The 57,671-nt window shown below is 65.9% G+C and carries 44 protein-coding genes, 2 tRNA genes, 1 other RNA gene, 1 pseudogene and 1 riboswitch (1 of these 49 running past the window's edge); of the genes and pseudogenes, 31 read left to right on the top strand and 17 right to left on the bottom strand.

Features of this window, described 5'->3' with window-relative positions; translation table 11 throughout:
• The 7 genes and pseudogenes from BN3789_RS03510 to gatB form a co-directional block, all read left to right on the top strand.
• A protein-coding gene (locus BN3789_RS03510; protein WP_066829997.1) for a glycoside hydrolase family 1 protein crosses the window boundary here: on the top strand, window positions 1–903 show its 3' portion. Its footprint begins 549 nt before the window's first position; only the last 903 of its 1,452 coding nucleotides appear in the window; the start codon falls outside the window, past its left edge; its stop codon occupies window positions 901–903.
• A gap of 96 nt (window positions 904–999) precedes the next feature.
• Window positions 1,000–1,839 carry a Cof-type HAD-IIB family hydrolase gene (locus BN3789_RS03505; RefSeq protein ID WP_066829996.1) on the top strand — a complete coding sequence of 280 codons (840 nt, stop codon included), beginning with the start codon at window positions 1,000–1,002 and terminating at the stop codon, window positions 1,837–1,839.
• Window positions 1,840–1,909: 70 nt separating this feature from the next.
• Complete coding sequence (locus tag BN3789_RS03500) at window positions 1,910–2,446, top strand: PTS sugar transporter subunit IIA (RefSeq protein ID WP_066829992.1); 537 nt, start codon at window positions 1,910–1,912, stop codon at window positions 2,444–2,446.
• A 331-nt stretch (window positions 2,447–2,777) separates the two neighbouring features.
• Window positions 2,778–3,026, top strand: coding sequence for an HPr family phosphocarrier protein (locus tag BN3789_RS03495; protein WP_066829989.1), 249 nt, complete (start codon window positions 2,778–2,780; stop codon window positions 3,024–3,026).
• A 132-nt stretch (window positions 3,027–3,158) separates the two neighbouring features.
• The gene (gene gatC, locus BN3789_RS03490) at window positions 3,159–3,470 is read left to right on the top strand and encodes an Asp-tRNA(Asn)/Glu-tRNA(Gln) amidotransferase subunit GatC (RefSeq protein ID WP_066829986.1); all 312 of its coding nucleotides are present in this window, start codon (window positions 3,159–3,161) and stop codon (window positions 3,468–3,470) included.
• Window positions 3,470–5,029: pseudogene (locus BN3789_RS03485) on the top strand (amidase family protein). The gene gatC and the pseudogene BN3789_RS03485 overlap by 1 nt, the downstream one beginning before the upstream one ends.
• Window positions 5,026–6,714, top strand: a complete 1,689-nt coding sequence (gene gatB, locus BN3789_RS03480) for an Asp-tRNA(Asn)/Glu-tRNA(Gln) amidotransferase subunit GatB (protein ID WP_066829985.1) — start codon at window positions 5,026–5,028, stop codon at window positions 6,712–6,714. Before BN3789_RS03485 ends, gatB begins: the two are co-directional and overlap by 4 nt.
• A 434-nt stretch (window positions 6,715–7,148) precedes the next feature.
• Here gatB and BN3789_RS03475 read toward each other — a convergent pair whose 3' ends face one another.
• A complete protein-coding gene (locus tag BN3789_RS03475; RefSeq protein WP_066829980.1) occupies window positions 7,149–7,601 on the bottom strand; it encodes a hypothetical protein in 453 nt (150 codons plus the stop codon).
• Between the two features lie 425 nt (window positions 7,602–8,026).
• Here BN3789_RS03475 and BN3789_RS03470 point away from each other — a divergent pair, with 425 nt between their 5' ends.
• Window positions 8,027–9,163 carry an IS110 family RNA-guided transposase gene (locus BN3789_RS03470; protein WP_066829978.1) on the top strand — a complete coding sequence of 379 codons (1,137 nt, stop codon included), beginning with the start codon at window positions 8,027–8,029 and terminating at the stop codon, window positions 9,161–9,163.
• Window positions 9,164–9,759: 596 nt separating this feature from the next.
• On the opposite strand, the gene ssrA is transcribed toward BN3789_RS03470, so the two are convergent.
• Window positions 9,760–10,128: a transfer-messenger RNA gene (ssrA, locus tag BN3789_RS03465) on the bottom strand.
• A gap of 225 nt (window positions 10,129–10,353) precedes the next feature.
• On the opposite strand from ssrA, the gene BN3789_RS03460 reads away from it, so the two are divergent.
• The 6 genes from BN3789_RS03460 to BN3789_RS03435 all read left to right on the top strand — a co-directional run bounded on the left by BN3789_RS03460 (window position 10,354) and on the right by BN3789_RS03435 (window position 17,052).
• Window positions 10,354–11,223, top strand: a complete 870-nt coding sequence (locus tag BN3789_RS03460; protein ID WP_066829976.1) for a patatin-like phospholipase family protein — start codon at window positions 10,354–10,356, stop codon at window positions 11,221–11,223.
• A 225-nt stretch (window positions 11,224–11,448) separates the two neighbouring features.
• A complete protein-coding gene (gene rplM, locus BN3789_RS03455) occupies window positions 11,449–11,892 on the top strand; it encodes a 50S ribosomal protein L13 (RefSeq protein ID WP_066829974.1) in 444 nt (147 codons plus the stop codon).
• A gap of 2 nt (window positions 11,893–11,894) precedes the next feature.
• Window positions 11,895–12,290 (top strand): 30S ribosomal protein S9, encoded by a 396-nt coding sequence (gene rpsI / locus BN3789_RS03450; protein WP_066829966.1) that lies wholly within the window; start codon window positions 11,895–11,897, stop codon window positions 12,288–12,290.
• Between the two features lie 209 nt (window positions 12,291–12,499).
• Window positions 12,500–12,997, top strand: a complete 498-nt coding sequence (locus tag BN3789_RS03445; protein ID WP_066829963.1) for a PTS sugar transporter subunit IIA — start codon at window positions 12,500–12,502, stop codon at window positions 12,995–12,997.
• Between the two features lie 69 nt (window positions 12,998–13,066).
• On the top strand, window positions 13,067–13,807 hold the full coding sequence (gene nagB, locus BN3789_RS03440; protein ID WP_066829960.1) for a glucosamine-6-phosphate deaminase: 741 nt from the start codon (window positions 13,067–13,069) through the stop codon (window positions 13,805–13,807).
• Between the two features lie 233 nt (window positions 13,808–14,040).
• Window positions 14,041–17,052, top strand: coding sequence for an AfsR/SARP family transcriptional regulator (locus BN3789_RS03435; RefSeq protein ID WP_066829953.1), 3,012 nt, complete (start codon window positions 14,041–14,043; stop codon window positions 17,050–17,052).
• Between the two features lie 109 nt (window positions 17,053–17,161).
• Here BN3789_RS03435 and BN3789_RS03430 read toward each other — a convergent pair whose 3' ends face one another.
• Window positions 17,162–17,461: a YhbY family RNA-binding protein gene (locus BN3789_RS03430; RefSeq protein ID WP_066829950.1), complete on the bottom strand. Its 300-nt coding sequence runs from the start codon at window positions 17,459–17,461 to the stop codon at window positions 17,162–17,164.
• 275 nt (window positions 17,462–17,736) lie between these two features.
• Here BN3789_RS03430 and BN3789_RS03425 point away from each other — a divergent pair, with 275 nt between their 5' ends.
• Complete coding sequence (locus tag BN3789_RS03425) at window positions 17,737–18,441, top strand: hypothetical protein (protein WP_066829947.1); 705 nt, start codon at window positions 17,737–17,739, stop codon at window positions 18,439–18,441.
• 57 nt (window positions 18,442–18,498) lie between these two features.
• Here the strand turns inward: BN3789_RS03425 and BN3789_RS03420 are convergent, their stop codons facing one another.
• The 7 genes from BN3789_RS03420 to gltB all read right to left on the bottom strand — a co-directional run bounded on the left by BN3789_RS03420 (window position 18,499) and on the right by gltB (window position 31,982).
• A complete protein-coding gene (locus BN3789_RS03420) occupies window positions 18,499–19,386 on the bottom strand; it encodes a class I SAM-dependent methyltransferase (protein WP_066829944.1) in 888 nt (295 codons plus the stop codon).
• Between the two features lie 286 nt (window positions 19,387–19,672).
• Window positions 19,673–21,037, bottom strand: coding sequence for a PFL family protein (locus BN3789_RS03415; RefSeq protein WP_066829941.1), 1,365 nt, complete (start codon window positions 21,035–21,037; stop codon window positions 19,673–19,675).
• A 283-nt stretch (window positions 21,038–21,320) separates the two neighbouring features.
• Entirely contained in the window at window positions 21,321–23,831 is a 2,511-nt protein-coding gene (locus BN3789_RS03410; RefSeq protein ID WP_066829940.1) for a homocysteine S-methyltransferase family protein, read from the bottom strand.
• Between the two features lie 24 nt (window positions 23,832–23,855).
• Window positions 23,856–24,656: a hypothetical protein gene (locus BN3789_RS03405; protein WP_066830332.1), complete on the bottom strand. Its 801-nt coding sequence runs from the start codon at window positions 24,654–24,656 to the stop codon at window positions 23,856–23,858.
• Window positions 24,656–25,531 carry a methylenetetrahydrofolate reductase gene (locus BN3789_RS03400; protein ID WP_066829937.1) on the bottom strand — a complete coding sequence of 292 codons (876 nt, stop codon included), beginning with the start codon at window positions 25,529–25,531 and terminating at the stop codon, window positions 24,656–24,658. Before BN3789_RS03400 ends, BN3789_RS03405 begins: the two co-directional genes overlap by 1 nt.
• A 496-nt stretch (window positions 25,532–26,027) precedes the next feature.
• On the bottom strand, window positions 26,028–26,984 hold the full coding sequence (locus BN3789_RS03395; protein ID WP_229254156.1) for an FAD-dependent oxidoreductase: 957 nt from the start codon (window positions 26,982–26,984) through the stop codon (window positions 26,028–26,030).
• Between the two features lie 354 nt (window positions 26,985–27,338).
• Window positions 27,339–31,982, bottom strand: coding sequence for a glutamate synthase large subunit (gene gltB / locus BN3789_RS03390; RefSeq protein WP_229254153.1), 4,644 nt, complete (start codon window positions 31,980–31,982; stop codon window positions 27,339–27,341).
• Window positions 31,983–32,390: 408 nt separating this feature from the next.
• On the opposite strand from gltB, the gene BN3789_RS03385 reads away from it, so the two are divergent.
• The 4 genes from BN3789_RS03385 (at window position 32,391) to BN3789_RS03370 (ending at window position 38,593) form a co-directional block, all read left to right on the top strand.
• Complete coding sequence (locus BN3789_RS03385) at window positions 32,391–34,487, top strand: glutamine synthetase III family protein (RefSeq protein ID WP_066829933.1); 2,097 nt, start codon at window positions 32,391–32,393, stop codon at window positions 34,485–34,487.
• A gap of 479 nt (window positions 34,488–34,966) precedes the next feature.
• Window positions 34,967–36,289: a uracil-xanthine permease family protein gene (locus BN3789_RS03380; protein WP_066829930.1), complete on the top strand. Its 1,323-nt coding sequence runs from the start codon at window positions 34,967–34,969 to the stop codon at window positions 36,287–36,289.
• 8 nt (window positions 36,290–36,297) lie between these two features.
• Complete coding sequence (locus tag BN3789_RS03375; protein ID WP_066829927.1) at window positions 36,298–37,704, top strand: amidohydrolase family protein; 1,407 nt, start codon at window positions 36,298–36,300, stop codon at window positions 37,702–37,704.
• Window positions 37,705–37,894: 190 nt separating this feature from the next.
• Window positions 37,895–38,593 carry a TIGR00266 family protein gene (locus BN3789_RS03370; RefSeq protein WP_066829924.1) on the top strand — a complete coding sequence of 233 codons (699 nt, stop codon included), beginning with the start codon at window positions 37,895–37,897 and terminating at the stop codon, window positions 38,591–38,593.
• 270 nt (window positions 38,594–38,863) lie between these two features.
• Here the strand turns inward: BN3789_RS03370 and BN3789_RS03365 are convergent.
• Window positions 38,864–38,940 (bottom strand) — tRNA-Glu (locus BN3789_RS03365).
• A gap of 142 nt (window positions 38,941–39,082) precedes the next feature.
• Between BN3789_RS03365 and BN3789_RS03360 the strand changes: the two genes are divergently transcribed.
• The gene (locus BN3789_RS03360; protein WP_066829921.1) at window positions 39,083–39,625 is read left to right on the top strand and encodes a biotin transporter BioY; all 543 of its coding nucleotides are present in this window, start codon (window positions 39,083–39,085) and stop codon (window positions 39,623–39,625) included.
• 157 nt (window positions 39,626–39,782) lie between these two features.
• Here the strand turns inward: BN3789_RS03360 and BN3789_RS03355 are convergent, their stop codons facing one another.
• The 5 genes from BN3789_RS03355 to BN3789_RS03335 all read right to left on the bottom strand — a co-directional run bounded on the left by BN3789_RS03355 (window position 39,783) and on the right by BN3789_RS03335 (window position 44,188).
• Window positions 39,783–40,571, bottom strand: a complete 789-nt coding sequence (locus tag BN3789_RS03355) for a ferredoxin family protein (RefSeq protein ID WP_066829919.1) — start codon at window positions 40,569–40,571, stop codon at window positions 39,783–39,785.
• Window positions 40,564–41,040 (bottom strand): FKBP-type peptidyl-prolyl cis-trans isomerase, encoded by a 477-nt coding sequence (locus BN3789_RS03350; RefSeq protein WP_087201274.1) that lies wholly within the window; start codon window positions 41,038–41,040, stop codon window positions 40,564–40,566. Before BN3789_RS03350 ends, BN3789_RS03355 begins: the two co-directional genes overlap by 8 nt.
• A 537-nt stretch (window positions 41,041–41,577) precedes the next feature.
• Complete coding sequence (locus BN3789_RS03345; protein WP_066829914.1) at window positions 41,578–42,603, bottom strand: hypothetical protein; 1,026 nt, start codon at window positions 42,601–42,603, stop codon at window positions 41,578–41,580.
• Complete coding sequence (locus BN3789_RS03340) at window positions 42,603–43,685, bottom strand: hypothetical protein (RefSeq protein WP_066829911.1); 1,083 nt, start codon at window positions 43,683–43,685, stop codon at window positions 42,603–42,605. The genes BN3789_RS03345 and BN3789_RS03340 overlap by 1 nt, the downstream gene beginning before the upstream one ends.
• Window positions 43,686–43,771: 86 nt before the next feature.
• Window positions 43,772–44,188 (bottom strand): NusG domain II-containing protein, encoded by a 417-nt coding sequence (locus BN3789_RS03335; RefSeq protein WP_229254151.1) that lies wholly within the window; start codon window positions 44,186–44,188, stop codon window positions 43,772–43,774.
• A gap of 341 nt (window positions 44,189–44,529) precedes the next feature.
• Here BN3789_RS03335 and BN3789_RS03330 point away from each other — a divergent pair, with 341 nt between their 5' ends.
• From BN3789_RS03330 to BN3789_RS03285, 10 genes are all read left to right on the top strand, one after another.
• Window positions 44,530–45,744 (top strand): iron-containing alcohol dehydrogenase, encoded by a 1,215-nt coding sequence (locus BN3789_RS03330; RefSeq protein WP_066829905.1) that lies wholly within the window; start codon window positions 44,530–44,532, stop codon window positions 45,742–45,744.
• Between the two features lie 129 nt (window positions 45,745–45,873).
• Window positions 45,874–46,043: riboswitch (FMN riboswitch) on the top strand.
• A gap of 6 nt (window positions 46,044–46,049) precedes the next feature.
• Window positions 46,050–46,640 (top strand): ECF transporter S component, encoded by a 591-nt coding sequence (locus tag BN3789_RS03325; protein WP_066830328.1) that lies wholly within the window; start codon window positions 46,050–46,052, stop codon window positions 46,638–46,640.
• On the top strand, window positions 46,637–48,451 hold the full coding sequence (locus BN3789_RS03320) for an energy-coupling factor transporter ATPase (protein WP_066829902.1): 1,815 nt from the start codon (window positions 46,637–46,639) through the stop codon (window positions 48,449–48,451). The genes BN3789_RS03325 and BN3789_RS03320 overlap by 4 nt, the downstream gene beginning before the upstream one ends.
• Complete coding sequence (locus tag BN3789_RS03315) at window positions 48,448–49,251, top strand: energy-coupling factor transporter transmembrane component T family protein (RefSeq protein WP_066829900.1); 804 nt, start codon at window positions 48,448–48,450, stop codon at window positions 49,249–49,251. Before BN3789_RS03320 ends, BN3789_RS03315 begins: the two co-directional genes overlap by 4 nt.
• 17 nt (window positions 49,252–49,268) lie before the next feature.
• Window positions 49,269–49,682 carry a pyridoxamine 5'-phosphate oxidase family protein gene (locus BN3789_RS03310; RefSeq protein WP_066829897.1) on the top strand — a complete coding sequence of 138 codons (414 nt, stop codon included), beginning with the start codon at window positions 49,269–49,271 and terminating at the stop codon, window positions 49,680–49,682.
• A gap of 20 nt (window positions 49,683–49,702) precedes the next feature.
• A complete protein-coding gene (locus tag BN3789_RS03305) occupies window positions 49,703–50,122 on the top strand; it encodes a pyridoxamine 5'-phosphate oxidase family protein (protein WP_066829894.1) in 420 nt (139 codons plus the stop codon).
• Window positions 50,123–50,695: 573 nt separating this feature from the next.
• The gene (gene argC, locus BN3789_RS03300) at window positions 50,696–51,766 is read left to right on the top strand and encodes an N-acetyl-gamma-glutamyl-phosphate reductase (RefSeq protein WP_066829891.1); all 1,071 of its coding nucleotides are present in this window, start codon (window positions 50,696–50,698) and stop codon (window positions 51,764–51,766) included.
• 101 nt (window positions 51,767–51,867) lie between these two features.
• Window positions 51,868–53,139, top strand: a complete 1,272-nt coding sequence (gene argJ / locus BN3789_RS03295; protein WP_066829888.1) for a bifunctional glutamate N-acetyltransferase/amino-acid acetyltransferase ArgJ — start codon at window positions 51,868–51,870, stop codon at window positions 53,137–53,139.
• Window positions 53,140–53,234: 95 nt separating this feature from the next.
• Window positions 53,235–54,191: an acetylglutamate kinase gene (gene argB, locus BN3789_RS03290; RefSeq protein ID WP_066829885.1), complete on the top strand. Its 957-nt coding sequence runs from the start codon at window positions 53,235–53,237 to the stop codon at window positions 54,189–54,191.
• A 22-nt stretch (window positions 54,192–54,213) separates the two neighbouring features.
• Complete coding sequence (locus BN3789_RS03285) at window positions 54,214–55,497, top strand: aminotransferase class III-fold pyridoxal phosphate-dependent enzyme (protein WP_066829881.1); 1,284 nt, start codon at window positions 54,214–54,216, stop codon at window positions 55,495–55,497.
• Between the two features lie 555 nt (window positions 55,498–56,052).
• Here BN3789_RS03285 and BN3789_RS03280 read toward each other — a convergent pair.
• A tRNA-Val gene (locus tag BN3789_RS03280) sits at window positions 56,053–56,128 on the bottom strand.
• A gap of 626 nt (window positions 56,129–56,754) precedes the next feature.
• On the opposite strand from BN3789_RS03280, the gene BN3789_RS03275 reads away from it, so the two are divergent.
• The gene (locus tag BN3789_RS03275; protein WP_066829878.1) at window positions 56,755–57,660 is read left to right on the top strand and encodes an HAD hydrolase family protein; all 906 of its coding nucleotides are present in this window, start codon (window positions 56,755–56,757) and stop codon (window positions 57,658–57,660) included.
• Window positions 57,661–57,671 lie beyond the last annotated feature (11 nt).

The raw sequence follows: 57,671 nt of genomic DNA, 5'->3' as shown, positions 1-57,671 counted from the left end.
GACATGGGCAACCTGTTCGAGACGAGCATGATCCGCGGGTTCGAGGGGCCGGCGTCCGAGGCCAAGACCACCGCTCAGCAGCGCTTCCAGGCCCTGCACCATCAGTTCGTGGCGAGTGGTCGCGTGGTGCGCCTGGCGCACGAGAAGTATCCGCAGTTCAAGATGGGCAACATGGACTGCTTCATCCTGTCTTACCCCGCGACCTGCGATCCCAAGGACATCCTGCTGAACCAGGCCAACATGCGCGAGATGAACTGGTACTGCTCCGATGTCCAGGTGCGCGGAGCCTACCCGAGCTACGCGCGTCGCTACTGGCGCGAGCACGGCGTCGAGCTCGCCATCGCCGACGGCGACCTGGACGACATCGCGGCGGGCAAGGTGGACTTCTACACCTTCAGTTACTACATGTCCAACATCGTGGGCACCCATGATGTCGAGCGGACCTCGGGCAACATGGCCTTCGGCGGCGTGAACCCCTACCTCGAGTCCACCGAATGGGGCTGGCAGATCGACCCGGACGGCCTGCGCTACGCGCTGAACGAGATCTACGATCGCTACCAGATTCCGCTGATGGTGGTGGAGAACGGCATGGGCGCGCGCGACGAGGTCGTGGTCGAGGACGGCGAGAAGCGCGTCCACGACGACTACCGCATCGAGTACCTGAAGAAGCACGTGCGCGCCATGGGGGAGGCCGTCGATGACGGCGTCGACCTCATCGGCTACACCTGGTGGGGCCCCATCGATCTGGTGTCGGCCGGCACCGGCGAGATGCGCAAGCGCTACGGGTTCATCTACGTCGACAAGCACGACGACGGCACGGGCACCTACGAGCGCATCCGCAAGGACAGCTTCTTCGCATATCAGAAGATCATGAAGTCCAACGGCGCCGAGGGGCTCGAGTAGCCCGCCCTTTAGCGTCGAGGTGCATGCGAGTGGGGCCGCCGCCTGCGGCCCCACCGCCCAAGGAGCCAAAAAACGAACGGATGAGAAAGGACGCTCATGTCCGACAGCAAGGTCGTCTTCCTCGATGTCGACGGCACGATCACCACGTATGAGAACGTGATTCCCGACTCGGCCAAGCGGGCCATCCGCCAGGCGCGCGCAAACGGCCACAAGGTGCTCATGTGCACCGGTCGTAGCAAGGCCGAGAACCCGCCCGAGCTCGTCGAGATCGGATTCGACGGCATGATCGGCGGCAACGGCGCCTATGTCGAGGTGAACGACCGCGTGGTCATGCACGAGAACGTGACTGCCGAGCAGTGCCGGCGTATCGTCGACTGGTGCCACGCGCGCGGGCTCGAGTTCTACCTCGAGTCGAACAACGGGCTGTTCGCAAGCGAGAACTTCCGCGAGGCGGCCCGCCCCATGCTGCGCCTGTACGCGGGCCGCAAGGGCGTGGGGAACGCCGATGCCCTCGAGACCGACGACGTCATGCACGGTGTGATCTACGGCGGTGAGCTCTATCGCGACGACGTGAACAAGGTGAGCTTCATCCTCTCCGGCTATCAGGACTACCTCGACGCGGTGCGCGATTTTCCCGATATGAAGGTGGGTACCTGGGGAGGGGCCGGAGAGACCGCCCTGTTCGGCGACATGGGCGTGAAGGATATCGACAAGGCGCGCGCCGTTCGCGTGGCCGTCGAGGCCCTGGGTGCCGACATGGCCGATACCGTCGCCATGGGGGACGCGAAGGTCGACATCCCCATGTTCGAGGCATGTGCCACGAGCGTGTGCATGGGCAGCGGCGGCGAGGAGGCCCGCGCCGCGGCCGACTTCGTGACCACTCGGGTGGATGATGACGGCCTTTGGAACGCTTTTTCGCATCTGCATCTAATTTAGTTGTGTAAAGTATGGCAATGTGGAACGTCGCGTGAGACCACGCATCTTGTGAGGAAAAGGAGGGATCCATATGGGTCTGTTCGACATGTTCAAGAAGAAGCCTGAGGCCCCGGCGGCCCCTGCGGCGCCTGCCGCCGTCTCCGCCGAGGAGGCGGCCGACGTGCTGTGCGCGCCGGTCGTCGGCCGCGTCATCAAGATGACCGATGTGCCCGATCCCGTGTTCGCGGGCGAGGTCGTGGGCAAGGGCTGCGCCATCTGGCCCGATGAGGAGATCGTCTACGCGCCCATCTCCGGCACGGTGACCGTCACCATGGGCCATGCTATCGGCATCACGGGTGCCGACGGCATCGAGGCGCTCGTCCACATCGGCGTCGATACCGTCGACATGAACGGCAAGGGCTTCACCGGCTATGTCAAGCAGGGCGACACCGTCAAGGCCGGGCAGCCCGTCATCAAGATGACGAAGGCCGACATCGCCGAGGCGGGGCATCCGGATTGCGTCGTGCTCGCCGTGTCCAACACCGCGGAGTTCGCCGACGTCCAGCTTACCGCCGAGCCCGAGTCGACCGTTTCCGCCGGCGCGGCCGTGGTCAAGGTCGTTCGTTAGAAAGACGCCGATCACGGGCTTCTGGCCGGGCGCGGCGTCGCGGGATGCCGTGGACGGGCGATCGACGGTACGCTATGGGAACACCGTCCCGTTGACTTGCGCTATAGGAACGTTTTCGAGCGAAAAACGTTGCCATAGCGTACTCTCGGCAGGGTGGTGTTACCTATCCGTACTGTCGATCCGAGTCGTGTTGCGGGGCTGCGCGGCGGAGCCGTTCAGTTGGTCAAAACGACCCCGTCTCCAATTGCTGCGCCGAGCTGCTGACAGTTGGCGTATAGTGGACGAAGGGCTGCATGCCCGTATTGAGCTTTTTGAAGCAGGAGGTATCGCCATGATCAAGTTCCAGCATCTTATCGAGGCAGAAGAGGGTCTGCACGCTCGTCCGGTCGCCGATGTCGCGTACACGCTGAACAAGTGCTCGAGCGACGTCCAGATCACCTTCAACGGCAAGACGGCCTCCGGTCGCGACCTGATGGAGTTGCTCGGGCTGAACGCCAACAAGGGCGACCTCATCGATGTCCTGATCGTGGGCGGCAACGAGGAGGAGACCAAGGAGGCCCTTCTGAAGGTGCTCCCGTAGGCTGTTTGCGGCAGGACTTGTCGGTCATCGGTGCCGAACAATCGTGTTACACAGGGCGCTCCATCACGGTGGAGCGCCCTGCTTGCGTATAATGGTGGACGTTCGACTACAGCTACGAAGATAGGAGTGCCCATGGCGCTCAGCAAAGACGACGTGCGCGGTATCGCCGAGTACGCGCGCATCGCCCTCGAGGGCGATGAACTCGAGCAGATGACCGCGTACCTCAACGACGCGGTGGACATGCTCGCACCGGTGCTCGAGTACGATCTGCCGGATATCGAGCCCACGTTCCATCCCATCGGCGACCTCGCCAACGTCATGCGCGAGGACGCGGAGCTGGGGCAGCGCGATCTGCCGCTTGATGTGGCGCTCGAGAACGCGGCGAGCACGCATGACCGTTTCTTCCGCGTGCCTTCGATTCTGGGAGAGGGGGGTGAGCGCTGATGCCGACGAGTTTCGATACCCTGTCTGCCGCGCGCATCGCCGCGGGCATCGCCGCGGGCGAGTTCTCCGCGCGCGAGGTGGCCGAGGCCTCGCTCGATGCCATTCAGGCTCGTGACGGGGCGGTGCAGGCGTTTTTGCAGGTGACGCCCGAGCTTGCGCTTGCCGCCGCCGACCGTATCGACGCGGCGCGCGCCGCAGGCGACGCCCTGCCGCCGCTCGCGGGCGTGCCGTTCGCCATCAAGGACAATATGAACCTGGTCGGCACGCGCACCACCTGCGCCTCGCACATGCTGGAGGGGTACGAGAGCGTGTACACGGCAACGTGCGTGCAGCGCATGCTCGATGCCGGGTGCGTGCCGGTGGGCAAGGCCAACATGGACGAGTTCGCGTTCGGCTCCTCGACGGAGAGCTCGGCGTTTCACCCCACGAACAACCCCTGGGGTGTCGAGCGCATCCCGGGCGGCTCGTCAGGGCGGCACCGGGGTTTTCCGGTGCCGCCTTTTGCGTTCAACCGGCCCGGGCCCGGAGATGCCGTCCGGGACCCTGTCCGAGGAGGCTGGGACCTGTCTCTTATACACATCTAGAGGGGTATAAGGGACAGGTGCGGCGGGGTGGGCATGAAGCCGACCTACGGCGCCGTCTCGCGCTACGGCGTGGTCGCCTTCGGAAGCTCGCTCGACCAGGTGGGACCCTTCGGCCGCACGGTCGAGGACGTGGCGCTCGCCATGAATGCGCTGGTGGGCGCGGGCCGCGACCCGTACGACGGGACGAGCCAGGACTGCGCGGTCGACTTCTGCGAGCATCTGCACGATGGGGTCGAGGGCCGTCGCGTGGGCATCATCCCCGCGTTCATGGAGGCCGAGGGCCTGACTGACGAGGTCCGCAGCGCCGTCGAGGGGGCTGCGCGTGCCCTCGAGGCGCAAGGGGCCAAGCTGGTCGAGGTCGACCTGCCGCATCTCGATGCCGCCATCGCCGCCTACTACGTCATCGGCCCTGCTGAGGCGTTCTCCAACCTCGCGCGCTTCGACGGCATCCGCTACGGCTACCAGGAGCCCGCCTGCCCCAACCTCGATACGCAGAGCTCGCGCTCGCGTGCCCGCGGCTTTGGCGCAGAGGCCAAGCGCCGTCAGCTGCTGGGCGCCTACCTGCTGTCGAGCGGCGTGTACGACAAGTACTACTACGCGGCGCAGAAGGCCCGCACGCTCATCACGGCCGACTATGCCGCCGCCTACGAGGCGTGCGACGTCATCTTGATGCCGTCCTCCCCGCGCACCGCGTGGAAGCACGGCGAGATCTCCGATCCCACGCAGATGTATCTGTCGGACCTGTACACCATATCCATCAACATCGCCGGCAACGGCGGCGTGTCTGTGCCCTTGGGGCTGGGGGCAACCTCGAGGCTGCCGGTCGCGGCGCAGCTCGTGGGCCCGGCGTTCAAGGACCGCACCCTGCTCATGTTCGCCGCGGCGCTCGAGCGCGGCTTTGCCGATGGTCAGACGGGCGAGCCGGCGCTCTCCGTTGCGCCCGATTTCGCCGGGAAGGGGGGTGAGCTGGCATGAGGGAGCTCTCCGAGGTCCTCAAGGATTGGGAGGCCGTCATCGGCCTGGAGATCCACACCGAGCTCACGACGCTCGATACCAAGATGTTCTGCAACTGCAAGCTCTCCCATGATGACGAGCCGAACGCCAACGTGTGCCCGGTGTGCCTGGGCCTGCCGGGTGCCCTGCCCGTGCCGAACAAGAAGGCCATCGAGAGCATCGTGAAGGCGGGGCTTGCCACCAACTGCCAGATTCAGAAGCGCTCGATGTTCTATCGCAAGCACTACTTCTATCCCGACATGGCCAAGAACTTCCAGACCACGCAGGGTCCGGTCGCCTTCGCCATGCACGGGCGCCTCGATCTCGAGGTGTCCGGCCGCGGCGCCGCCGAGCGCCCCGCGTGCGCGTTCGGCGAGGCTGAGGGCTTGAGCCTCGCGAGCGCGAGCGCGAACGCCGAGGGCCTCTCGACCGCCATGGCGGCCCAGATGCGCGAGGGCGGCGAGTCGTCCGGCGGCGCGCTGTCCGCCATGAGCGGCTACGACACCGCCAACCTCGCGCTGCCCGAGCGCCATGAGGACGGCTCCTACACCGTGCCCATCCGCATCCTGCGCATTCATATGGAAGAGGACGCGGCGAAGATGGTGCACGTGGGCGGCGAGGAGGGCCGTATCGCAGCGGCAAGCGAGAGCCTCATCGACTACAACCGCTGCGGCACGCCGCTCATCGAGCTCGTGACCGAGCCCGACCTGCGCACGCCCGAGGAGGCGCGCCTGTTCATGGAGAAGCTGCGCCGCATCTTCCTTACGCTGGGCATTTCCGACTGCTCCATGGAGCACGGCTCCATGCGCTGCGACGGTAACGTTTCGCTGCGTCGCCGCGGCGAGACCAAGCTCGGGACCAAGACGGAGCTCAAGAACTTGAACTCCTTCAAGGCCCTGCACGACGGCCTCGCCTACGAGATCTGCCGCCAGGCCGAGGTGCTCGAGGAGGGCGGTATCATCTACCAGGAGACGCGCCATTGGGAGCCGGGCCGCAAGCGCACGGTGGTGATGCGCGTCAAGGAGACCGCCGACGACTACCGCCTGTTCCCCGACCCCGACCTGGCGCCGTTCGACCTGTCCGACGAGTTCATCGAGCACTGCCGCGCCGAGATCCCCGAGCTCCCCGATGCCAAGCGCGACCGCTACGAGGCCGATTTCGGCATCAAGCGCGCCGACGCCGAGCAGATCGCCGGCGATCCCGAGACGGCCGGCTTCTTCGAGGCGGCCGCCGCGGGCCTGTCGGGCAAGCCGGCGCAGGCCGTGGCGAACCTGATCGTGAACGAGCTCGCGGCCTACCTCAAGGGCACGGGCGCCGGCCTGGCCGAGAGCGGCATCGCCCCGGCGCAGATCGCCTCGCTCGCCAATCTGCTTGCGGAGGACGCCATCAGCTCCAACCAGGCGCACGAGGTCTTCGGGCTCATGGCCGAGTCCGGCGAGGACCCCGAGAAGATCGTGGACGAGCGCGGCATGCGCCAGGTGAGCGACGCCGGCGCGCTGCAGCCGATCGTCGACGAGGTGCTCGCGCGCTGCGCCGACCAGGCACAGCAGTACCGCGACGGCAACCAGAAGGTGCTCGGCTTCTTGGTGGGCCAGTGCATGAAGGCGAGCCGCGGCCAGGGCAACCCCAAGCTGTTCAACGAGCTGCTGCGCAAGAGCCTTTCCTGATGGGTCTCGCGGTTCGGCGCGTTTGCCGGGCTCTCATCGCTGATAGGGCGGCACCGGGGTTTTCCGGTGCCGCCTTTTGCGTTCAACCGGCCCGGGCCAGGAGATGCCGTCCGGGACCCTGTCCGAGGAGGCTGGGACCTGTCCGCGAGCGCGCGTGGCTGCGCGAGGCGCTGCTGCCCCTGTATAGGAACAGCCTGATCGGGGTGAGCCGTGTGCTGAGCGGAGCAGGGAAGGGTGCTCGCATGCCGCGTGGGCGGCATGGGTAAACATGCGCGCGTGCATATCGGGGACGTACCTGTTGCGTGCATGCATGCACGCAACAGGTGCGTCCCCGATATGCACTACAAGGTGCCATAGCAAGAAGCGGCAGCGTCGGGGTGACGCTGCCGCTTCTGACGCAAGCTGTCTTTGTGCCGTGGAGGTAGGGAACCGCCCTAGAGCGTCTCGACGGCGGCCTTGATGGAGCGGACCTCGGCCATGCGCGCGGCGGCCTCGAGGTTGCCGGTGCTCTCGATGGCGGCAAGAGAGCGGTAGATCCAGGCGTTGACGCCCTGGTGCGTGTTGGTCTTGGGCTTGACGGTGCAGGCGATGTCGTGCAGCTCGCCCAGAAGCTGGGTCTTGATGCTGCCGAGCTCCGTCACGTCGATCACGGGGTGGGCAGGCACGCCGCGCTTCTCGCTCACGTGGTCGATGAGGCCGGTCACGGTGGTCACCTGGTCGTTGCGCTGGTCATCGGTCAGGCGGTCGTTCAGGGAGGAAAGCCCGTCGATGACGACGGTGGCGGGGTGGCCGCAGGGGACGAAGTCCTCGATCTCGTCCATGGCCTGGGTAATGGTAGCGCCGAGACCGACCAGGGCACCGGCGAGCTGTGCGTTCTGTGCGTTCATGCGTGTAAACCTCCTAGGTGAGGGTTAGACAAGATGCGAGTGGGACGATAGCGTGTGCGGCAAGCGTGTTTCAAGATTTGTGAGCCATTCTTCACGTGTGTGAAGAAGCGGTTAAGTGCCCCAAGAATTGCCGCCTGCAATGAAAAGCGCAGGTAATCGATGGTGTTTTGGCTGTTGCGAGCAGTATACCCACAGTGACCGTTCGCCGAATAAACATGTTCGTTGACCGAAATTGTTCAGTGTTCAGGCGGCAAATATGCATCTTTAGCTGCCTGCAAATGGGTTGGTTGACGATATGTTCATCGGGTGACCAGGTCGCAGCCGCCCCTGGCCGAGGGGGAAGCCCCGTCGCTCGGAGCGTGGGTTAGCATCGTCTCGTGTCAGCAAGGCGGCCGCCAGGGCCACAGAGAGAAGGGGGCTTCCCGATGAGCGAGTATACCACCCAGGTCGGCATGGACGTGCACGCGCGCAGCGTGTCCTGCAGGGCGCTGAGGCCCGACACAGGCGAGTGCTGGTCGGGCACGTTCCGCGGGGAGGGCTTCGAGCGCGCCCTGCTCGAGTGGCTGAGGGGGCTCCCCCAGCCGGTGAGGTGCGCGTACGAGTCCGGCTGCACGGGCTTCTGGCTGAGCCGGTTCCTGGAGGGGGCCGGCGTCGCCTGCGGCGTGGTCGCCGTCTCCACTATGCCGCGCTCCCCGAGGGACAGGCGCCACAAGAACGACAGGCGCGACGCCGCCGTCGTGCTGCGCGAGATGTGCAACCCCGCCAGCGACGTCTCCTACGTGTGGGTCCCCGACCCGCAGACCGAGGGCGCCCGCGACCTCGCCCGGGCCGCCGACGCGGCCGCCCGGGACGTCCGCTCCGCCAGGCAGCGCGTGAGCATGCTGCTGCTCAAGCACGGGTTCGCCTGGTGCGAGAGGACGCCCTCCGGCAACCTGAGGAAGACGTGGACGCGGGAGTGGCGCAGGTGGGCGCTGTCGCGCGACCTGGGCGACGCCCTGTCGAACAGGGCGCTCGAGATGGAGTTCGCCGCGGTCGAGCTCCTCGAGCGCGAGGTCGCCGGGCTCGCGGCGGCGGTGGCCGAGGAGGCCGGGCGCCCCAGGTGGAGGCCCTACGTGGACGCGCTCGTCCGCCTCAAGGGCGTCGACGTGCAGACCGCCTTCCTCGCGTGCGCCGAGTTCGGGGACTTCTCGCGGTTCCGCAGCGGCAGGGCCGTCTCCCGCTGGATCGGGTGCACCGCCTCGGAGAGCTCCAGCGGCGAGGCCGACCGCCGGGGCCCGATCACCAAGGAGGGCAGCTCGCGCCTGCGCCGCGCGCTCGTCGAGGGCGCGGCCTCGATGCCGCGCCGGAACGGGCGCCCGAAGCGCGTGCGCCCGGGCCACGAGGTGTCCCCCGCGGTCGAGGAGATGGCCGCAGCCGCCAACGAGCGGCTCCGGCGGCGCTACGAGCGCCTCAGGGGCGCCGGCAAGCACGCCAACGTCGCCAGGGTGGCGGTCGTGAGCGAGATGGCGCGCTGGATCTGGGCGATAGGCCTGCAGGTGCAGCGCGAGCTCGCCGCCGCCTAGCGCGCGGCGCGAGATAGGGCCGTCCCCTCCGCCGGCCGGGCCCGCGGCGCGCGGGGCAACTCGCGTCCGTCCCCATGCGCGGCCCCGCGGCAGCCCGCCGCCGGGCCATGCGCGTCCGTTGACTCCCCGCCGCGAGGCGGGGGCTGCGACACTGCCCGCACCGAAGAGAGCCGTACTGCGGGCCGGGGCCCTCCCCGGCATCCGCGATTCTGTGAGTGGAACGCGTTGGGCGTCCGAGGTTCCCCGGGGCCGCCGGGCCCCGGTTCGAGGACACGCCCGCGGCCCGCCGGCGGGGGTGGGGGAAGCCGGCCCCCGGGCCAGCTACCCGGGGGCCGGCGGAATATTGCCTATTGACAGTCCGATGAACATATGTGGGGACGGGTTCGTTTCAACCCATCGACGGAGTGATATTCGCCATGGGCGACATCCGCGATGAGGAACGGGGCAGGTAGGGCGCCGTTTTTCGCTCGCCAAAAGTTACCAAGACGGTCTAAAAACTGTCCGAATTCGCCAAAATCTAATACACGTGTTCGGTAGTCCAATACACAAAAAATGGGCTTCTACCTGCTGAAACAGGTAAAAGCCCAGTTCGCGTTTGGTGGAGGCGCGGAGAATCGAACTCCGGTCCACGAAAGCCCCCTGATCGGCATCTCCAGGCTCAGTCGCTGGTTTAGATTCGGACGCGTTGCGCGCAGCGACACGCTCGCGGCGTCCTAACCGGTTCGATCTTAGCCCGCGCCATACCGATTACGTGCGCGGGAGCGTTCCCCTCAAATGACATCGGGCCCGGGCCGGGGAACCTCCCGAGCGCGACGTGCCGCTAATTAATTAAGCAGCAAGAGCCAGCTGGGGCTCGTAAGAAGAATTCTTGTCAATTCATTTTGACGGTACCCCTGTTTAACGTGGCGAGGAGACCACGGCCTGCTTCCTCTCTCAGAGCTATCGTGTCGAAACCAGTCGCCCCCTCAACGGGAGGTCGTGGGCGGCAAGAACCGCTCGACCTTTTCAAATAACGCACGGCCGCACGGGCTCGTGGACTACGTATTCTACCACGCATCGGGATTCTTATGCATGGGGCGCGCGTGCGGGGCGGATGCGTGGGCGGGTTGGTCTGATACGCGTTGGGTACCCGGTTTGTGGGTAGAAGAGGGGAAACGAACGGCGACATATATGGAAAAGGGGCGCGCGGAATGGATCAGCGGGCGGCAAACGCGGGCAAGACGGCGATCATCCTCGAAGGCGGCAGCTTCCGCGGGCAGTTCACGGCGGGCGTTCTCGACGTGCTGATGGAGCACAACGTCCAGCCCGATGCCTGCTATGGCGTGAGCGCGGGCGTCCTGAACGGATTGAGCTACAAATCCCGCCAGATCGGTCGTCCCAACCGCGTCAACCTGGCATTTTGCAACGATGAGCGCTACATGGGCGCCAAGTCCTTCGCGCGCAGCGGCAGCTTCATCGGCTACGACTTCATGCTGAACGATGTGCAGGACCGTTTGGACCCGTTCGACAACGAGGCCTACCTGAAGAACCCGATGCCGCTGGTGGCGGTCGCGACCGACATCGTCTTCGGGACGGCGGCGTACCTGGAGGTTAAAAACGCCGTGCTCGACATCGACGTTGTGCGCGCCACCACGTCGCTTCCGCTTATGACGCAGCCGGTCGAGATCGACGGCCATCTGTACCTCGACGGCGGCGTGGCCGATTCGGTGCCCATCGAGCACGTTCTCGAGGACGCGGGCTACGATCGCGCGGTGGTCGTGCTCACGCAGCATCGCGCATACAAAAAGGGGCCGTATGAGATGATGGCGGCCGCCCGTGCGCGCTATGGGGAGTATCCGTATCTGCTCGACGCTATCGAGAGCAGGCATGAGCGCTACAACGAGCAGCGCGAGCATATCTGGGCCTACGAGAAGGAGGGACGCGCGCTCGTCCTCACCCCGCCCCGTCCGGTCGAGGTGGGGCATATCGAGCACGACACCGCCAAGCTGCTCGACCTGTATATCCAGGGCAGGCAGGAGGCGGCGCGCCGCCTTGACGAGATCGTGTCGTTCCTCAAGTGAGCCGGCGCGCTCGCAAGCTGGACCGCTTGTGAACGTCCGGGGGAGCGGCTTGGGCGCCGCATGGCCCTGCCGAACCTCATCGAACCATGCGATGAACATGTGCAGAAACTCTGCGCGACGGCAAAACGCGCATTGACCCCGCATCTGGGCGCGCTATAATTCTTCAGTCATTTGCAGAGCCCCGTGAATCTCTGTTAAGACACGTACTGTACATGGAGGAGTCAAGTGATTCAGAAGTCGACTCACTACTTCAAGCAGGGCGAGGTTGCTCGCAACTGGGTCCTCGTCGATGCCGAGGGTGCTGTCCTGGGCCGTCTTGCCACTCAGATCGCCATGATCCTGCGCGGCAAGAACAAGCCTCAGTTCACCCCGAACTCTGACTGCGGTGACTTCGTGGTTGTCATCAACGCCGATAAGGTCCAGCTTACCGGCAACAAGGCCAACCAGAAGGTCTACTACCGTCACAGCGGCTACAATGGCGGCCTCAAGGCTGAGAGCTTCCGCCAGGCTATGGAGAAGCACCCCGAGCAGGTCATCGAGCGCGCCGTCCGCGGCATGCTGCCCAAGACCACTCTCGGCCGTGAGCAGCTGAAGAAGCTCAAGGTCTACGCCGGCCCCGAGCATCCGCATGCTGCACAGAACCCCACGAAGATTGAGCTGGAGGGCTAAAGATGGCTGAGAACACCGTTGTTTACTACGGCACCGGCCGTCGCAAGAACGCCGTTGCCCGCGTCCGCATCGTCCCTGGCACCGGCAAGGTGACCATCAACAAGCGTGACGCTGCTGAGTATTTCGGCCGCAAGCAGCTGGTCGAGAACGCTCTCGCTCCCTTCAAGGTCACCGACACCGCCGGTAGCTTCGACGTCATCGCCCTGTGCGACGGCGGCGGCATCACCGGTCAGTCCGGTGCTCTGCGCCTGGGCATCGCCCGCGCTCTGCTGAAGGCTGGCGACTATCGTGCCGACCTCAAGCGCGCCGGTTTCCTTACCCGCGATGCGCGCGTCGTCGAGCGCAAGAAGTACGGCCTCAAGAAGGCCCGTCGCGCTCCGCAGTTCTCCAAGCGCTAAGCTTTTTGGATTTGCATTCACAGGACAGGGCCTGCCGTTTTCGGCAGGCCCTGTTTTTGTGCCCGCCGTCAGCGCAGTGCAGGTACGGGGCGCCGTATGCCTTCATGCGATTCCGAAATGGACAAAATGCTCTGTGCGGGGATTGCCCTTTGCGGTAGGATTATGTTAATAACTCAGTAGCTCTCTGGATTGTGTTGAACAGGGGGATCATGTTCAGCGAGTTTCTCAAGTCATTTGGCTTGCGAAAGCGGAATAATGTGCTCCTTTCGCCTCTAGCGGGTAAGGTAATCCCATTATCCGAGGTTAATGATCAGACGTTTGCAGCTGGCCTTTTGGGCCAAGGCGTTGCTATCGAGCCGACCGGAAACAAGGTCGTCGCTCCGTCCGATTCAAAAATCGAAGCCATTTTCCCCACGGGTCATGCGCTCGCCCTGCACACCGATGAAGGGCTCGACGTGCTGATCCATGTTGGGTTGGACACCGTCAAACTCGATGGAAAGTACTTCAACGTCAAGGCTCAGGTGGGGCAGTCCGTCAGAAAGGGCGACGTCCTGATCGAGTTCGACCGCGAGGCGATCGAGCGCGAGGGGTACGACGTGACCGCTCCCATCTTGATCTGCAACTCCGTCGAATTCTCGAGCATCCGGGGCAACGTGGGTGATACCGTCAAGGAGCTCGACACGTTGATCACCGCACGGGAGCGGTAGGGTTGTGTTCAGTCGGTCTTCCGGATGGCGGGGGATCGAGCAATAGGGGATCGAGAGAAAGGGCCCTGCATGATTACCATCGTACGCGCGCACGACTATAACGATATGAGCCGCAAAGTGGCGAATATCATCTCTGCGCAGATCATCCTCAAGCCGAATTGCGTGCTGGGCCTTGCGACCGGCTCCACCCCGATCGGCGCCTACCAGCAGCTGGTCGAGTGGTACAAGAAGGGCGATCTCGACTTCTCCCAGGTGTCCTCCTACAACCTGGACGAGTATCGCGGCCTCGCCGGAGACCATCCGCAGAGCTACCGCTACTTCATGGACACCAACCTGTTCGATCACGTGAACATCGATAAGTCGAAGACCTTCGTGCCCGATGGCATGGCCGAGGACTACGAGGCCGCCTGCGCTGCGTACGACGCGGCCGTGGCTGCTGCCGGGTATCCCGACCTCCAGCTGCTCGGTATCGGCAACAACGGCCACATCGGCTTCAACGAGCCCGACGACCACTTCTCCAGGGGCACGCATCTGGTCGACCTGACCGAGTCGACCATCGAGGCGAACAGCCGTCTGTTCGACAGCATCGACGAGGTGCCGCGCCAGGCGTTCTCCATGGGCGTGCAGACCATCATGAACGCCAAGATGATCCTCGTTGCCGCCAACGGTGAGAAGAAGGCCCAGGCCGTGCACGATATGTGCTTCGGCCCGATTACCCCGAGCTGCCCGGCATCCATCCTGCAGCTTCACACCAACACGGTCCTCGTCGCCGACGAGGAGGCCCTCTCCAAGTGCGGTGAGCTCGCCTAACGCTGCGTTTCGCCCAGCGATTGCACAGCGCCCCGAACCACGGTGGTTCGGGGCGCTTTTTGTTACCGGCACCACATCTTTCGGAATTCTGAAATATGCTCGAAAGAAATCAATAAAAGATATTGCACTATTCGAACAGAGTGCTATGGTATATCTACAACAAAACAAGATATGAATGAAGATGAGCAAAAGAAGATAAGCGCATCGTCATTTGAATCACGTTGGGAGGAACCATGGCACACGAACAGGAAGAGCGGATCAACGAGCAGGCAATCGACGACGGCGCGTGCGAGCGCGAGGCGCATGCCGCGTGCTCGGGGCTCATCATCAAGCGGCGGCGTCTGGTCGATCAGATCATGATGAAGCTGGGGGAGTCGGGGGCGGCGATCCTGTGTGCGCCGCCGGGATTCGGCAGGACCGCGGTTCTGCTGCAGTGCGTCTCCCATGCGCAAAACGATGCGGTACGGCGGGAGACGCATCTGATCGATGCGGGGCGCCTTGATACCGAGCGCCTTGTGGAGCGCCTGGGCGAGCTCGCCTTGCGCACCCCGTCGACGCTCAGGCCCCTTGTCGCCATCGACGACATGCCCAAAGTCGATCGGCACGGTGAGGACGCCGTCATCGACCGCCTCAATGAGCTGATGCGTCAGGGATACGAGCTGCTGCTGGTGTGCACACCTGGAAACCGCGGCTTGCCTGAGGCGCTCCCCGGCGCATGCCTCATCTCCTCTCGGGACCTTACGGTGCAGCCGCGCGAATACTCCGAGTGGGCTCGGCTCTATTCGATTTCGCGGTCGCTCGACGTCTACGAGCTGACCGGGGGCATCCCGTCTCTCGTCACGATGCTGCAGTTCTCAACGGATCGCTCCTACGGCGGCGCGCTGCTCGAGCAGGCGATCTGTGCGCTGTACCGTAAGGTCCTGAAGGAGCTGCGTCGCGAGCGCGACGCGCTATACCGCCCCGCCTGCATGATGCTGCTGCTCGGCGGCGGCACGGTGGGGGACTTCGAGCGGTGCGGGGTGAAGATCCATCGCGAGACCATGGAGCGCCTGGCGCGCGACTACCCGATGTTCGGCCTGGACGGCTCGCGGCGCACGTTCTCGTGCCTGGGGAAGGGAACCTCCGAGTACGATGACCTGCGGCGCGAGATCGCCGAGCGGCGTCCGACCTTCGCCTCGCGCGCCGCCCGGATGCTCATGAAGACGGGCAGGGTCGATGCGGCTGTGGCGCTGGCGGAGCTCGTGCTCGACGAGAAGGGCACGCTGTCGCTCGTCGGGCAGTTTCCCGTCCAGTTCGCCCTGGCGGGGCACGCGCAGTTCGTGCAGCGCGTGCTGTCGACGCCGGAGCGCCTGATCGGGCGCGACATGACGACGGGGGCGCTGCTCGGCGCCTATGCGTCGGCGTTGACGCTCGGCGACTACCGCATGGCGCGCAATGCGGCAGCCGAGCTGCGCAAACGTCCGGAGCGCATCGTGCAGGACGTGGACGCGCAGACGTGGGGGAGCACTGTCATGCTGGCGGATGCCTGGGGGAGCGTGAACGGGACCGCGCTGCCGGATCTGGGCGGGGCGAATACTCACGAGCCAACAGAGGACGCGTTGCTGCTGAAGGAGCATGCGGAGATTTACCGTGAATTGATCGGCGGCGCCGGGGCGCCTGCATGGGATCGCGCGGAGCGCCTGATGCGCGCGGTGAAATGCGACAACGAGGTCAACATCCCGCTGCTTTTCCTGCAGGCGGACCGTTGCATGGATGCCGCCCTGCACGGTCGGGGCGTCGAGCCGCATGAGCTCGAGCGCCTGGAGCAGGGCATCAAGGTCCTGACGGCGCGGCACCTCGTTCCCGTCGCCGTGCGCATCCGGTTGGCCGCCAACATCGCGCGCCTCTACGATGGCGAGCCGCTGGTCGACGAGCGCTGCTTCGCGGAGGCGGGGACGATGGCGGTGCGCGAGTCCGATCTGATGACGCAGCTGTTCTGCCTTGCTGCCGAGGGCTGGCAGTCGTTGGCGGTCGGCCAGGCGATCAACGCGCATTTCCGTGGACAGCAGGTGCTGAAGCTCGCCGACGCGGGCCAGGTGTTCTTGCGCTCCTGGGGCACGATGCTGGAGCGCACGTCATACCTGCGCCACACGTCGCGCATCAAGATTCGCGAGGAGGCCGAGGTCATCGATCTGTCTCAAGACGAGTGCGGCACCACCGAGGCGTGGGCCGTGGCGCTGCACCTGTCGGCTGCCCAGTTCGATTCGGAGCTGTCGGCGTGGTATTCCCGCCACAAGGACGAGATGCGCCACGAGCGCTTCTGGCCCACGGCCCGTCATGCGATGGCGCTGATGGGGAGCCGTGCCGAGTCGCTGCGCCATCTGCTTCCGCGGGAGGTCTCCCAATCCGCGCGGCCCGCGACGGCGCGCAGCGTGCCGAGCGAGGCGGCGTTCGAGGTGATCGATGGCGGGCGGATTCCCGAGACCGGCGAGGTCGTCATCAACCTGTTCGGGGGATTCCATGCGGAGCGCAACGGCCATACGCTCACCGACGTGCTCTGGCGCCGCAAGAAATCCGGTGCGCTCGCCGCGCATCTGGTGCTTGCGATGGGGTCGTTCGTCAGCCGCCGCACGATCATCGACGAGCTGTGGCCGGACGCGGACTACTCGCACGGCCGGGAGAGCCTCTATGTGACGCTGTCCTCGCTGCGAGCGGCCGTGAAGCAGCAGGCGGGCGGCCCTCAGTACGTGCTCACGCAAGGCGATGGCGTGGCGTTCAACGCGGAGTTCGTCTACTCCGATGTGCGGCAGTTCGATGCGCTGGCCCGCGCGGTGCTCGTCGGCAGCGAGGCCTCTTCTGCGCAGCAGGTGATCGAGACGTGCCTGAAGATCGAGCAACTCTACCGAGGTCCGCTCTATGTGCCCGACTGCGGCGATCCCACGTATTTCGTCGAGATGCGCCGCGTGTTCCTCACGAAGTTCATCGACTGCATGGTGGCCGGCATCGACAAGGCGCTGCAGATCGAGAACAACTCGTGCGCCTCCTGGCTGGTCGAGGCCGCGCTCAAGCAGGCCCCGACGCGCGAGGATGTGATCCGCCGTGCCATGACCGTGTACGATCGGTGCGGGCGGCGGCGCGAGATCGTGGAGCTCTACAACGGGCATCTGCACTTTCTGCAACATGAGCTGCAGGATTTCCCTGAGGAGGAGACGCGCGAGATGTACGAGCGCATCATCAATCGCCAGCAGCGCGTCGCGATGATTTAGGGAAACACTGATCAGATCATATGGGGACGGGTTCATTGCAACCCATGGCGATGCGCCGCCATGGGTTGCAATGAACCCGTCCCCCTATGACCCGTCCTTGCGGAAGATGTTATGCGAGCTCGATCTTGTCGATGTCCTTGCGGGAGCTTGCGCGATACAGCGAGAAGCGGTGTCCGATGATCTGGACCACGTCGGAGCCCGTTTCCCCGGCGAGGATGGAGGCAGCCTCGCGTGCCGTGAGGCCGGAGCCGTCCTGAACGGCGCACTTGATGAGCTCGTGCGCCTCGAGGCTCTCCTCGGTCTGCTCGATGAGGCCTTCGTTGATGTCGCCGCGACCGATGTAGATCTCGGGATTGAGGTGGTGGGCCAGGCTGCGGAGCTGGCGGACCTGCTTGCCGGTAAGTGCCATGAGCGGTGCTCTCTTTCTACAGAACCTATCGAATGAACGTGGTGAGGGGCACCACGCGGATATCATGCGCCGATGCGCGCTGGTACACGATATAGCACTCCTGCGACAAATGCCAGCTCTCAGCCCATTTTTGTCGCGTTTTCACGGGGAATGCGCCTGAGCGGCGCGCCGTTGCAGCCCGATAGGGGAAGGACCGGCGCGTTGTCGGTATACTGTACCGAATTGTCCGAGCGCCGTACTGTCGAGGTGCGGACCCAACGATCGAGGAGCATATCATGGCTGATTCTCCGCGCCCTGCCCGCCGCCGTCCGACCGGCGTCCATGCGCCGATCAACGCCGCCGAGGCGGCCAAGCGTGCGGCGCACGTCAGGCCGGGCGAGGAGGACGCGCTGCGGGCCTCCGCTGCCGGGACGCGGCGACCTCGTGCCGCGGGCGCGCGTGCGCAGGGCCGCAGCCCTCGTGCGCTCACCTTCGCTGCCGTCGGCATCGGTGCGGCGCTGGCCCTCGTCCTCGCATTCGTGCTCATACGGGCCATCATGGGCGCGCTGCTCGCACCCGACGCACGCGATGCCGTGGAGTCGATGCCGCTTGCGGCCGAGAATCAGGCGGCGACGATCGATGCAGACGACCTGGGCTCGGCTTCAATCGCATGCGGCCGTACGGTGTACGCGGTGCGCTCGTTTGACGACGGCGTCATGCGCGTGGTGCGCAGCTCGACCGATGCCCCCGACTCGTTCGTTTCGCTGTTCGATATCTTGGGCACCCCTGTCGGCCTGGCCGTGTACAACGGAACGATCTACGCTGTGGCCAACCTGGACGGTTCCTATTCGGTTTGCGCCTATGTCGACGCCGACGGCTCGGTGCCCGTGCAGATCGCCGAGGAGTCGGGCACCGCGTCGGATGTGGCGCTCGACGGCTCTCAGCTCAAAATTACCTGTACGGACGGTAAGACGTTCGAGCTCGATCTGGAAAACCGCTGATCGATTCAAGCCGCATGCTCACGGACCGATTCCGTGCATTCCGGCCGGGCGATACCCTCATGGGTGCAGCTCGGGAGGCTCCGGTTCGCCGGTGCTCCAGGCAATGAAGGCCCACCGCGTGATGCGCTCGTGGTCGAGCATGTAGCGGCCCTGCGGCCTGCCCTTTGAGCCCGGTTCCCCGGCATGGGGGTTGTCGACCATATGCTGGGCGAGATAGGAGCGGAGCTCGTCGACACGATGCTCGTTGCCGTCTTCAAGCATGCGCGCGAAGTCGGCGACACCGTCTTCGAGCGAATCGAACGTGTCGCGCCGAGGTGAGTCGATGTAGCTCACTTCGGGCCTGAGCCCCATGCCGACGAGGATGTTGAAGGCGTAGATGTAGTCGGTACTCCGGGTGACCGACGCACCGATGGCGCGCATGATGTGCTCATCGAGATGCGGGCTGGCGCCTGCGATCAACGTGATGCAGCAGCGTCGGCGCGCCGTGACGGTGAGCTTGGTGAGCGCGGCCTTGAGGTCGCGGGTCGCGATGGAGCGGCTGGCGATGGCGACATCGACGGATTGGGGAGCGATCCCCGCGGCCTGCCAATCGTCATCCCAGGCTAGCTGCAGCGTATCGATGCGACCGTCGAGGCCCCCGTAGTAGTGGATGCCCTCCTGCAGCGTCTCGAGCATCCGTGAGGAGAAATCGGCGGCAACGACGTTGTGCCCCGCCCGCGCCAGCGGGATGGCGAGCGATCCGGCGCCGCACCCCATGTCGAGCACGGACTCCTGCGGGCGGATGTCTGCGAGCGCGAGGAAATCTTGGGCATACGGATGCGTCTCCCGAGGACGGAAGTGCCGGGCGCGGGCATCCCATTGCGCCGGGTCGTCGGGAGTCCGACGCAGCTTCTGCCGCCTCATCCACTCCTCGTTCCAATCCGTCTCCAGCAACAAGCTCCGCATTTCCCGCCCCCTTTACAAAAAACGCGCGGCGCCCAAGCGCCGCGCACCATATTCGATCAAGCTCAAGAACCTTGGCACACGCCGCCATCGCGCACAGCGCGGCGACCGCTTCCCCGCGCCGCACGTGGCTGCATGGTTTTCCACTCGGTAGCGGCGGATGCAGGCCATAAGGCCCGCCGCGAGTTCCGCACGCAAAGGAGAGCCCAGTGGGCTCTCCGTCTTGCGCAGGACTGTCCGAAGCGCCGGGCCTTATGGCCTGCATCCGCCGCGGACAGCATCGGGAGCCTTAGTTCTTCAGCGAGTTGAGCGGCGCGGGGAAGCGGCCGCCGCGATGGGCGAACACGGTGCCGGCGTGTGCGTTCACCGGCATAATGGGGGCGCGCCCGAACAGGCCGCCGTACTCCACAGCGTCGCCCACGCCCTTGCCGATGGCGGGGATGATGCGCACCGCCGTCGTCTTGTTGTTGATGACGCCGATGGCCATCTCGTCGGCGATGATGCCCGCGATGGTCTCGACGTCCGTATCACCGGGGATGGCGATCATATCGAGGCCCACGGAGCACACGCAGGTCATGGCCTCGAGCTTCTCGAGCGACAGCGCGCCCGCCTCGACGGCGGCGATCATGCCGGCGTCCTCGGACACGGGGATGAACGCGCCGGACAGGCCGCCCACGCTGGAGCTCGCCATGACGCCGCCCTTCTTGACGCAGTCGTTGAGCAGGGCGAGCGCCGCGGTGGTGCCGGGGCCGCCGCAGGTGCCCACGCCGATGATCTCCAGGATGCGCGCCACGGAGTCGCCGATGGCGGGCGTCGGGGCGAGCGACAGGTCGACGATGCCCTTCTCCACGCCCAGACGACGCGCCGCCTCTCGGCTCATGAGCTCGCCGGCGCGCGTGATCTTGAACGCGGTCTGCTTGATCTTCTCGGCGACGTCCATCATGGAAGCGCTCTCGGGCAGCTCCTCGAGAGCGGCCGCCATGACGCCGGGGCCGGAGACGCCCACGTTGATGACGGCGTCGGCCTCGCCCGATCCGTGCGTGGCGCCCGCCATGAACGGGGAGTCCTCGACCATGTTGGCGAACACGACGAACTTGGATGCACCCACGGAGTCGCGGTCCGCGGTGAGGCGCGCGGAGTCGAGCACGGTCTGGGCCACCATGAGCACGGCGTCCATGTTGATGCCGGCGCGCAGGCTCGCGACGTTGACGCTTGAGCACACGCGGCTCGTCTGGGCAAGCGCCTCGGGGATGCACTCGATCAGACGGCGGTCGGCGTCGCCGATGCCCTTCTGCACCAGCGCGGAGTATCCGCCGAGGTAGTCGATGCCGAGCGTCTCGGCGGCGCGGTCGAGCGCGTGGGCGAGCGGGATGAGGTCCTTGTCGGGGCAGGCGGCGGCGATCTGCGCCACCGGCGTCACGGAAACGCGCTTGTTGACGATGGGGATGCCGTACTCGCGCTCAAGCGTCTCGGCGGTGGGGACGAGGTGCTCCGCCGTGCGCGTGATGCGGTCGTAGACCTTGGTGCACATGCGGTCGAGGTTCTCGTCGGCGCACCCCATGAGCGAGATGCCCATGGTGATGGTGCGGATATCAAGATGCTGTTCGGAGACCATGCCGTGTGTTTCGGCGATTTCTGCAGGCGTGATGGCCATGGGCGCTCCTTGTCCGGTTGGTGGTTCGTGCTCTCTATTCTAGCGTGGAGCGTCCCTGTGCGCTGTGCGCACTTTCGGGACGCGTTTTCGCGGGTGGACGGCCGTCGGTTTCAGCGGGGAAGACCCGATAGGTGAGTCCTTCAGGTGCAAAATGTATATTCCCATCCAGAAACTGCATAAAAACGTGGCATTCGGCGCGTTTCACGGGGAGGCGATTTGGGCGGGGCCGCTCGAGCCTTCCGCCCTACCGTGCCGACAGGTGCGGAAGGCTTCAATCGACGTTTCACGAGCGCCTGCCGCCAAGGACCTCCTCGGCGATGCGGGCGGTCTCGGCGGCGTCTTTGGCGTAGTAGTCGGCCCCGATGCGCGCAGCGTATTCGGGCGTGAGGACCGCGCCGCCCACGAGCACCTTGATGTCGGGCACCTCGGCGCGCAGCAACCTGATGGTCTCCTCCATGTTCTTGACCGTGGTGGTCATGAGCGCCGACAGGCCCACCAGGCGGATGCGCCGCTCCTTCACGGTCTTGACGATCTCGTTCGGGTCGACGTCGCGCCCCAGGTCGAACACGGTGAAGCCGTAATTGTCGAGCAGCATCTTGACGATGTTCTTGCCGATGTCGTGGATGTCGCCCTTGACGGTCGCGAGGCAGATGGCGCCCTTGTCGGCGATCGCGCCGGAGCCCATGTGCGCACGGATGGTGTCGAAGCCCACGCGCGCGGCCTCGGCGGATGCCATGAGCTGCGGCAGGAAGTAGGTGCCCTGCTCGAACAGGACGCCCACCTCGTCGAGGGCGGGGATGAAGCGCCGGTTGATCAGCTCGAGCGCGTCGGTGGTCTCCAGGAGCTTCTCGGTTGCCGCCGCCATCTCGCCTTTGCGGCCGGTGAGGATGAGCCTGCGGATGGCGTCGCCGCTCTCGGTGTCGACGGTGGGCCTTGGCGCCGCGGCGCCGCTGGCAGAGGATGCACCCGCCTTGTAGGGGTCGGTCCAGCCTGCGAAGTGGTCGATATATGCCGTCGAGCCCTCGTCTTCGGCGTTCAGCACGCGGAACGCGCGGACGGCGTCCATGTAGCGCTCCGATCCCGGATTCATGATGGGGGCGTCCAGACCCGCGCCGAACGCAGCGGACAGAAACGTCGCGTTCAGCACCTCGCGGGCGGGCAGCCCGAAGCTGATGTTCGAGACGCCGAGCGTGCATGCGACGCCCAGGCGCTCGCGGACGAGCGTGACGGCGCGCAGGATCTCGAGCGCCTGCGCCTGGTTGGTCGAGGCGGTCATCACCAGGCAGTCGATGAGGATGCGCTCGCGTCCGATGCCGTAGCGCGCCGCCTCGTCGACGATGCGCTCGGCGATGGCCGCGCGCTGCTCGGCGGTGGCGGGGATCCCCGCCTCGTCGAGGGTGAGGCCGATGATGTTCGCGCCGTAGTGGGCGGCGATGGGCAGCACGGCGTCGAGGCTTTCGCGCGTGCCGTTCACCGAGTTGATGATCGGCTTGCCGGCATAGCGGCGCACGGCGGCCTCGATGGCGCGCGGGTCGGTCGAGTCGATCTGCAGCGGTAGGAGCGTCGACGCGGAGAGTTGCTCGCAGATGCGGGGGAGCGTCTCGACCTCGTCGATGTCGGGCAGGCCGACGTTGACGTCGAGGATGTCGGCGCCCTGCTCCTGCTGGCTGATGCCCTGTCCCACGACGTAGTCCACGTTGCCGTCGCGCAGCGCCTGCTGGAGGCGCTTTTTGCCCGTGGGGTTGATGCGCTCGCCGATGACCGCGATGCGCCGGCTGCTGCGCGGCAGGGTCACGACGGACTGCGCGCTGGTGACCGTGAGGGCGCGCTCGACGGCGCGCGGCGCGGGCACGCGGTCCGCAATCAGGCCGGCGAGCAGCCCGATGTAGTCGGGGGTGGTGCCGCAGCAGCCGCCGATGACGGCGACGCCGTCGTCCACCATGTCCGCCACCGCAGCGGCGTAGGCCCCAGGATCGATGTCGTAGACGGTCCTGCCGCCCTCCGTGCGCGGAAGGCCCGCGTTGGCCTGCACCATGACGGGCTTGTCCGTGACGGCGAGCATGCGGCGCGCGAGCGGGCGCAGCTCGGCGGGGCCGAGCGAGCAGTTGATGCCGACGACGTCGGCGCCCAGGGCGTCGAGCGTGATGGCGGCCGCCTCGGGGGAGGTGCCCAGGAAGGTGCGCCCGTCCTCCTCGAAGGTCATGGTGGCGAAGATGGGGAGCTCGGAGTTCTCGCGCGCGGCGAGCACGGCGGCTCGGATCTCGGCAAGGTCGGTCATCGTCTCGATGACGAACAGGTCGGCGCCCGCGTCCACGGCGGCGCGCACCTGCTGGGCGAACAGGCGGTACGCCTCGTCGAACGAGAGCGTGCCCATGGGGCGCATGAGCGTGCCGAGCGGTCCGATATCGGCCGCAACGTAGCGCGCGCCGGATGCGCGGGCGCAGCGGACGCCCGCCGAGAAGATCTCCTCAACGCTCGCGGCACCCTTGAGCTTGAGGGCGTTGGCACCGAACGTGTTGGTGGTCACGACCTCGCTGCCGGCGGCGACGTAGGCCGCGTGGATTGCCGTGATGGCGTCAGGGTCCGAAAGGTTCAGCAGCTCGGGCAGCTCTCCGGCCGCAAGGCCCGCCGCCTGCAGCATGGTGCCCATGCCGCCGTCGAACAGCAGGTGCCTCGATCCCGCGAGCACGCGGGCGAGCGCATCGTCTGCGCAGGCGGCGGCGCGCGGCCTAAAGGCCTGGCCTGCCTGAAGCGCTGCGGTGACGGGTGCGGTGGTGTCGAGCGAATAGTTCATGTGGGACTCCGGGTCGGGTGGGTGTCAGGCGTAGCAGGTTGTTCCGTGGGCGCGAAACGCGCAGTTGCCGCGCAGGCGGCAGATGGCGCAGGAGGGGCGCTCACCGTTTCGTTCGGCCGCGTCCTTCCCGTCGATGATGCCGATGAGCGCCGTCACGCTCTTCGAGGGGAGCAGCAGGTGGGTCGGCGTGGTCGTGAGGCCGATCAGGCGGCCGGCGTTGAGGCTGGCCACGATGGCGTCTTGGGCGGCGAGCGGGCAGTCGCCGTAGCCGCACGAGAAGCGCCAGGTGCAGGTGCGTCCCGCCGCGGCGGCCTCGCGGCGCACGATATGCTCCATGGCGTCGACGGCACACTCCACGTATGCCGAGGCGGCGGCATCGTAGAGGGCGGCATCGAGCGGGCGCTGGCCGCTCAGCAGGCGCAGGCGCCGCTCGGTGCCCATGCCGAGCGTGCATGCGACCACCGCGCAGGCGGATGCGTCTTTCAGGTGCCGGAAGATATCTCGGCCGCGCAGCTCGATCGTGGTTCCCGTCAGGCGGATGCACGGCATCCCCACCTCGTCGACGCCGGTCGCATCGACGGGAAACGCCTGGATGACGCCATGGGGGTCGACCGTCTGCTCGACCTCGCGCGCGATGCCCTCGATGCGCTCCGAGAGCTCGCCATCGACCTTTTGCCCCGCATGGCCCAGGTACCGCAGCATCTCGGTGCGGTCGATGCGAAGCTCCTCTGCGGCATCCGGTCGGTACAGGACGGGACCCGCCAGCAGGGAGAGGTCGGATGCCTTCTGGGTGCGCGCGGCGTCCGTGCGGTTCGTGCCCGCCATCAGATGCGCAGCGCGCTCATGCACGCGCGGGCGACGTCGGGTCGGTTCATCGTGTAGACGTGCAGGCCCTCGGCGCCGTGCGCCTTCAGGTCCTCCAGCTGGCGGCATGCGTATTCGATGCCCGCCTGGCGCAGGCTCTCGGGGTCGTCCTCGTAGCGCGCGAGGATCTTGATGACGGGGGAGGGCAGCGAGGCGGCGCAGGTGAAGACCATGCGGGTGATCTGTTGCTTGCTCATGAACGGCATGATGCCCGCCGTGATGGGGACGGTGATGCCCGCCGCGTCGGCGAGCTCGAGGAAGCGGTAGAAGTAGTCGTTGTCGAAAAACAGCTGCGTGACGAAAAAGCCCGCGCCCGCATCCTGCTTCTGCTTGAGGTGCTTGACCGAAGTCGGCAGGTCGTCGCAGGTCAGATGCCCTTCGGGATAGGCTGCTCCGCCCACGCAGAAGCCGGCGTCCACCAGCGCCGGGATGAGGTCCTTCGCGTAGGGGAAGGCGATGTCGCCCGCCTCCGCCTCGGACATCCCCGCCGGCAGGTCGCCGCGCAGCGCCAGCACGTTCTCCACGCCCGCGGCGCGGAACTCGGAGATCTTCTCAGCGAGCGTGTCGTGCGTGAGCGAGATGCAGGTGAGGTGCGCGACAGACGGGATGCCGAACTCCGTGGAGATCATCGAGGCGATGCGCGCGGTGGCGTCGGAGTTGCCCGAGCCACCGGCGGAGTAGGTCACGCTGATGAAATCGGGTCCATCCGTGGCGAACTGCGCGGCGACCTCGCGGGCGCGCTCGAGCGTGAGCTCACCTTTGGGGGGAAACATCTCGAACGAGACGGGCTGGGCGCCGGCCGTGCGCGCATCGGCGAATATCTGGTCGATTCTCATGGTGCTCCCCCTTGTGCAGCGTGATGCATTGAAGAGGCATCATACACCGCGCGCACGTGTTGCGGCAGCACCGTTCGCGCCGAAACGCGTTGTTCACGGTGGTGCAAATCGGGGGACGTACCTGCCGCGTGCATTTTTGCAAATCGGGGACGTACCTGTTGCGTGCACTAGCGCATATCAGGGATGTATCTGTTATGTTTATTAGTGTATATAGGACGTACCTGTGGGTGCAGAAATGCATATGGGACGTACCTATTGGGGGGTACAGAAATGCATGAAGAAGGTACGTCCCCCGATTTGCACGAGTGTATGGGGCAGGTACGTCCCCAGATTTACCTGTTGTATGTAGAAAAGCATATGAGACGCACCTGTGGATACGAAAATGCATTCCCAAGGTACGTCCTCGATATGCGCTAATGCACGCAACAGGTACGTCCCCCGATTTGCACCCCCAAGCCGGGTCGCGGACGCGGGCTTGGGGGTGCGCTCACATGCCCTAGCGGGCGCTTAGGGCGTCGGCGACTTCGTGGGCGCAGGCGACGCCGTCGGCAATGGCGTTGACCACGAGCGATGCGCCGGACCGGGCATCGCCGCAGGCCCATACGCCGTGCGCGGGCTCGACGGTCCCCGCCGCGCACGCGCAGCGATGGCTTCCGGCCTCGGCCATAACGGGCAACTGCCTTCCGGCGCCGGGTTCGGGCAGGGTCGCGCCCAGCGCCTCCACCACGCTGCGCTGGGGGCCGGTGAACCCGCAGGCGATGAGGACGAGCTGGGCGGGCAGCTCGCGCTCGGTCGCCGCGACGGGTGCCGGCGAGCCTTCCGACCAGTCGACATCGACGATCTTAAGCGCGCGGACCCGTCCGTCGTCGTCGACCAGCACGGCGCGCGTGTCCACGGACCACGAGCGCATTTCGCCGCCCATGAGCTCGATCGCCTCCTGCTGGCCGTAGTCGGTCTTCTTGACGTTGGGCCACTGGGGCCAGGGGTTGCTCGGGTCGCGCTGCTCGGGCGGCTCGGGCATGACCTCGAGCTGGCGGACGCTGCGCGCGCCCTGGCGGACGGCGGTGCCCACGCAATCGTTGCCCGTGTCGCCGCCGCCGATGACCACGACGTCGAGGCCGCGCGCGTCGATGGCGGGCGCGGCCTTGTCGAGGACGGCGCGGGTGGAGGAGGTGAGGTAGTCGACGGCCATCGTCACGCCTGTCGCGTCGATGCCGGGGACGTCGAGCGTGCGCGCGGCGCCCGCGCCGCAGGCGATGACGACGGCGTCGTACGCGGAGGTGAGCTCGGCGGCGACGGCGGGATTCGCCGCGTCGGTGTTCAGCATGAAGGAGATGCCGCGCTCCTCCATGAGCGCGCATCGGCGCTCCACGATGTCCTTCGGGAGCTTCATGTTGGGGATGCCGTACATGAGCAGGCCGCCCGGACGGTCGGAGCGCTCGACGACCGTCACGCGGACGCCGAGGGGTGACTGGAGTTCAGACGTGTGCTCTTCCGGACCCGGCTCGTGAACTCGGGCAGCGGGCTCGTGAGCGCCAGGCGCTCGGCCGCCTCGCGCCAGCGTCCGCGCCACACGAGGTCGTTCCACTCGGGGATGAGGTTGTGCAGCGGGCAGCCGCTCGAGCGCGCCCGTCCAAAGGGATGACCCGCCTGGCAGAAGGCGACGCCGCACATCATGCAGCGGCTTGCCTGCACGCGGCGCTCGCCGCAGTCGAGCTCTCGGTAGAGCTCGTCGTAGTCGCGCACGCGCTCTGCGGCCGGGCGCAACTCGTGCACCTTGCGTCCGTGTGCGAGAAACGCTCCCGGCTTACCCATGGCGCTTCACCTCCTTGGCCCCCGTCACGACCTCGAAGGCCGTCTCGAGCGCCTCCTCATGCGTCGCGCCGTCGCGCTCCGCGTCCTTCACGATCTCCATCACGCGCTCGTACTCCACGGGCACCACCTTCACGAAGTGCGCCGCGATCGCGTCGAAGCGGTAGAGCATCTTGATGCCCAGCGGGCTTTGCGTGGCGCGCACGTGGGCCACGATCAGCTCGCGGATGGCGGCGAGCTCCTGCTCGCTCGGCGTGCGCAGCGCCACCGTGTCCTGGTTGCAGTGGGAGGCGAGCGTGCGGTACTCGTCGTAGACGAAGGCCACGCCGCCCGTCATGCCGGCGGCGAAGTTCGCCCCCACCTCGCCCAGGATGAGCACGGTGCCGCCCGTCATGTACTCGCAGCCGTGGGCGCCTACGCCCTCGACCACCACGGTCGCGCCGGAGTTGCGCACGCAGAAGCGCTGGCCGGCGCGCCCGTTCACAAAGCCGCGCCCGCCGGTCGCCCCCATGAAGGCAACGTTTCCCACGATGATGTTCTCGTCGAACTTGTAGCTCGCCGTCTCGGCCGGGCGGACCGACACGGTGCCTCCCGAGAGCCCCTTGCCGAAGTAGTCGTTCGCGTCGCCCTCGACGTTGAGCTCGACGCCTTTCGGAAGGAACGCCGCGAAGCTCTGGCCCGCGGAACCCGTGCAGTCGATGGTGATGAGCCCGTCGGGGAGCCCGTCGGGATGGGCGGCGGTGACGGCGTGCCCGAGCATGGTGCCCACGCACCGGTTGACGTTGGCGATGTCGGCGTGGAAGCGCAAGGGGCGCAGATGGCGGCGCGCGCCGGCGGTGTAGGGGACGAACAGCGTGGCGTCGAGCGTGCGCTCGAGCTGCACGTCGGCGGCCATCGAGGGCATGAAGTGCACCCCGTCCGCGCCCGGGATCGTCGAGCCGAACTCGCAGACGGCGGGCGCGAGCACGCAGGACAGGTCGACCAGCTCGCTTTTCCAGTTGCCCGGTGCCGCGACCTGGCGCAGGCACTCGGGATGGCCCACCATCTCGTCGACGGTGCGGAAGCCCAGGCGCGCCATGACCTCGCGCAGCTGCTCGGCCACGAACAGCATGAAGTTCTCCACGTGCTCGGGCTTTCCGGCGAAGCGGTGGCGCAGGCGGCAGTTCTGCGTGGCGATGCCCGCCGGGCAGGTGTCCTGGTGGCAGTCGCGCTGCATGAGGCAGCCCATGGCGATCAGCGGCATGGTCGCGAAGCCGAACTCCTCGGCGCCCAGAAGGCAGGCGACCGCCACGTCGGTGCCGTCCATGAGCTTGCCGTCCGCCTCGAGCACCACGCGGGAGCGCAGGCCGTTGCGCACGAGCGTCTGCTGCGTCTCGGCGAGTCCCAGCTCGAGCGGCAGGCCCGCATGCCAGATGGAGTCGCGCGGGGCGGCGCCCGAGCCGCCGTTGTGCCCGGAGATGAGGATCTTGTCGGCGGCGCCCTTGGCGACGCCGGTGGCGATGGTGCCCACGCCCGCCTCGGAGACGAGCTTCACGCTCACGCGGGCATCGGGGTTTGCGCACTTGAGGTCGAAGATGAGCTCGGCGAGGTCCTCGATGGAGTAGATGTCATGATGCGGCGGGGGCGAGATGAGCCCGATGCCCGGGGTGGACTGGCGCACCCGCGCGATCCAGGGGTACACCTTCTTGCCGGGCAGGTGCCCGCCCTCGCCGGGCTTGGCGCCCTGGGCCATCTTGATCTGCAGCTCGCGCGCCGAGGAGAGGTAGCGGCTCGTCACGCCGAACCTGCCGCTTGCCACCTGCTTGATGGCGGAGCAGGCAGAGTCGCCGTTCGGGAGCAGGTCCTCGCGCCGCGGATCCTCTCCGCCCTCGCCGGAGTTCGAGCGGCCGTGCAGCCGGTTCATGGCGATGGCCATGCACTCGTGCGCCTCCTGGCTGATGGACCCGTAGCTCATGGCGCCGGTGTTGAAGCGCGTGACGATGCTGCGCGCGTCCTCCACCTCGTCGAGGGGCACCGGCGTGCGCGCGGAGAAGTCGAAGTCCATGAGGTCGCGCAGGCGCACCGCGCGCCCCGGACGCCTGAGGTGCTCGCTGTAGGCGAGAAACGTGTCGTAGGAATCCGAGCGCACGGCCTGCTGCAGCAGGTAGATGGTATCGGGGTCGATGAGGTGGTCCTCTCCGCCGACCGGGCGCCACATGGTGAGGCCGAGGCTCGGCAGCGCGTCGGGCGCCGGCGAGGTGCGCAGGGCGCGCGCGGCGTCGAAGCGCTCATCGAGCTCGCGCTCGACATCGCGGATGCCCAGGCCGCCGACGCGCGAGACGGTGCCGGCGAAATAGCGCTCCACCAGGCCCTCGTCCAGGCCGACGGCCTCGAAGATCTGCGCGGAATGGTAGCTTTGCACCGTCGAGATGCCCATCTTGGACATGATGGACACGATGCCCGCGACGGCGGCGCGGTTGTAGTTGGCGATCGCCTCGTCCGCGTCGAGCGCATGCCCGTCCGCTGCCGTGAGGTCGCCTTCCTGCGCCATGCGGGCCACGAGGCCGTGCGCCATGTAGGGGTAGATGCCGCTCGCCGAATAGGAGATGAGCGCCGAGAAGTCGTGCGCGGACAGCGCGTCGCCGCATTCGATGACGATGTCGGCGAACGTGCGCAGGCCGGCGCGCATGAGGGCGTTGTGCACGGCGCCCACCGCGAGGAGCGACGGGACGGGCACCTCGTCGCGCTCGGTGCGGTCGGACAGGACGACGATGTTCACGCCGCCGCGCACCGCGTCGATCACGCTCGCGCTCAGGCTCTCCAGGGTGCGCTCGAGCGCGCCGGGCGCGTCGTCGCGCCGGTACTTGGCGACGAACGTGCGCGCCTCGAAGCCGGCGCGGTCGACGTCGCAGATGCGGCGGAACCCCTCGCGAGTGAGCAGGGGCGCGTCGAGCCGGATGAGGCGGCAGGAGGCGCGGCAGTCCTCGAGCAGGTTGCCGTGATTGCCCAGATACAGCACGGTCGAGGTCACGAGGCGCTCGCGCAGCGCGTCGATGGGAGGGTTCGTGACCTGCGCGAACAGCTGGAAGAAGTAATCGAAGAACGATCGCGTCTTGAGCGAGAGGCAGGCGAGCGGCGCGTCGATGCCCATCGATGCGAGCGGGGTGGAGCCGGTGGATGCCATGGGGCGCAGCACCTCGTTGATGTCGTCCCAGTGGTGGCCGTAGCGCGCGGCGTCCTCGGCGCGGGGCACGAGGTCGGTCCCCGCCGCGTCGATGTCGGCTCCCGCCGCGCCGCGGGCGTCGCGGATGTCGAGGTCGCCAAGCGAGAGCGTCTCGTCCGAGATCCAGTCCGAGAAGGGCTTGAGCTTGGCGTATCCGTTGCGGATCTCGTCGTTGTAGCGGATGCGCCCCCGCTCGAGGTCGACCTCGAGCATCTCGCCCGGGCCCAAGCATCCGCTCGTGAGCACGTTGGCGGGATCGATCTCGAGCGCGCCGACCTCGGAGCACAGCAGGAACCTGTCGTCGCGCGTGACGATGTAGCGCGCGGGGCGCAGGCCGTTGCGGTCGAGCGCGGCGCCCAGCGTGCGCCCGTCGGTGAAGGCGATGGCCGCCGGGCCGTCCCAGGGCTCCATGAGCATCGACTGGTAGGCGTCGTAGGCGCGACGCGCCGGCGAGAGCTCGTCGTTACGGTCCCACGGCTCGGGCATGAGCAGCGAGACGGCGCGCGTGAGCGGTCGGCCGTTCATCACCAAAAACTCGAGGACGTTGTCCAGGATGGCGGAATCGGAGCCCTCGCGGTTGATGATGGGCAGCACGCGCTCGAGCTCGTCTTGGAAGATGGGGGAGTACAGGTTCGGCTCACGCGCGCGGATCCAGTTGACGTTGCCCTTCAGGGTGTTGATCTCGCCGTTATGGATGATGAGGCGGTTGGGGTGCGCGCGCTCCCAGCTGGGCGTGGTGTTGGTGGAGTAGCGCGAGTGGACGAGCGCCACGGAGGTCTTCACGGCGGCGTCGTTCAGGTCGGTGAAGAAGCGGCGCATCTGCGTGGCCACGAGCATGCCCTTGTACACGATGGTGCGTGCGCTCATGGAGCAGATATAGAAGATCTTGCCCTCGAGCGCGTGCTCGGCGTCGGCGCGCTTCTCGATCACGCGGCGGCACACGTACAGGCGGCGCTCGAACGCGTCGCCGCGCTCGACGTCGTCGGGACGGCCGAGGAACGCCTGCTTGATGGTGGGCATGCACGCCCGCGCCGTCTCGCCCAGGTCGTGCGCGTCGACCGGCACGTCGCGCCAGAACAGCACGGGGATCCCCTCCTGCGCGCAGCCCTCCTCGAAGGTCCGCTCGGCCGCCCTCACGCCATGTTCGTCCTGCGGCAGGAAGAGCATGGCCACGCCGTAGTCGCCCTCGGCGGGCAGCAGCTGGCCGCAGCGCTGGGCCTCCTTGCGGAAGAATCGGTGGGGGATCTGGAACAGGATGCCCGCTCCGTCTCCCGTGTTGCGCTCGAGGCCCGTGCCGCCTCGGTGCTCGAGGTTGACGAGCACCGAGAGCGCGTCGTCGAGTATCTGGTGGCTTCTCGTGCCGTCGATGGCCGCGAGCGCGCCGATGCCGCAGGCGTCGTGCTCGAACTGCGGCCGGTAGAGGGTCTGATGGTTCATATATCCTCCCATGCGATGTCCAAGACAGGGGGCGATTGCACACCGGGCGCGCGTGCGCGGCGCGGGTGCGGCGATTTATGGTAGGCGGGTGCGGTTGCAGCCGGTTTTCCCGGAGGTTTCCGTGCGGTTTCGATTTGGCTACAAAATGGGGTCGTATCGCGCGCCCTGCGCTGTCGTTTTCTTTCTACACACCGTATGAGCTGGGAAAACAATGCGCAGAGAGCGAATCGTCCGGCGTCGGGGGCGCCGCGTTTCGGTCCGCGCGGCCGTCTTCAAACGGTCATAGGACTGTATCAATGCGGCAACCCGTATGAAATTGCCTCGAAATCAGCTGCCTGTAATCTACAATTCGTTCGTTGGGACAAAACGCCGGTAGCACGAACCCGGCGTCATACGAAGGGAGCCCCTATGGCCGATACCGAGCTTACCAGTCGATTCGGTACCATGGTCTTTTCGGAGGACGTGATGCGCAAGCGTCTGCCGAAGGACATCTACAAACGCCTTGCCGCCACGATGGATCAGGGTGCGCCGCTCGACCTGGACGTGGCCAACGCCGTCGCGCACGCCATGAAGGAGTGGGCGATCGAGAACGGCGCCACCCATTTCGCGCATTGGTTCCAACCTCTTTCGGGAATCACGTCCGAGAAGCACGACAGCTTCCTCGAACCCAACCACGATGGCACCGCCATCACCAAGTTCACCGGCAAGAACCTCATCCAGGGTGAGCCCGACGCCTCGAGTTTCCCCAACGGCGGCCTGCGCGCCACCTTCGAGGCCCGCGGCTACACCGCGTGGGATCCCACGAGCCCCGCGTTCATCAAGGACGAGGTGCTGTGCATCCCCACGGCGTTTTGCGGCTACAACGGCGAGGCCCTCGACAAGAAGACCCCGCTTCTGCGCTCCATGAAGGTGCTCGACACGCAGGCCAAGCGCGTGCTTGCGCTGTTCGGCAAGCACCCCAAGCGCGTCGTGCCCAACGTCGGTCTTGAGCAGGAGTACTTCCTGATCAAGAAGGACGCCTACCGCAGGCGCCGCGACCTGGTCATCTGCGGCCGCACCCTCTTCGGCGCCCCGCCCTGCAAGGGCCAGGAGCTCGAGGAGCACTACTTCGGCGCCATCCGCCCGAGCGTGTCCAAGTACATGAAGGCGCTCGACGACGAGCTGTGGGCGCTCGGCATCCCCGCCAAGACCAAGCACAACGAGGTCGCTCCCTGCCAGCACGAGCTCGCGCCCGTGTACACCGAGCTCAACGAGGGCATCGACAACAACATGCTCGTCATGGAGAAGATGAAGCTCGTGGCGTCGAGCTTCGACCTCACCTGCCTTCTGCACGAGAAGCCGTTCGAGGGCATCAACGGCTCGGGCAAGCACAACAACTGGTCCATCGGTACCGAGGACGAGAACCTCATGGATCCCGGTGACACCCCGCTCGAGAACCTGCAGTTCGTGGTGTTCCTCACCGCGGTGATCGAGGCGGTCGACAAGTATCAGGACCTGCTGCGCATGTCCGTGGCGAGCTGCGGCAACGACCACCGTCTGGGCGCCAACGAGGCGCCTCCGGCGATCGTGTCCATCTTCTTGGGCGACCAGCTCACCGAGGTCGTCCAGAAGATCATGGACGGCAAGGCGTCCGTCCACGCCACGCACGGCGTGCTCGACCTGGGCGCCGACGTGCTGCCCAACCTCGAGCAGGACAACACCGACCGCAACCGCACCTCGCCGTTCGCCTTCACGGGCAATAAGTTCGAGTTCCGCGCGGTCGGCTCCGAGGCCAATCCGAGCGACGCCAACCTGGTGCTCGACACCGCGGTCGCCGAGTCGCTGAAGGAGTTCGCCGACGCGCTCGAGGGCACGCCCGAGGACGAGTTCGCCGCCGCCGCGCTTGAGTACTGCAAGAAGACGCTCAACGAGCACCGCCGCATCCTGTTCTCCGGCGACGGCTACTCCGACGAGTGGCAGAAGGAGGCGGAGCACCGCGGTCTGGCCAACCTGCGCACCACGGCCGACGCGCTGCCGATGATGGTGTCCGAGAAGAATCTCGCGCTGTGGGTCGGCATGGGCGTGCTGTCCGAGACGGAGGCCTTCAGCCGCTACGAGGTCAAGGTCGAGAAGTACAACAAGCTCATGAACATCGAGGCCACGACGATGATCCGCGAGGCGCGCCGCACCTACCGTCCCGCCATCTCCGCCTACGCGACCAAGGTCGCCAAGGGCCTCGAGATCATCCGCTCCGCCGGCGCCGAGGCGGCGATGACCTGCGAGCAGAACACGCTCAACAAGCTGTGCGCCGGCATCACCGAGATCAACGAGTCCATCAAGGCGCTCGACGCGTTGCACCAGAAGGCCGAAGGGCTCGTCGACGCGCAGGAGCAGGCCAACTGCTACGCGCATGAGGTCATTCCCGCCATGAACCGCCTGCGCGCCGCCGTCGACGCCATGGAGGAGATCGTGGCCGCCGACTACTGGCCCGTTCCGACTTACGACGAGATCCTGTTCTACGTGTAGGCCTCTGCGGGGTCATGTCCCGCGCGACATGTCGAATAACGAGCGGCGGGCCGCCTTCGGGCGGCCCGCCGCTCGTTTTGAGGGGAGGGTCTTGGCGCGGCCTGCCGCCGCCATTCCATACGATCAGCCGGCATGTTTGTAGATCTGTGGCAGCCGATGCATTCGACGAGTGTCGCCGCGTCAGCCGGCTTAATGGGGCAACCGCGAGCGGGCCGAACGTCCCGGCTGGAATCGAACGCTCGCGTCCCCATGCTTTTTCATGAACGTAGAGAGGTCGATTCTGCGTTTCCCCAGGTATCTAAATAATAACCCCCGTACTTTTTCATGAATTTCCTTCGGCGGGCCGCCGTGTCCACGGTGGCCTCGCAGAGGCATGCCAAAAAAGAGCTCCCGTGCGCTCAGTTTCTTCGGAATGCGCGTAGCTTCGAGCATATTTCCAGTATGCTCGAGGTGCACTGTCCTCCGAAGGAAGGGAATCTATGGCAAACGGTACAAACAATCTCGCCATAGGCGTCAACGACCGCGTCGAGCCCTTGAAGGCGGTGGGCCTGGCGTTTCTCCATGTTCTCGCCATGGACCTCTACGTCTGCCCCATCGTGCTCGCGGCCATGCTCGGTCTGGATACCGAGGGCACCAACCAGCTCATCCAGATCTGCTTCTTCACCGCCGGCATCGCCACGCTCATCCAGACGGGTATCGGCATCAAGCTGCCCGTCGTCCAAGGCGCGAGCTTCGTGGCGCTGTCCGCCCTTGCCACCATCGGCGCTAATGGAGGCATGGCCATGATGGTGGGTAGCATCATTCCCGGCGCCATCATCCTCATTTTGCTCGGCGCCACCAGGTTGTTTGCCAAGATCGTTCGCCGCTGCATCCCGCCCTACATCGGCGGTCTCATCATCGTGATCGTCGGCCTGTCGCTCACGCCTACCGCGGCGGGCGGCGTGTTCAGCGTCGACGGCGGCCTCGCGAGCAACATGGCGCCCGGTCTTGCCTCAATGATCACGCTCGTCATCATGAACGTCGTCGCGTACAAGACCGGCTACCGCCACCATCTGGTGAGCGTCCTGTCCGTGTTGTGCTCGCTGGTGGTGGGCTGCGTGGCCGCGGCCATCGTGGGCGTGCTCGACTTCTCGACCGTGGCGACGTCCGCGTGGTTCGCGATGCCCATGCCGTTCCACTTCGGTATGCCGGTCTTCGACATCCCCTCGATCGTGCTCATGACCTTCATCTACTTCATCGTGCTCATCGAGACCACCGGTGTGTGGTTTACCGTGGGCGACGTCACCGACGAGGAGCTCACCGACGAGCGTCTGAACCATGCCGTCATGGGCGAGGGCCTGGGCTGCCTGGTGGGATCGCTGTTCGGCGGTACTCCGCTGACCGGCTACTCCACCAACGCTGGCATCATCTCCATCACCAAGGTCGCGAGCCGCACCGTGGTCATGGTCGCCGGTGTCATCCTGGTGATCTTGGGCATGTGCCCCAAGCTCATGGCCGTCATCTCGTCGGTTCCCGAGGCCGCCATCTGCGGCGTGCTCGTGGTGGTCTGCCAGATCCTGGTGGTCAACGGCCTGCGCATCATCATCAACTCCAAGCTCGACCAGAAGAAGATGCTGGTGATCGGGCTCTCGCTCATCTTCACCGTCGCGAGCCTTGTTCTGTCCGCCGATGTCAAGGCGGAGTTCCCGGTCATGATCCAGTACCTGGTGAGCAGCGGCACGGCGGTGGGCGGCATCATCGCGGTGGTGCTCAACCTGTTGCTGCCCGAGGACCCTGCGGCGGCACCTGATTCAACTCGTTAGGAGATCTCATGTCCAACCTGAACGCCGTTCTCGGATCGTTTTTCCATACGCCCGCATACGGGGGGTTCGAGCTGCTGGAGCGTGCGCTCATCGAGCTCGACGGGCGCGGCTTCATCGAGCGCGTGACACTGCTGAGCGATGAGGGCTACGATGTGCGCGTCATCGCTGCCCGAGAGGCGGGTGCACGCGAGCCGGGCACGTTTATGGAGCTCGGTTCCGATGAGTGCGGCTTGCCGGGCTTCGTGGACCTGCACGTGCATGCACCGCAGTGGCCCCAGGCTGGCGTGGCGCTCGACGAGCCGCTCGATGTCTGGCTGGACCAGCGCACCTTCCCGCTCGAGGCGCGCTTCGCAGACCCCGCGTTCGCGCACGCGGTGGGACTCGACCTGGCGCGCACGCTGCTGTCGCGCGGCACCACGACCTGCCTGTATTTCGGCAGCGCCCATCTTGAGGGAAGCTTCGAGCTCGCGCGCGCCTGCACCGAGGCGGGACAGCGCGCAGTGGTGGGCAAGGTCGTGATGGATGACCCCGAGGCCAACCACGATTTCTACCGCGATGCCTCGCCGGCGAGCGCCCTTGCCGACACCGAGGAGTTCTTGGGCCGCGTGGAGCATCTGGACGCCGACTGCCGTCGCACCGTCGAACGCTTCCCCGGCGTGTTCGCCGCGGTGACCCCACGCTTCATCCCCAGTTGCACTGACGAGGCGCTCGCGGGGCTGGGGCAGATCGTCGCCGCCCACGATGCCTATGTGCAGTCGCACTGCAACGAGGGGGAATGGGAGCACGGCGTAGCCGTCGCGCGCTACGGCAAGACCGATGCCGAGGCGTTGGCGGACTTCGGCCTTCTGCGCCCCAAGGCCGTGATGGCGCATTGCACCTTCATGAGCGAGTCGGATACCGCGCTGTTTGCGCAAACGGGCACGACCGTCGCGCACTGCCCCATCTCCAACGCGTATTTCGCCGACAGCGCCTGCCCGGTACGGCGTATGCACGAGGCGGGTGTCAAGATCGGCTTGGCGACCGACATCTCGGGCGGGTTTTCCCCGAGCCTGTATGAGAACATCCGCATGGCGGTCATGGCGTCGCGCATGCTGGAGAGCGGCGTGGATGCGCTTGTCCCCTGTTCCTCGCGTGGAGCGGGACGGCCCTCCCGCATCTCTGTGGCCGAGGCGCTTTACCTTGCGACCAAGGGCGGAGCGGAGGCGCTGGAGCTGCCGGTCGGTTCTTTCGAGGTGGGACGAGCCTTCGATGTCCAGATTCTCGATACGCGCCACCCGTATGCCGATCTCACCGGGTTTGGGATCTTCGACGCACCCGCCGACCGTCTGGCACGCATTCTGTACCTGGCGACGCCCGATAGCATCCGAAAGGTGTTCGTACAAGGAAGGTGCGTTATCGACCGCGACGCGCTGTAGGTCGCGCGGGCGATCCTCCCAGGATCGCTGCGTGAGGGGCGGCGCCGTTTCATGAGCGGGGCGCGCGGTTGACGTTCGTTTTGCGCTGGATGGCATGTGCGACGCGTCCCGCGTGCGCTGGGGTGCGCCGCTATACTGGGGGTGCGGTGCGTGCGCGGATGCATGCGCCGGGAGAGCGAGGGAGGCTCCTATGAGGTTCGTATTATCCGGTGACTCCGATTGCCCTATCGCCCGTATCGCGCTCGGATACGGGGAGTCGGTCAAGATGGAGTCGGGCAGCATGGTCTACTCGCGCGACGTTGAGATCAGCGGCGGGCTCAATTCGAAGAAGAAGGGGCTCGGCGGGGTTTTGGGCGCGATCGGGCGCAGCATCACGAGCGGCGAATCGATGTTCATCACCACCGCCACCGGCACGGGTGACAAGGGCGAGATCGCGATCGCTCCGCCCATTCCGGGAAAGATCGTCGAGCTGGTCGTCGATGCCGACCGCCAGTACTGCCTGAACACCGGAGCGTTTCTTGCGTGCGACAACAGCGTCGAGAGCACCATGGTGAACCAGGGCATCTCGAAGGCGTTTTTCGGTAACACGGGCGGCCTGTTCGTCATGGAGATGAGCGGCTCCGGCTCCGTGCTGGTCTCCGCGTTCGGCGACATCCTCGCGCTTGACGTGGTGCCCGGCACGCCGCTGACCGTGGACAACGAGCACGTGGTGGCATGGGACGCCGGTCTCGACTACCACATCGAGGTCGCGAGCGGCATGTTCGGCTTCACGACGGGCGAGGGCCTGGTCAACACCTTCACGGGCTCCGGCCGCGTCTACATCCAGACGCGCAACCTGGGAAACCTGGCCCAAGCGCTGCATCCCTACCTGCCCTCGCCTTCCAACTAGGCGCACCTGGCACTTTTGGAACGGGGGCCCGAGGCGGAAAAAAGCCCGGCTTCCGAGGCGGAGACCGGGCTTCATTCGTCAATGGTGCCCCCAACGGGATTCGCGGTCGCCTGCGGCGCCCGCGGCTTCGGGGCCCTGCGGGCCCCTCGCACGCTCGCTGGGAAACGCTCGCGCGTTTCCGCAGCCTCGCGACCCCAGCGGGTTCGAATCCCGGCGCCGGGGCAGCAAAAAGCCCGGCTTCCGAGACGGAGACCGGGCTTCATTCGTCGATGGTGCCCCCAACGGGATTCGAACCCGTGATCTTCGCCTTGAAAGGGCGACGTCCTAGGCCGCTAGACGATGGGGACAGCGGAAAGAAGTATAGCAGAAATAGAGCTGTTGAGCATAGCGGGGGATAGAACACGGCGAACACACGAATACGCCGTTCCCGCGCGTCGGCCCCGGTATACTGGCAGTGTTGAACAGCTTGTTTTCGATAGGAGAGTTCATATGGATGCTCGTCAGATTGCGCGCGTCGGCGTTGCGGTCGCGCTGCTTTCGGTGTCTGCGTGGATAACGGTGAGCTTCGGCCCGGTTCCGTTCACATTGCAGACGATGGCCCTGGCCATGCTTCCGGCCATCCTGGATCGCAAGGGGGCCTGTGCAGCGGTTGCGGTATACCTGCTTCTCGGCGCGGTCGGCCTGCCCGTCTTCTCCGGTTTCGGGAGCGGCATCGGGCAGATCGCTGGCATGACGGGCGGATTCCTGTGGGGCTTTCTGATCGGAACCATTGCGGGCACCTCGGTCAAATCCGTGCTGCCCGATCGCGTTCCCCAGTTCGCCCAGGTCGCCATCGCCGATATCGTGATGCTGCTCATCTCGTATGCCTGCGGCACCGCTCAGCTCATGATCGTCGGGTCCATGGGGCTTGTGCCCGCGCTTGTCGCGGCGGTCCTGCCGTTCGTGGTGTTCGACCTCATGAAGCTGGCGGTCGGCACGAGCATCGGATGCACGGTCGCCAGGGCCCTGGGCGTCATCCGCTCGCATGCATAGCGGCGGGTCTTCCGTCAATCGGTCGCAAAAGCGCGGCGGGCACTCTGCTCGTCGCGCTTTTTTGTTTTGCGGATGCAGTTGTAGGAAGGATGCCTGCGGTCATCGCCACTCTGTTGACGGCGCCCGTCGAGCGCGCCCTCGACGCTACAGGTGCAGATCAGCCTCTCGCCTGACGCGCAGCTTCATAGCGCGCGGCGGCGCGCTCCTCGATAGACAGGCGGGCGCGCGGCGTGTAGATCACCTGGCTGGGGCAGAAGCCGCAGCACAAGTCGCAGCCGGCGCATGCGTCCGCATCGACCTCATACGCGGGGGGCTTGAACGCGAGCGCGGGGCATGCGGTGATCTGGAAGCAGCGATGGCAGCCGACGCACATGTAGCGGTCGACTTCGACGGGCTCGAGAGCGGCCGGGCGTTGCAGCTGCGCACAGGGGGAGGCGAAGATTGCGGCATGGATGCCGGGCGTTGCGGCCTGTTCGCGCAGAACCTCGACCGTGCGCTCGATGTCGAATGGATCGAGGACCGCCGCATCTTCCGCGCCGACCTCGAGCGCCTTGGCGCCCAGCCTCTCGATGGCCGCGCGCTCGAGATAGTCCCGGCTCGACGCCATGACAGCGAGGATGGTCGACGTGCCCTCCCCGGCAAGGCCGGTAAGGTTTGCCGCGGCGTCGTCGGCGGCAAAATCCGTGTCGAGCACGATGTGCACGCACAGGGGCGCCGCCGGCTCCTCAGGTGCGCCCGAGGGCACGTCCTGGATATAGCGGGGGAGGAGCTTCTCCATGCCGCCCGGGCAGGTTGCGGCGGCGGGATGCACGTGCCCCACGGCCGCGCATCCGATGTTTCCACAGGTCACACGGCCGCGGATGCGACGCGTGGCCTCCTTGATGGCCACATAGGCCGCGCGGTGGGGGCATCCTGCGCACAGGACGCCTTGCTGGGGATTACGCATCGGCGCGATCCTCCTTCTTTTCCGTATCGGGAAGGTACGGCTCGCGGCTGAGCAGCTCGAGTTCGAAATTGAGCGCGCAGCCTGCCATGGGATGGTTGAAATCGAACACGGTGTCTCCGTCGTCTTCAACCTTCACGACGCGCGCGAGCTGCTGGTAGCCGTCGGAGTTCATGAGGTAGATCATCTCGCCGGGCACCAGATCCTCGTAGTTGGGGATCTGGATGGTCGGCATGTAGTACACGAGGGCGGCGCTGCGCTCGCCGTAGGCGTCTTTGGGCTCGAGATGGACCTTTTTGGTCTGGCCCGGCTGCATGGAGAGCACCGCGGCCTCAAACCCGGGGACGACCTCGTGGTTGCCCTCGACATAGGTGAGCGGCGTGCGCCCGCGCGTGGTGTCGAACACCTCGCCGTCATCGAAGCTGCCTGTATAGTGAACGGTCACCACGTGTTTGAGCGAATAATCGGCCACAGATACCGCCTTGACTCGGTGTGGATGTGCAAACATACCAACTCTATCACGTGCGGTGGTGCTTTTTGGGACGGGGTATTATTGCTCAGATGTGGGTACATGCAGAAGATTGCATATTCCTAACATGAATATGCAAAATAATGCGGAAGTTGGCGCAACTGGCAAGCTCGCGATTTGGGCGAGGCCGAGTTTGTCACTGTTTTTGAGGCAGCTTTGCTCAGTAACCGCATAGCCTCTAGCATTTCCGCAGGATTCAACTGGGCAAATGCTGAGGGGTGCGGCGCCTGTGAAGAAATGTCACTCAAAAACAATGACAAACTCGTATTCACTGTTTTTCATGGAGTCTCGCGGGCGTGAAAGTCTCTGACCATTCACTTCTGCACGCGGCGGCACCCTCGCGCGAGCGCGCTGTCGCGCTTCTCGAGAAGGACGAGCGAAGCCGATGGCACCAAGCGGACCGTTTGGCACGCTCTGTGCCATCGGCCCTCCCGTCTCTCCTTTTCCAGAGGAGGGGGGAGAGACCCGATCGGCGCTTCCCTAGAACCCGTAGCGCTGGGCGAACTGCTCCGAGGCTTCTTCGATGCCGTCGACCGAAGCCGCCCAGGTCACGAAGTCGGGCGTGTCCACGATGATGCCGTCGGCCTCCCATACGGCCTGGTGCGAGAGGTCCCACGGGTCGCGCGGCGCGGGCCGCACGGGCAGATAGGGCGTGAGATACGTGGGGTTGAGCAGGAAAAACGCACCGCCTTCGCAGCGCGTCGCGAAGTCGCGCAGCGCGCGGCGCGCGTTCTTGCGCCGTCCGAGCTTGTAGAACAGCAGCGTTCGGCCCAGCAGGTACCACGGCGAGTCCTCGATGGCGAGCTCGGGACCCGCCTCGTGGGAGAGCTCGAAGAAATGCTCCTCGTCCTCAAGGCGCGCGAGCGCGAGCAGGACTGTTCCGATCGCGCGGTTGTCGTAGCCTTGCGAGCGCATGACGCGCCGCGCGTAGTCGGCGGCGGCGCGGTAGCGCGCGCTCGCCAAGCTGAGCTGCGCGATCGCCTCGAGCGTGTGCAACCAGCCGATCATGATCGGATCGATGCGCGTGCGCTCGGCGGCATCCATGCCGTCCAGTTCGCTCTCGCGCCAGTAGTGCTCGGCTTCCAGGTCGAACCCCGGCACGTTGCACAGGTGGGTGCGGACGGCGTCTTCGAGCTTCATCAAATCGTTCAGGCAGGAGTCGATGGGGACGTCGGCAAGCAAGATGTCGACCAGCTGAGCGTCCACGCACAGCTGGTCGGTCCGCGCGATCTCGTGCATCGCCTGGCGCGTCTCGTTGAACAGGCGCTCGCGCTGGCGGTCGAAATCATCGTCGGGAAGGTCCTCCATGCGGTCGAGCTCGCGCATGAGGTGCTCATGGGTGCGCGCGTAGGATACCAGCGCCCGAGCATGGTCGTCGGCTGCGAACTGGGCGGGGTTGCGCGCGATCTCCTCGTGGACGAGCTCGAGGGCCGCGGGCGTGAGCCCGTCATGGGTCTTGAGGTACTCGTGCTCCAGGAAAACGGGGATGTACTCGCGCGGTTCCATCAGTTGTCGCCTCCCGATCCGGTGCGTCTCGGCTGTCCCGCCGCCGAAGAGGTCCTATCCGCCAGGGCGCGCCGCACCATCTCGTGGTTGGCGACCCACGAGGCGAAGCAGGCGTTGTCGGGTGTGCCGATGCCTTCCTGCAGCAGCGGTGTCGCCTCGCTGATGGCGAGGATGAGCTCGTCTTGGCTGCCCGGAACCACGTTGACGCGCGAGAAGATGCCGTCGGGGAACTCCGCCTGGTAGTAGAGCGGCTCGGCGGCGTCCGGGTACGTGCGCATCAGCTGGTGCAGATAGCGGTCGGCCGAGGTGTAGTCGAACGAGCGGTACGCGGCGCTCAGCTCGGCGAGAAGCGTCCACGCGTCGAGCGACTTCTCGGCCGCGTGATGGCGACGGCGCAGCGGGCCCACGATGCCGTAGGCGATAGCGTGCCGTGCGCGGTAGGACTTGATGTCCTGATGGTTCGCCTCGAGCTTTGCCATGGCGAGCATGCCGGTGTGGCGGATGCCCGCCGGGTCGGTCGGCGCAAACGTCAGGCTCTGCTCGGCGACGCTCAGCGCCAGCCGGTACTGCCCCGAGATCACGGCGCGCGAGGCGAGCGCGGCAAGCCAGCGCTCGAGCGGGCGGCGTGCGAGGTCGCTCGCATATTCGCGCGCGTACACGTCGCGCGCCTCGTCGACCGTGCTCTCCAGGTCGCGCTCGACCGCCGAGCGGTTGTCGAGCAGGTAGCTCACGTATTCGTCGTTGGACGCGGCGTCGAGGGCGGCAAGCATGCGCTTGGCGTCCCAGTTGCTCGCGTCGAGCTCGATGGCCTCGTGCAGGTAATGCTCCGCGCGCTGCTCCTGGCGGTCGATCTCCGCCTCGTCGGTGAGGAAGGGGATGTGGTAGTCGAGGATCTCGGTCGCCTTCGCCATCAGGTGGAACGATCGGTCGCGGTCGCAGGCGATGAGTTTTGACGGGTCCTCCCGGAACTGCTCCATCCCGCGCTCGATGAAGATGTTGTCGTTGAGCGGGTAGACCCGCTCGCGGCGCATGGCCTCCAGGATGAGGCGCAGGCAGTCTTCTTGAATGGGGTCGAACGCCACGGCGCCTCCTCTCATTTGCGGTGCATGTCGTAATACGTCAGTGTACCGCGAGCGCACTGCTTGCGTCTATGGAGGGAGCATGCAGGTTATGCGAGGCGCGTCGCGTCCTGCTCGCGCTCGACGATCTCGACGACCACGCCGTGCGGCAGGCATACGATCTGTTCCCCCACCTTGTCGATGGGGTCGTGGTCCGCGCAGACCTGGTTGCTGCAGTTCGCGTATGTCACGTCGACGCATCCGCCGGCGATGCGCACCGTGTTCGCCCCCTCGTCCGCATCCGTGCCGATGCCGGTTCCCGGCGTGGTCACGGTGTAAGAGACATCGGAGTCCAGGGGGTCGGCGCGGTAGAAGCCGTCTTGCGACTGGCAGACGACGACGGCCGTGTCCGCGGGGCCCGTAACGAGGCGGGAGCAGGCGAACCATCCGAGCGCCACGGCGAGCACCGCGCCGATGAGAACAAGGTCGGCGCGCCGGCGGCGCTTTGTGGGGCGGATGTCTGACACGGGGCTCCTTGCGTGGCGGTCAAAAGGAAGCATCCATGGTAGCACGGAGGCGAGGGCAGCTGGTACGCGGGCCGGCGGGGCGTCGTGCCCTTGTCGTCCTACTACGAAGAAGCGCCAGCATGCGGGTCCATCCGTCCCTCGACAAGGCCGCGGGATGGATAAAGCCGCGCTGCAAGAATGGACAAAATGGCTATATCCGCTTTGTTTCCAAAGCGTTACAATTACTTCGGGCTCACGGGTCCGAAGCGGCCGATCCGACCGCGCCTACATGGTCCTTACGGGGACATTGGGTCCCCGTCAGATGTGCAAGCCGGCAGGGCTTGCTGATTTGGAGGCAAAGAATGGGACGTTTTACCAATCCTCGCGACCTGTATTACGGCGAGGGCGCTCGTCATGAGGTGAAGAACCTCAAGGGCTCCCGTGCCATGATCGTCACCGGCGGCGGCTCCATGCGTCGCGGCGGCTTCCTGCAGGACGTCGAGGCGGACCTCAAGGAGGCCGGCTTCGAGGTTGAGATCTTCGAGGGCGTCGAGTCCGATCCTTCCGTCGAGACCGTCAAGCGCGGCGCTGAGGCCATGGAGAAGTTCCAGCCTGACTGGATCATCGGCATCGGCGGCGGCTCGCCCATCGACGCTGCCAAGGCCATGTGGCTGTTCTACGAGTATCCGAACGAGACCTTCGAGGAGGCCATCGTTCCGTTCAGCTTCCCCGAGCTGCGCACCAAGGCTAAGTTCTGCGCCATCGCTTCCACTTCCGGCACCGCTACCGAGGTCACCGCGTTCTCCGTCATCACCGACTACGAGAAGGGCATCAAGTACCCGCTGGCCGACTTCAACATCACCCCTGACGTCGCCATCGTCGACCCCGAGCTCACCTACACCATGCCGCAGAAGCTGTGCGCCCACACCGGCATGGACGCCCTGACCCACGCCATCGAGGCCTACGTCTCCACCGCCAGCTCCATGTTCACCGACGCCAACGCGCTGCACGCCATCCGCGAGATCGTCGAGTGGCTGCCCAAGTCCTATCAGGGCGATCATGAGGCCCGTCAGCACATGCACGAGGCTCAGTGCATCGCCGGCATCGCCTTCTCCTCCGGCCTGCTCGGCATCGTGCACTCCATGGCCCACAAGACCGGTGCCGCCTTCACCGGCGACCACATCATCCACGGTTGCGCCAACGCCATGTACCTCGGCAAGGTCATCCAGTTCAACGCCAAGGACGCCCGCGCCAAGAGCCGCTATGCCTACATCGCCAAGGAGGTCCTGCACCTCGCCGGCGAGACCGAGGACGAGCTCGTCGCCTCTCTGGTCCAGTGCATCCGCGACCTCAACGACAAGCTGGACATCCCGCAGGGCATCAAGAACTACGGCAAGGGCGGCGTGAAGGCCGACGAGTCCATCATCGACTACGCCGAGTTCGAGGCCAAGAAGTCCGACGTTGCCGCTAACGCCATCCTCGACGCCTGCACCGGCTCCAACCCGCGTCAGCCGTCCCAGGAGGAGATGGAGAAGCTCCTCGAGTGCGTCTACAACGATCAGGACGTCGACTTCTAATCCATCCGACTGAGCAAATCCAGTCACTCACGCCCCCGGCAAGGCAGTGCCCTTGTCGGGGGCTTTTGTGTCGAATGGGGCCTGACCCAAATCAACCGGCTCTAACATGCGCGACGTGCTACGATGGAGCTGCTGTTTCAGGGCGGGGTGGAATTCCCCACTGGCGGTATATCGGCGCGCGGCATGAGGGCCGCGTGGATCCGATGAGCCCGCGAACCTGCGAGGCGTTGGGTCGCCTGCAGGCCGAACCGGTGAGAGCCCGGTGCCAACGGTTAAAGGCCGGATGGAAGAGGCAGGTGATTCTTGTGACTGAACAGTCTACGCACATCCATGTACAGAACACGAATCGGTGGAGCACGAAGCAGCTCGTGACCATGGCGCTCATGTGCGCCGTCAGCGCGCTCTTCATGTTCGTGCAGATCCCCATCATTCCATTGGCGCCGTTTTTGACGTACGATCCGTCGCTGGTGCCCGCCATGGTCTCCGGCTTCGCCTACGGGCCGGGGTCGGGCGCCGCGGTGGGGCTCGTCGCCATCGTCATCCACGCGCTCATGACCGGCGATTGGGTCGGCGCGCTCATGAACGTCGTCGCCACGGTGCTGTTCATCTTGCCGGCGGCGCTCGTCTACCGCAAGAACCATACGTTCGCCGGGGCCGTCATCGGGCTGGCGATCGGCGTGGTGCTGGCGACGGCGGGATCGGTGGTGTCGAATCTCACCATCGGCGTGTGGTTCTGGTACGGTTCCGCCGACGTGATCATGCCGCTGCTCGTCCCGGCGGTCATTCCGTTCAACCTCATCAAGACGCTGCTGAACTCGGTGCTCACCCTTGCGGTCTACAAGGCGGTCTCGAATCTCATCACGCCCAAGAAGGACCAGGTCAAGGGGCGCGCATGATCTGCTGCGACAACGTCTGCTACTCCTATGACGGACGGACGCGCGCGCTCGACGGCGTGTCGCTTTCCATCGAAGACGGCGAGTTCGTCTGCATTCTGGGCGGCAACGGCTCGGGCAAGTCGACGCTCGCCAAGCACCTGAACGCGCTGCTCGTCCCCGACGAGGGGCGCGTGACGGTGATGGGGCTCGACACGGCGGATCCCGAGTACGTATACGACATCCGTTCGGCCGTGGGCATCGTGTTCCAGAATCCCGATGATCAGCTGGTCGCCACGCTGGTGGAAGACGACGTGGCGTTCGGGCCGGAGAACCTCGGCATCGAGCCCGCTCAGATATCCGAGCGCGTGCGTGACGCCCTGCGCGAAGTGGGCCTCATGAGCTTCGAGCGGCATGAGACGCACGCGCTGTCGGGCGGCCAGAAGCAGCGCGTGGCGATCGCGGGCGTGCTCGCCATGCATCCGAAGGTGCTCGTGCTTGACGAGGCGTCGGCGATGCTCGACCCGCGCGGCCGCGCGGGGCTCATGCGCGTATGCCGCGAGCTGCACGCGCAGGGCATGACGATCGTCATGGTCACGCACTTCATGGAGGAGGCGGCGCTGGCCGATCGCGTGGTTGTGCTCGATCGGGGGCGCATCGCGCTCGAGGGCGCCCCGGCCGATGTCCTGGCGCGCGCCGAGGTGCTCGAACGGCTCGACCTCGAGGTGCCGCCATCGTGCCGGCTGGGGCTGGCGCTGCGCAGCCGGGGCGTGGACGTCACGCCTCACGTGGACGAGGAGGCCATGATCGCCGAGATCGCCGGCATGCTGGACGGCGTGTCCTGCGGGTCCGGCGATGCCTCGGATGCGGCTTCCGCCTCGGATGCGGACGCCGTCTCGCAAGACCGGGCCGAGGCGTGCCTTTCCTTTGAGCACGTGAGCTACAGCTACGAGGCGAGCGTGCGCGAGCGCGCGGCCAAGCGCCGCCGCCCGCGCGCGAAGAAGCAGGCCGTCTGGGGCAACGACCCCGACGCGGTCTGGGCGCTCCACAACGTCGACGTGACGATTCGGCGCGGCGAGTTCGTCGGGCTTGCCGGGCACACGGGCTCGGGCAAGTCGACGCTCATCCAGCACATGAACGGCCTGGTGCACCCGACGATGGGGCGCGTCGTCGCCTACGGCGAGAATCTTGCCGACAGGCGCGCATCGGCGCGCATCAAGACGAAGGTCGGGCTCGTGTTCCAATATCCCGAGCACCAGCTGTTCGCGACGACGGTCTACGACGACGTGGCGTTCGGTCCGCGCAACCTCGGGTTTTCCGCCGATGAGGTCGATGTGCGGGTGCGCCGCTCGCTTGAGCAGGTCGGCCTGTCGTTCGACGAGCTGGCCGGCAAAAGCCCCTTCGAGCTGTCTGGCGGCCAGCAGCGGCGCTGCGCGTTCGCCGGCGTTCTTGCGATGGAGCCCGAGGTGCTGGTTCTCGATGAGCCGGCGGCCGGTCTCGACCCGGCGGCTCGCCACGAGTTCTTGCAGCTCATAGCCGGGCTTCATGAGCAGGGGCTCACGGTGGTCATGTCGTCGCACAGCATGGACGACCTCGCGGCGTACTGCGATAGGGTCATCGTGCTGAACGAGGGCTCGGTCTTCATGTCCGGCACCCCGCGCGACGTGTTCACGCAGGCGGACAGGTTGCGCGGGGTCGGACTCGGCGTGCCCGCGGCCCAGCGCATGGCATGCGCGCTGGCCGCCCGCGGCGTGCCACTCGCGACCAGCCGGCTCTACGACGTCGACGGATTGGCCGACGACATCGCGCTGCTCATCAAGGGGGCGGCTCGATGAACGAGGTCTTCTCCTTCGGCAGCTACTATCCGGGCGACAGCGCGCTGCATCGTCTCGACCCGCGCACCAAACTGCTCGGCGGCATCGTGTTTCTGCTGATCGCCCTGCTTGCGCGCAGTTTCGTCGCGCTCGGGGCCATCGCGGTGTTCATCGCGGCGCTCTACGGCGCGGCGCGCATCCCCTCCGGCCGCGCCCTGCGCTCGCTGGCGCCCTTGCTCGCCATCGTCTTGGTGGTCGCCGCGCTCAACCTCCTGACCAATCACAGCGGTCGCGTCCTGGCCGCGCTGGGCCCGTTCCAAATCAGCGAGGGGAGCCTGCGCTCGTGCGCGTTCATGGCGGCGCGCATGCTGCTCATGATGTGCGGCATGAGCCTGGTGACCATGACGACGATGACGCTCGACCTCACCTGCGCCGTCGAGCGCCTGCTCGCCCCGTTCGCGCGCATCGGCCTGCCGGCGCATGAGCTCGGCATGATGCTCGGCATCGCGCTGCGCTTCATGCCCCAGTTCGCCACGGAGCTCATGTGCACCTATCGCGCCCAGATCAGCCGCGGCGCGCACGTGACGGCCGGTCCGCTCGGCAGCGTCCGCATGCTCTCGAGCATATCGATCCCGCTGTTCGCGAGCATCTTCAGGCATGCCGAGACGCTGTCGGCCGCCATGGAGGCGCGCTGCTATCACGGCGAGGCCGGGCGCACGCGCCTGCATCCGCTGCGGTATCGGGCGTGCGACGGCGTCGCCGCGGCGATATTGGCGGCCCTGGGCGCCTGCGTGGTAGCAATCGGCGTTATTGCAGGATAGGAAAGGTGTGATCGAATATGTCGGACGGATTGCAGACGACGCTCCAGTACCTGACGTCCATTCCAGCATGGTACCTGGCGACCAGCGTGGACGATCAGCCGCACGTGCGCCCGTTCTCGTTCGCGGCGATTCAGGACGGAAAGCTCTGGTTCTGCACCGCGACGACCAAGGACGTGTGGGAGGAGCTGCTGCAGAACCAGCGCTTCGAGGCGACGGCGTGGTGGCCGGGTCATGGCTGGCTCATCCTCCGCGGGCGCGCCGGGCTGGAGGACCGGGCGGCAGCGGACGTGCGCGAGGCGGGCTGGAGGCATCTCGAGGGCCTCGGCGAGCACTACGACGGCCCGGACGACCCGACGCTCGTGTTTTTCAGCGTGGAGGATCCGCAGGCGTGGATCTGCAACCATGACGAGTGGAAGCCGCTCGAGCTGTAGAGAAGTACAGGAGGTCTACCATGGACGAGATCGTTGGCTATCTGACGGGGATCCCCGCGTGGTTCTTGGCGACTATCGACGAGCACGATGCCGAGCAGCCGCGCGTGCGCCCGTTTTCGTTTGCATGCGTGGACGCGGGCAAGCTGTGGTTCGTCACGTCGCGCGACAAGGATGTATGGCGCGAACTGTCCGCTCATCCCAAATTCGAGCTTTCCGGCTGGAAGCCCGGGGCGTATTGGATCGTGGTGTCCGGCAGGGCGAACCTCGCGGACGACGCCCAGGTGAGTGAGGAGGTGCGCCAGGCGGGCTTTGCGCACATGGTCGGTATCGGCGAGGCGCATGAATCGGCTCATGACGGTAGGCTCGCGTTCTTCAGCGTGTCGGACGGCATTGCACGCTTCTGCGACATCGACGGCAGCGAGCGCCGCATCGCTTTCTAGGAAAACGCTGGCCAATTCCGATCAGGAGCGCCCTGCGCCTCCCCGGCCGCACCCTCTTCCGGCGAAAGTGGCTAGAAATTTCTGTTTTGCTGTAAGCCGGGTGCGGCAGAGATGTCCAGATAAGCCGTTTTAGCTGCATTGACCGGCTGCGAAGCCGGTTTCTGGACCTCAAAATGCGCAGATCGGGTGCTTCCGGGGAGAAACCGGTGCCGACGGCGGGCTTCCGACCCCTCCATCCTGGCTTGGCTACAGCAAAACAGAAATTTCTAGCCACTTTCCCCACGGAGTGCGGCCTCTCTGGCAGGTCATGGGGGGACGGGTTCGTTCCAGCCCATAGATGGTGCTTTTAGGGACAGGTGATTTTTGTTCATGCCGGCGCCGTCGCGCCGGCATGAACAAAAATCACCTGTCCCTAAAAGCACCATGCTGTGTTGCGAGAATGTATCCTGTGAAAAACTGCCGCCCTTCTCATAATCGGAGTGCTATTGTCTCAACTTGCTCAATGAATAGGGATTGAAGATGCGGATATATGCATTTTCAGGCCAAGAATATGCATTTTGGAGATGACGTCGTATGGCCTATCGGGTTGGAGTCGTGGGAGCAGCGGGATATGCGGGAATCGAGCTTGTCCGCCTGCTGCTGGGGCATCCGCAGTTCAAGCTCGTCGCTATCACGTCCAACGCCGACGCCGGCCAGAAGCTCGTCGACGTGTATCCCGCGTTCGCCGGCGTGAGCGACCTGGAGTTCACGACGCATGACAACCCGTTGCTCACGGCGTGCGACGCGGTCTTCCTGGCCGTTCCGCACACAGCCGCCCTCGCTGCGGCGCCCGGTCTGCTCAAGGCCGGCGTGAGCGTGTTCGACCTCTCCGCTGACTTCCGCCTGTCCGACCCTGCGGTCTACGAGGTGTGGTACAACACGCAGCACACCTCGCCCGAGCTGCTGAAGACGCGCGCGTTCGGCCTGCCCGAGCTGTTCGCGGCCGACCTTGCGCGGGCCGCTGCGAGCCGTGCCGCGGGCGAAGCGGTGCTCGTGGCCTGCGCGGGCTGCTATCCCACGGCGACGTCGCTCGGCGCGTATCCGGCGATCCAGGCCGGATGGATGGCGGAGGGCTCCTCGGTCGTCGTCGACGCCATCTCGGGCGTGACCGGTGCGGGCAAGTCCGCCAACGCGCGCACGCACTACTGCAGCGCCGACGAGAACGTCGAGGCCTACGGCGTGTGCAAGCATCGCCACACGCCCGAGATCGAGCAGATCCTCGGCCTTGAAGACCGCGTGGTGTTCACGCCGCATCTCGCCCCGCTCAAGCGCGGGCTGCTGTCCACGGTGAACATCCCGCTTGCTCCCGAGGTCGCCGACACGCTCACCACCGAGGACGCCGTCGCGCGCTATCGCGCCTTCTACGAGGGCAGCCCGTTCGTGCGCGTGCTCGACGCGGGTCAGTTCCCCAAGACGAGCTCCGTCGCGGGATCCAACGCCTGCCAGATCGGCCTTGCGGTGAACGGCCGCGCCCGCATGCTCGTGATCACCTCGGCTATCGACAACCTGTGCAAGGGTGCTGCCGGCCAGGCAATCCAGTGCGCCAACATCGTGCTCGGCCTGGACGAGACCTGCGGTCTACCTCTGTGCGCCCTGCCGGTGTAGTCGAGCGGGCCATCCGCCGCGATCGTCGATTCGGTCGCGGCGTCGCAGGGCGCTGCGCTACACTGATGCCAGTATCAGGACGGACGAGGAGAACTGTCTTCATGAATGTCGATGCCTTTGACACACGACTGCGCGCTATCCCCGGGGGAGGCGTGACGAGCGCTCGGGGCTTCAAGGCCGCGGGCATCCACGCGGGGTTCCGCAAGAACCCGGAGCGTGCCGACTTTGCCCTCATCGTGGCCGACAAGCCGGCAAGCGCTGCGGGCGTGTTCACCACGAACCGGTTCTGCGCGGCGCCGGTGACCGTCAGCCGCGAGCATCTGGGCGGTCCCGATAAGGGCTTTGGCCGCGTGCAGGCCGTGGCGATCAACTCCGGAAACGCCAACGCGGCGACCGGCGAACCCGGTCTCGCCGTAGCGCGCGAGACCTGCGACATCGTGTCGCAGGTGGTCGGGTGCACCTCTGACCAGGTGCTCGTCGCCTCGACGGGCGTCATCGGCCAGCAGCTCGACATCGCGCCGTTCGAGACGGGCATCCCCGCGGCATACGACCAGCTCTCCGTGGCCGGCGGAGCCGACATGGCGCGCGCCATCATGACCACCGACACGCATCCCAAAGAGCTCGCGGTGACCTACGAGAGCGGCGTGCTCGAGTACGTCGACTGCACGTTCACGGTGGGCGGCTGCGTCAAGGGGTCCGGCATGATCATGCCGAACATGGCGACCATGATCGCCTGCATCACCACCGATGCGCCGGTGGAGCCGCAGACGTTGCACACGATCCTGACGTCCTGCGTCAAGCAGACCTTCAACAAGGTGACCGTCGACTCCGACACGTCGACCAACGACACCTGCATCATGCTCGCCTCGGGCGCCGCGGCGAGCGATGAGCAGCCCATCCGCGAGGGCACCGAGGCCTATGAGGAGCTCGTCTACGCCGTGCACGTCGTGTGCGAGAGCCTGGCGCGTGCCATCGCGGCGGACGGCGAGGGCGCCACGCGCCTGGTGACCGTCAACGTGACCGGCGCGGCAACTGACGAGGATGCGGATACCGCCGCCCGCGCGGTGGCGAATTCGCCGCTCGTGAAGACCGCCATCGCGGGCCGCGACTGCAACTGGGGCCGCATCGCCGCGGCGCTCGGCAAGTGCGGCGTGGCGTTCGACCAGACCCGCACTTCCATCGACATCATGGGCCTGCCGGTGTGCCGCGAGGGACTGACGGTGCCGTTCGACGAGGAAGAGGCCCTGCGACGATTCGAGGCACCCGAGATCGTGATCTCGGCAGACCTCGGCGCCGGAGAGGGCACGGCGACGGTCTGGACGTGCGACTTGACCCACGAGTACATCACCATCAACGGCGACTACCGCACATAGGCTGTACTCGGCCCTCGCCGAACCATCCATGGCCCCGCATCGGGGCCGGCCGCCCGCCCGTCATGCGGGCGGCCATCTATTGAAAGAGACCGCACATGAAGTACGCACGCGATTCACGCTCCGCATCCCGTTCCGACGAGGAAACCGCCCAGCTTTTGTTCGAGGCGCTTCCGTGGATCAAGAACCTGACCGGTAAGACCGTCGTCATCAAGTACGGCGGCGCGGCCATGGTCGATTCCGAGCTGCGCGCCGACGTCATGAGCGACATCGTGCTGCTCAAGATCATCGGCATGAAGCCGGTGATCGTCCACGGCGGCGGCAAGGACATCAACGAGGCGCTGTCGCACTACGACATCCCCGTCGAGTTCAAGCACGGTCAGCGCGTGACCGATGACGCCACGATGGAGATCGTGCGCGAGGTGCTGGGCGGCAAGGTCAACCAGGAGCTCGTGGCGGCCATCAACGTGCACGGCAACCTTGCCGTGGGCGTATCGGGCGCGGACGCCGGGACCATCGTCGCCCGCGAGCTCGACCCCGAGCTCGGCCGTGTGGGCAAGATCGTTCGCGTCAACGCCGACTACCTCGAAAGCATCATGGACAACGAGTACATCCCCGTGGTGGCCACGGTCGCCCAGGGCGAGGACGGCGGGTTCTTCAACATCAACGCCGACGTCGCGGCCGGTCACATCGCCGCGGCGGTCCATGCGCACAAGGTGATCTTCCTGACCGACGTCGACGGCCTGTACGAGGATTTCTCGGACAAGGACTCGCTCATCTCCAACCTGACGCTCGAGGAGACCGAGCAGATGCTCGCGCGCGGCGAGGTCGACAAGGGCATGATCCCCAAGCTCGAGAGCTGCATCCATGCGCTCAAGGCGGGCGTCTTCCGCTCGCATATCATCAACGGCACGTCGCCGCATTCGCTGCTGCTCGAGCTTCTGACCGACGCCGGTGTCGGAACCGTCATCCATTCGACGCATACCGCGTATGAGCAGGACACGCATCCGCATCCGTTGACGCAGTTCGCTGCGCGGCTGTCCGAAAACATCTAGGGAAACGCGAGGGGTAACCACCATGTCTCTTTCTACGCAGAAGGCGCTTGAGTCTTCGTACGTGATGCATACGTTCGGCCGCTCGGAGGTCGATTTCGTATCGGGCCACGGCATGACGCTGGTCGACGACGCCGGCCGCGAGTACCTGGACTTTCTGGCAGGTATCGGCGTGTGCTGCCTGGGGCACGCCCATCCCGTGCTCACGGATGCGCTGCGCACGCAGGCGGAGCAGCTGCTGCACGTGTCCAATTACTTCTATATCGAGCACCGCGGCGAGGTTGCGGCGCTTTTGTCCAAGCTTGCGAACGGCGATATGGACGGCGCCCGTGCCGTGGCGGACGCTGCCGTTGCGGGCGATGCCGATGCGTTGCTGGCCGCTGCGGCTCCTGCAGAGGGCGAGCAGGTCTGGGAGACGTTTTTCGCCAATTCCGGCGCCGAGGCCAACGAGGGCTCGATGAAGCTTGCGCGCCTGTACGCCAAGCGCGCCGGCAACGGCGGCAACACCATCGTGGCGCTGCGCGGCAGCTTCCACGGGCGCACGCTCGAGACCATCGCCGCAACCATGCAGGACCGCCTGCAGGACAGCTTCAAGCCGCTGCCCGGCGGATTTGTCGCCTGCACGCCGAATGACGTGGACGAGCTCCGCGGGATCTTCGAGCGCTACGGCAGCGAGATCTGCGCGGTCCTGCTCGAGCCCATCCAGGGCGAGTCCGGCGTGCATCCGCTCACGCAGGAGTTCATGGAGGCCGCGGCCGAGCTCGTGCACGGTGTGGGCGGCGTGCTCATCGCCGATGAGGTGCAGACGGGCATCTTCCGTTCGGGAAAGCCCTTCGCCTTCCAGACCTACGGGGTCGAGCCGGATATCATGAGCTTGGCCAAGGGCATCGCGGGCGGCGTGCCCGCGGGAGCCTGCGTGGCCAAGAAGGAGATCGCGGACGTGTTTCGCCCGGGCGACCACGGCACGACCTTCGGCGGCAGCTGTCTGGCTGTTGCCGCAGCATGCGCCGTGCTGTGCGAGCTGACGCGCGGCAGGTACGACGAGCATGCCGAGCAGGTGGGCGGCTATCTGCGCGAGAAGCTCGCAGGCGCGCCGCATGTGGTTGAGGTGCGCGGCAGTGGCCTGATGATTGGTTGCGACCTGGACGAGGCGGTGGGCGATGCCCACGACGTCGTGGCCAAGATGCTCGACGCCGGCTTCGTGATCAACGCGACCGGCGCCCACACGCTGCGCTTCCTGCCGCCGCTTATCTGCGGCGAGGCGGAAGCCGATGCCCTGGTGGAGGGCTTGACGCGCGTGCTGGCATAGCGCGTACATTCGGAGCTGGTATTTTGGGGTCGTTATCACCCAAGGCGGCACAGCGCACTGCCTTGGATAATAACGACCCAGCCCCAAAATATCCGTTCCGGACCCTGTTGCGAGCCGTGCACTCAGGTCGTGGATCCACTGGGCGTGCTCGGGCACGGCGGAAGCGCTCGCGGCCGACGTCTTGTGGATGTCGGCCGCGCTTCGCGCGACCTCCCGCTGCGGACGCCTGCGGCGTCCTTGCGCGCTTCGCTGGCAAATGCTCAACGCATTTGCTCAGCTCCGCGCCCCCAACGGGGTTCGAATCCCTCTGAGACGGGCTCAAACAAGAAACGGTCCCATCGCTGGGACCGAAACAGCCAAGTGGTGGGCGATGAGGGATGTCGGCCGCTCGCTCCGCGAGCGACCTCCCGCTGCGGCGGGCGTGCGCCCGCCTTGCGACTCATGGTGGCAAAGACGCTTACGCGCTTTGCTCACCATGAGGCCCTTCGGGTTCGAATCCCTCTGTAAGGGGCCCGATAAAGAAACGGTCCCTTTGCTGGGACCGTAACAACCAAGTGGTGGGCGATGAGGGATTCGAACCCCCAGCCTTGTGCGTGTAAAGCACCTGCGCTAACCGTTGCGCCAATCGCCCGTGGGGGTAAGTATAGCGCAAAGGGATGGGGCCGATGACACAAAACGGGCAGTTTGGCACGCTAAGAGCTTCTATTGACCCCCTTTAGCGTGCCAAACGGTCAGTTTTGTGTCATCGGCGCCTCTCGCAAGACGCGGAATCTGCCTGTCGCGCGTTCCCACCGTGCGACAGGCAGATTCCGGGCCCCGTATACGCACGGTGGGGAAGCCGCACCGCAAAACCCCAGGAAAGAGGGTGTTAATATATTCTGAAAACGAATTTGGTATCAAATCGGGGAGTATGCAAGGAAAACGGCCATATCTGACAAGCCTGTGACCTGCGGTTTCTCCGTCCGGTTGATCCCGGAGGCCCCGGGAGGGGCCTCCGATTCGCCCCCCAAGCCGTCTTTATTGCCCAAGAGTTGATACCAAATTCAAAACGGGTCTCTCGCGCACCTTGATAAAACCTTTTATCAGGGTACGGTTTCGCACGCGGGCGGATACGCGCGCCCGCCATGGAACCGACCGCCGCGAACGCAACCGATCAGCGTCTCCTTAGGGATATGCGCGAAATGTCGACGTCCCCACTTCGTCGGGATCGTCGGGCTACAATGGAGCGCGACGAATCCGCGTCTGCGAGGAGGCCCCATGCCCCATACCGTGCTGCCCGATATCCCCACCGGCGAGCTCAAAGAGCGCCTGTCGCGCGTGCGCTACGTGTTCACTGACCTCGACGGCACCATGCTCGCGCCTGGTTCCTGCGCGCTGGCAGATGCCGAGGGGAACCCGTGCATCGACTTCGTCGCCACGTTGCTGGAGCTCAAACGCGCCGGTATCGAGGTCATCCCGTGCTCGGGCCGCAATCGTTCCATGCTGCACGAGGACACGCGTCTGCTCGGTCTGAACTCCTACATCGGCGAGATGGGCGGCCTGCTCATGCTCGACCGCAGCGATAACCGCTGGGAGTATTTCACCGCCGACATGCCCTTCAATCCTATCTGGGGCTACTCGCCGCATGAGTGCATCGAGGCGACGGGCATTCTCGACGAGTTCCAGAATCGCTGGCCAGGCCTGCTGGAATACCACAACGATATGTCGACCGGCTACAAGCACCGCGAGGTGACGGTGGGTATGCGCGGCGAGATTCCCGACGAGGACGCCCGCGACATCATTCGCCGCTCGGGCGCGGAGCTTGACTGGGGCGACAACGGCTACCTCAACTACATTTCCGCGCCCACCACGCTCAAGCTTCCCGAGGGCGTGAAGGGCCGCGCGTTCAACCTTATGCCGCAGGGCTTGAACAAGGGCCGCGGCATCGAGCGCTTCTGCGAGCTGCGCGGCATCGATCTGTCCGAGACCATGGCTATCGGCGACGCGACCTCGGACTTCCTCATGGCAGACTACTGCGATACGTTCTTTCTCGTCGAGAACGGCCTCAAGAACCCGACGGCCGAAGAGTTCCTGGCGACGCACGACAACGCGTTCGTGACGCGCGGCCGCATCGTCGACGGCTGGGTCCAGAGTATGCGCTGCCTGCTCGCGGCGCTCGCATAGGAGGGGATGCT

This window comes from Collinsella ihumii, assembly GCF_900046475.1.
In the GTDB taxonomy this organism is placed as follows: domain Bacteria; phylum Actinomycetota; class Coriobacteriia; order Coriobacteriales; family Coriobacteriaceae; genus Collinsella; species Collinsella ihumii.
Note: the sequence above shows the minus strand (reverse complement) of the source record. Positions and strands in the feature narration are given on the sequence as shown.

What these genes read in the sequence shown, in the direction of transcription:
- gatB (WP_066829985.1), top strand. Translation starts at nt 5,026, where the DNA reads ATGAGGGAGCTCTCCGAGGTCCTCAAGGATTGGGAGGCCGTCATCGGC.
- rpsI (WP_066829966.1), top strand. Translation starts at nt 11,895, where the DNA reads ATGGCTGAGAACACCGTTGTTTACTACGGCACCGGCCGTCGCAAGAAC.
- BN3789_RS03360 (WP_066829921.1), top strand. Translation starts at nt 39,083, where the DNA reads ATGGATGCTCGTCAGATTGCGCGCGTCGGCGTTGCGGTCGCGCTGCTT.
- BN3789_RS03460 (WP_066829976.1), top strand. Translation starts at nt 10,354, where the DNA reads ATGGATCAGCGGGCGGCAAACGCGGGCAAGACGGCGATCATCCTCGAA.
- BN3789_RS03405 (WP_066830332.1), bottom strand. Translation starts at nt 24,656, where the DNA reads ATGGCGGGCACGAACCGCACGGACGCCGCGCGCACCCAGAAGGCATCC.
- gltB (WP_229254153.1), bottom strand. Translation starts at nt 31,982, where the DNA reads ATGAACCATCAGACCCTCTACCGGCCGCAGTTCGAGCACGACGCCTGC.
- BN3789_RS03355 (WP_066829919.1), bottom strand. Translation starts at nt 40,571, where the DNA reads ATGCGTAATCCCCAGCAAGGCGTCCTGTGCGCAGGATGCCCCCACCGC.
- nagB (WP_066829960.1), top strand. Translation starts at nt 13,067, where the DNA reads ATGATTACCATCGTACGCGCGCACGACTATAACGATATGAGCCGCAAA.
- argJ (WP_066829888.1), top strand. Translation starts at nt 51,868, where the DNA reads ATGAATGTCGATGCCTTTGACACACGACTGCGCGCTATCCCCGGGGGA.
- BN3789_RS03375 (WP_066829927.1), top strand. Translation starts at nt 36,298, where the DNA reads ATGTCCAACCTGAACGCCGTTCTCGGATCGTTTTTCCATACGCCCGCA.
- BN3789_RS03470 (WP_066829978.1), top strand. Translation starts at nt 8,027, where the DNA reads ATGAGCGAGTATACCACCCAGGTCGGCATGGACGTGCACGCGCGCAGC.
- BN3789_RS03435 (WP_066829953.1), top strand. Translation starts at nt 14,041, where the DNA reads ATGGCACACGAACAGGAAGAGCGGATCAACGAGCAGGCAATCGACGAC.
- BN3789_RS03410 (WP_066829940.1), bottom strand. Translation starts at nt 23,831, where the DNA reads ATGAACTATTCGCTCGACACCACCGCACCCGTCACCGCAGCGCTTCAG.
- BN3789_RS03330 (WP_066829905.1), top strand. Translation starts at nt 44,530, where the DNA reads ATGGGACGTTTTACCAATCCTCGCGACCTGTATTACGGCGAGGGCGCT.
- BN3789_RS03420 (WP_066829944.1), bottom strand. Translation starts at nt 19,386, where the DNA reads ATGCGGAGCTTGTTGCTGGAGACGGATTGGAACGAGGAGTGGATGAGG.
- argC (WP_066829891.1), top strand. Translation starts at nt 50,696, where the DNA reads ATGGCCTATCGGGTTGGAGTCGTGGGAGCAGCGGGATATGCGGGAATC.
- BN3789_RS03495 (WP_066829989.1), top strand. Translation starts at nt 2,778, where the DNA reads ATGATCAAGTTCCAGCATCTTATCGAGGCAGAAGAGGGTCTGCACGCT.
- BN3789_RS03505 (WP_066829996.1), top strand. Translation starts at nt 1,000, where the DNA reads ATGTCCGACAGCAAGGTCGTCTTCCTCGATGTCGACGGCACGATCACC.
- BN3789_RS03275 (WP_066829878.1), top strand. Translation starts at nt 56,755, where the DNA reads ATGCCCCATACCGTGCTGCCCGATATCCCCACCGGCGAGCTCAAAGAG.
- BN3789_RS03320 (WP_066829902.1), top strand. Translation starts at nt 46,637, where the DNA reads ATGATCTGCTGCGACAACGTCTGCTACTCCTATGACGGACGGACGCGC.
- BN3789_RS03385 (WP_066829933.1), top strand. Translation starts at nt 32,391, where the DNA reads ATGGCCGATACCGAGCTTACCAGTCGATTCGGTACCATGGTCTTTTCG.
- BN3789_RS03305 (WP_066829894.1), top strand. Translation starts at nt 49,703, where the DNA reads ATGGACGAGATCGTTGGCTATCTGACGGGGATCCCCGCGTGGTTCTTG.
- BN3789_RS03315 (WP_066829900.1), top strand. Translation starts at nt 48,448, where the DNA reads ATGAACGAGGTCTTCTCCTTCGGCAGCTACTATCCGGGCGACAGCGCG.
- BN3789_RS03415 (WP_066829941.1), bottom strand. Translation starts at nt 21,037, where the DNA reads ATGGCCATCACGCCTGCAGAAATCGCCGAAACACACGGCATGGTCTCC.
- BN3789_RS03285 (WP_066829881.1), top strand. Translation starts at nt 54,214, where the DNA reads ATGTCTCTTTCTACGCAGAAGGCGCTTGAGTCTTCGTACGTGATGCAT.
- BN3789_RS03400 (WP_066829937.1), bottom strand. Translation starts at nt 25,531, where the DNA reads ATGAGAATCGACCAGATATTCGCCGATGCGCGCACGGCCGGCGCCCAG.
- BN3789_RS03475 (WP_066829980.1), bottom strand. Translation starts at nt 7,601, where the DNA reads ATGAACGCACAGAACGCACAGCTCGCCGGTGCCCTGGTCGGTCTCGGC.
- BN3789_RS03430 (WP_066829950.1), bottom strand. Translation starts at nt 17,461, where the DNA reads ATGGCACTTACCGGCAAGCAGGTCCGCCAGCTCCGCAGCCTGGCCCAC.
- argB (WP_066829885.1), top strand. Translation starts at nt 53,235, where the DNA reads ATGAAGTACGCACGCGATTCACGCTCCGCATCCCGTTCCGACGAGGAA.
- BN3789_RS03310 (WP_066829897.1), top strand. Translation starts at nt 49,269, where the DNA reads ATGTCGGACGGATTGCAGACGACGCTCCAGTACCTGACGTCCATTCCA.
- BN3789_RS03445 (WP_066829963.1), top strand. Translation starts at nt 12,500, where the DNA reads ATGTTCAGCGAGTTTCTCAAGTCATTTGGCTTGCGAAAGCGGAATAAT.
- BN3789_RS03380 (WP_066829930.1), top strand. Translation starts at nt 34,967, where the DNA reads ATGGCAAACGGTACAAACAATCTCGCCATAGGCGTCAACGACCGCGTC.
- gatC (WP_066829986.1), top strand. Translation starts at nt 3,159, where the DNA reads ATGGCGCTCAGCAAAGACGACGTGCGCGGTATCGCCGAGTACGCGCGC.
- BN3789_RS03345 (WP_066829914.1), bottom strand. Translation starts at nt 42,603, where the DNA reads ATGGAACCGCGCGAGTACATCCCCGTTTTCCTGGAGCACGAGTACCTC.
- BN3789_RS03500 (WP_066829992.1), top strand. Translation starts at nt 1,910, where the DNA reads ATGGGTCTGTTCGACATGTTCAAGAAGAAGCCTGAGGCCCCGGCGGCC.
- BN3789_RS03370 (WP_066829924.1), top strand. Translation starts at nt 37,895, where the DNA reads ATGAGGTTCGTATTATCCGGTGACTCCGATTGCCCTATCGCCCGTATC.
- BN3789_RS03425 (WP_066829947.1), top strand. Translation starts at nt 17,737, where the DNA reads ATGGCTGATTCTCCGCGCCCTGCCCGCCGCCGTCCGACCGGCGTCCAT.